General features: G+C 75.0%; 51 protein-coding genes and 6 pseudogenes (2 of these 57 cut by a window edge). 31 read left to right on the plus strand and 26 right to left on the minus strand.

All coding sequences use genetic code 11. The features are described from left to right. From QMQ26_RS30150 to QMQ26_RS30160, 3 genes are all read right to left on the minus strand, one after another. Window positions 1-521: the 5' portion of a BCCT family transporter gene (locus QMQ26_RS30150; RefSeq protein ID WP_282203427.1), read on the minus strand. The gene continues 1123 nt to the left of window position 1, outside the view; 521 of the gene's 1644 nt are visible here — the first part of the coding sequence; its start codon is at window positions 519-521; its stop codon lies off the left edge, out of view. A 171-nt stretch (window positions 522-692) separates the two neighbouring features. Next, entirely contained in the window at window positions 693-1322 is a 630-nt protein-coding gene (locus tag QMQ26_RS30155; RefSeq protein WP_159073281.1) for a TetR/AcrR family transcriptional regulator, read from the minus strand. Between the two features lie 151 nt (window positions 1323-1473). Beyond that, window positions 1474-2424: an acyl-CoA thioesterase gene (locus tag QMQ26_RS30160; RefSeq protein WP_282203428.1), complete on the minus strand. Its 951-nt coding sequence runs from the start codon at window positions 2422-2424 to the stop codon at window positions 1474-1476. A gap of 155 nt (window positions 2425-2579) precedes the next feature. On the opposite strand from QMQ26_RS30160, the pseudogene QMQ26_RS30165 reads away from it, so the two are divergent. Next, window positions 2580-3957 (plus strand): annotated as a pseudogene (locus QMQ26_RS30165) (SWIM zinc finger family protein). Here QMQ26_RS30165 and QMQ26_RS30170 read toward each other — a convergent pair. Beyond that, a pseudogene (locus QMQ26_RS30170) lies at window positions 3941-5187 on the minus strand (IS3 family transposase). The pseudogenes QMQ26_RS30165 and QMQ26_RS30170 sit on opposite strands and share 17 nt — an antisense overlap. Before the next feature lie 46 nt (window positions 5188-5233). On the opposite strand from QMQ26_RS30170, the gene QMQ26_RS30175 reads away from it, so the two are divergent. Continuing rightward, the gene (locus QMQ26_RS30175; protein ID WP_282203429.1) at window positions 5234-5464 is read left to right on the plus strand and encodes a hypothetical protein; all 231 of its coding nucleotides are present in this window, start codon (window positions 5234-5236) and stop codon (window positions 5462-5464) included. Here the strand turns inward: QMQ26_RS30175 and QMQ26_RS30180 are convergent, their stop codons facing one another. Both QMQ26_RS30180 and QMQ26_RS30185 read right to left on the minus strand, forming a co-directional pair. Next, a complete protein-coding gene (locus QMQ26_RS30180) occupies window positions 5465-6019 on the minus strand; it encodes a DUF4262 domain-containing protein (RefSeq protein ID WP_282203430.1) in 555 nt (184 codons plus the stop codon). A 607-nt stretch (window positions 6020-6626) separates the two neighbouring features. Next, window positions 6627-7510, minus strand: a protein-coding gene (locus QMQ26_RS30185) for an IS5 family transposase (protein WP_282203431.1) whose coding sequence is annotated in 2 segments (ribosomal slippage) — window positions 6627-7024 and window positions 7024-7510 — 885 coding nt in all. Because the reading frame shifts where the segments join, the coding sequence is not laid out codon by codon here. Between the two features lie 662 nt (window positions 7511-8172). Between QMQ26_RS30185 and QMQ26_RS30190 the strand changes: the two are divergent. Then, window positions 8173-8862, plus strand: a pseudogene (locus tag QMQ26_RS30190) (IS5 family transposase); the annotation flags it as partial. A gap of 393 nt (window positions 8863-9255) precedes the next feature. Here QMQ26_RS30190 and QMQ26_RS30195 read toward each other — a convergent pair. The 5 genes and pseudogenes from QMQ26_RS30195 to QMQ26_RS30220 all read right to left on the minus strand — a co-directional run bounded on the left by QMQ26_RS30195 (window position 9256) and on the right by QMQ26_RS30220 (window position 13078). Beyond that, window positions 9256-9675 carry a hypothetical protein gene (locus QMQ26_RS30195; protein ID WP_282203432.1) on the minus strand — a complete coding sequence of 140 codons (420 nt, stop codon included), beginning with the start codon at window positions 9673-9675 and terminating at the stop codon, window positions 9256-9258. A 306-nt stretch (window positions 9676-9981) separates the two neighbouring features. Then, window positions 9982-10283: pseudogene (locus tag QMQ26_RS30205) on the minus strand (transposase); the annotation flags it as partial. A 51-nt stretch (window positions 10284-10334) separates the two neighbouring features. Beyond that, window positions 10335-11618, minus strand: coding sequence for an MBL fold metallo-hydrolase (locus QMQ26_RS30210; RefSeq protein WP_404813988.1), 1284 nt, complete (start codon window positions 11616-11618; stop codon window positions 10335-10337). 355 nt (window positions 11619-11973) lie between these two features. Beyond that, on the minus strand, window positions 11974-12432 hold the full coding sequence (locus tag QMQ26_RS30215; RefSeq protein WP_282203433.1) for a MaoC family dehydratase: 459 nt from the start codon (window positions 12430-12432) through the stop codon (window positions 11974-11976). Between the two features lie 151 nt (window positions 12433-12583). After that, window positions 12584-13078 (minus strand): pyridoxamine 5'-phosphate oxidase family protein, encoded by a 495-nt coding sequence (locus QMQ26_RS30220; RefSeq protein WP_282203434.1) that lies wholly within the window; start codon window positions 13076-13078, stop codon window positions 12584-12586. Between the two features lie 451 nt (window positions 13079-13529). On the opposite strand from QMQ26_RS30220, the gene QMQ26_RS30225 reads away from it, so the two are divergent. The 14 genes from QMQ26_RS30225 (at window position 13530) to QMQ26_RS30290 (ending at window position 27317) form a co-directional block, all read left to right on the plus strand. Next, window positions 13530-14021, plus strand: a complete 492-nt coding sequence (locus tag QMQ26_RS30225) for a hypothetical protein (RefSeq protein ID WP_282203435.1) — start codon at window positions 13530-13532, stop codon at window positions 14019-14021. 252 nt (window positions 14022-14273) lie between these two features. Next, a complete protein-coding gene (locus QMQ26_RS30230) occupies window positions 14274-14894 on the plus strand; it encodes a hypothetical protein (protein ID WP_282203436.1) in 621 nt (206 codons plus the stop codon). 44 nt (window positions 14895-14938) lie between these two features. Further along, window positions 14939-15820, plus strand: coding sequence for a hypothetical protein (locus QMQ26_RS30235; protein ID WP_282203437.1), 882 nt, complete (start codon window positions 14939-14941; stop codon window positions 15818-15820). A 100-nt stretch (window positions 15821-15920) separates the two neighbouring features. Continuing rightward, on the plus strand, window positions 15921-16553 hold the full coding sequence (locus QMQ26_RS30240; RefSeq protein ID WP_100839456.1) for an SAF domain-containing protein: 633 nt from the start codon (window positions 15921-15923) through the stop codon (window positions 16551-16553). Beyond that, window positions 16553-17848 (plus strand): hypothetical protein, encoded by a 1296-nt coding sequence (locus QMQ26_RS30245; protein ID WP_282203438.1) that lies wholly within the window; start codon window positions 16553-16555, stop codon window positions 17846-17848. The genes QMQ26_RS30240 and QMQ26_RS30245 overlap by 1 nt, the downstream gene beginning before the upstream one ends. Next, a complete protein-coding gene (locus QMQ26_RS30250) occupies window positions 17838-19397 on the plus strand; it encodes a CpaF family protein (protein ID WP_282203439.1) in 1560 nt (519 codons plus the stop codon). Before QMQ26_RS30245 ends, QMQ26_RS30250 begins: the two co-directional genes overlap by 11 nt. Further along, a complete protein-coding gene (locus QMQ26_RS30255) occupies window positions 19397-20362 on the plus strand; it encodes a type II secretion system F family protein (protein WP_100839455.1) in 966 nt (321 codons plus the stop codon). Before QMQ26_RS30250 ends, QMQ26_RS30255 begins: the two co-directional genes overlap by 1 nt. After that, entirely contained in the window at window positions 20359-21246 is an 888-nt protein-coding gene (locus QMQ26_RS30260) for a hypothetical protein (protein ID WP_282203440.1), read from the plus strand. Before QMQ26_RS30255 ends, QMQ26_RS30260 begins: the two co-directional genes overlap by 4 nt. A gap of 144 nt (window positions 21247-21390) precedes the next feature. Further along, window positions 21391-21654, plus strand: coding sequence for a hypothetical protein (locus QMQ26_RS30265; RefSeq protein ID WP_282203441.1), 264 nt, complete (start codon window positions 21391-21393; stop codon window positions 21652-21654). An 80-nt stretch (window positions 21655-21734) separates the two neighbouring features. Beyond that, entirely contained in the window at window positions 21735-22097 is a 363-nt protein-coding gene (locus QMQ26_RS30270; RefSeq protein WP_146616376.1) for a TadE/TadG family type IV pilus assembly protein, read from the plus strand. Between the two features lie 259 nt (window positions 22098-22356). Further along, the gene (locus QMQ26_RS30275; protein WP_282206711.1) at window positions 22357-22554 is read left to right on the plus strand and encodes a hypothetical protein; all 198 of its coding nucleotides are present in this window, start codon (window positions 22357-22359) and stop codon (window positions 22552-22554) included. 80 nt (window positions 22555-22634) lie between these two features. Continuing rightward, window positions 22635-23030 carry a hypothetical protein gene (locus tag QMQ26_RS30280; protein ID WP_159073278.1) on the plus strand — a complete coding sequence of 132 codons (396 nt, stop codon included), beginning with the start codon at window positions 22635-22637 and terminating at the stop codon, window positions 23028-23030. After that, window positions 23030-25723, plus strand: coding sequence for a LysM peptidoglycan-binding domain-containing protein (locus tag QMQ26_RS30285; RefSeq protein WP_282203442.1), 2694 nt, complete (start codon window positions 23030-23032; stop codon window positions 25721-25723). The genes QMQ26_RS30280 and QMQ26_RS30285 overlap by 1 nt, the downstream gene beginning before the upstream one ends. A 649-nt stretch (window positions 25724-26372) precedes the next feature. Continuing rightward, window positions 26373-27317: an AfsR/SARP family transcriptional regulator gene (locus QMQ26_RS30290; RefSeq protein WP_282203443.1), complete on the plus strand. Its 945-nt coding sequence runs from the start codon at window positions 26373-26375 to the stop codon at window positions 27315-27317. A 113-nt stretch (window positions 27318-27430) separates the two neighbouring features. Here the strand turns inward: QMQ26_RS30290 and QMQ26_RS30295 are convergent, their stop codons facing one another. After that, window positions 27431-27910 (minus strand): VOC family protein, encoded by a 480-nt coding sequence (locus QMQ26_RS30295; protein WP_282203444.1) that lies wholly within the window; start codon window positions 27908-27910, stop codon window positions 27431-27433. Between the two features lie 288 nt (window positions 27911-28198). Here QMQ26_RS30295 and QMQ26_RS30300 point away from each other — a divergent pair, with 288 nt between their 5' ends. Then, window positions 28199-28876 (plus strand): nucleotidyltransferase, encoded by a 678-nt coding sequence (locus QMQ26_RS30300; RefSeq protein WP_282203445.1) that lies wholly within the window; start codon window positions 28199-28201, stop codon window positions 28874-28876. A 37-nt stretch (window positions 28877-28913) separates the two neighbouring features. Here QMQ26_RS30300 and QMQ26_RS30305 read toward each other — a convergent pair whose 3' ends face one another. Further along, entirely contained in the window at window positions 28914-29477 is a 564-nt protein-coding gene (locus QMQ26_RS30305) for a DUF4240 domain-containing protein (RefSeq protein ID WP_282203446.1), read from the minus strand. 178 nt (window positions 29478-29655) lie between these two features. On the opposite strand from QMQ26_RS30305, the gene QMQ26_RS30310 reads away from it, so the two are divergent. Together QMQ26_RS30310 and QMQ26_RS30315 are read left to right on the plus strand one after the other, a co-directional pair. Next, window positions 29656-30612, plus strand: coding sequence for a zinc-binding dehydrogenase (locus tag QMQ26_RS30310; RefSeq protein WP_282203447.1), 957 nt, complete (start codon window positions 29656-29658; stop codon window positions 30610-30612). 56 nt (window positions 30613-30668) lie between these two features. Next, complete coding sequence (locus tag QMQ26_RS30315; protein ID WP_100839446.1) at window positions 30669-31712, plus strand: S66 family peptidase; 1044 nt, start codon at window positions 30669-30671, stop codon at window positions 31710-31712. 54 nt (window positions 31713-31766) lie between these two features. On the opposite strand, the gene QMQ26_RS30320 is transcribed toward QMQ26_RS30315, so the two are convergent. Further along, the gene (locus QMQ26_RS30320; RefSeq protein ID WP_100839445.1) at window positions 31767-32231 is read right to left on the minus strand and encodes a DUF3592 domain-containing protein; all 465 of its coding nucleotides are present in this window, start codon (window positions 32229-32231) and stop codon (window positions 31767-31769) included. A 772-nt stretch (window positions 32232-33003) separates the two neighbouring features. Here QMQ26_RS30320 and QMQ26_RS30325 point away from each other — a divergent pair. From QMQ26_RS30325 to QMQ26_RS30335, 3 genes are all read left to right on the plus strand, one after another. Beyond that, entirely contained in the window at window positions 33004-33774 is a 771-nt protein-coding gene (locus QMQ26_RS30325; protein WP_282203448.1) for a hypothetical protein, read from the plus strand. Further along, window positions 33771-34691, plus strand: coding sequence for a hypothetical protein (locus tag QMQ26_RS30330; RefSeq protein WP_282203449.1), 921 nt, complete (start codon window positions 33771-33773; stop codon window positions 34689-34691). Before QMQ26_RS30325 ends, QMQ26_RS30330 begins: the two co-directional genes overlap by 4 nt. A gap of 124 nt (window positions 34692-34815) precedes the next feature. Beyond that, on the plus strand, window positions 34816-35331 hold the full coding sequence (locus QMQ26_RS30335) for a DinB family protein (RefSeq protein WP_282203450.1): 516 nt from the start codon (window positions 34816-34818) through the stop codon (window positions 35329-35331). A 21-nt stretch (window positions 35332-35352) separates the two neighbouring features. On the opposite strand, the pseudogene QMQ26_RS30340 reads toward QMQ26_RS30335, so the two are convergent. The 4 genes and pseudogenes from QMQ26_RS30340 to QMQ26_RS30355 form a co-directional block, all read right to left on the minus strand. After that, a pseudogene (locus QMQ26_RS30340) lies at window positions 35353-35658 on the minus strand (IS5/IS1182 family transposase); the annotation flags it as partial. 200 nt (window positions 35659-35858) lie between these two features. Further along, a complete protein-coding gene (gene fabG / locus QMQ26_RS30345; RefSeq protein WP_100839443.1) occupies window positions 35859-36617 on the minus strand; it encodes a 3-oxoacyl-ACP reductase FabG in 759 nt (252 codons plus the stop codon). A gap of 52 nt (window positions 36618-36669) precedes the next feature. Next, window positions 36670-37857, minus strand: coding sequence for a thiolase family protein (locus QMQ26_RS30350; RefSeq protein ID WP_282203451.1), 1188 nt, complete (start codon window positions 37855-37857; stop codon window positions 36670-36672). Window positions 37858-37889: 32 nt separating this feature from the next. After that, complete coding sequence (locus QMQ26_RS30355; protein WP_282203452.1) at window positions 37890-39038, minus strand: acyl-CoA dehydrogenase family protein; 1149 nt, start codon at window positions 39036-39038, stop codon at window positions 37890-37892. A 192-nt stretch (window positions 39039-39230) separates the two neighbouring features. Here QMQ26_RS30355 and QMQ26_RS30360 point away from each other — a divergent pair, with 192 nt between their 5' ends. After that, a complete protein-coding gene (locus QMQ26_RS30360) occupies window positions 39231-39863 on the plus strand; it encodes a TetR/AcrR family transcriptional regulator (RefSeq protein ID WP_100839440.1) in 633 nt (210 codons plus the stop codon). A 163-nt stretch (window positions 39864-40026) separates the two neighbouring features. Here the strand turns inward: QMQ26_RS30360 and QMQ26_RS30365 are convergent, their stop codons facing one another. The 7 genes from QMQ26_RS30365 to QMQ26_RS30395 form a co-directional block, all read right to left on the minus strand. Next, window positions 40027-41280, minus strand: coding sequence for an aminoglycoside phosphotransferase family protein (locus tag QMQ26_RS30365; protein ID WP_282203453.1), 1254 nt, complete (start codon window positions 41278-41280; stop codon window positions 40027-40029). Window positions 41281-41368: 88 nt separating this feature from the next. Then, window positions 41369-42355, minus strand: a complete 987-nt coding sequence (gene egtD, locus QMQ26_RS30370; RefSeq protein ID WP_282203454.1) for an L-histidine N(alpha)-methyltransferase — start codon at window positions 42353-42355, stop codon at window positions 41369-41371. Continuing rightward, on the minus strand, window positions 42352-43128 hold the full coding sequence (egtC, locus tag QMQ26_RS30375; RefSeq protein WP_100839438.1) for an ergothioneine biosynthesis protein EgtC: 777 nt from the start codon (window positions 43126-43128) through the stop codon (window positions 42352-42354). The genes egtD and egtC overlap by 4 nt, the downstream gene beginning before the upstream one ends. Then, window positions 43128-44579 carry an ergothioneine biosynthesis protein EgtB gene (egtB, locus tag QMQ26_RS30380; RefSeq protein WP_404813989.1) on the minus strand — a complete coding sequence of 484 codons (1452 nt, stop codon included), beginning with the start codon at window positions 44577-44579 and terminating at the stop codon, window positions 43128-43130. The genes egtC and egtB overlap by 1 nt, the downstream gene beginning before the upstream one ends. Window positions 44580-44613: 34 nt before the next feature. After that, a complete protein-coding gene (egtA, locus tag QMQ26_RS30385) occupies window positions 44614-45885 on the minus strand; it encodes an ergothioneine biosynthesis glutamate--cysteine ligase EgtA (RefSeq protein WP_282203455.1) in 1272 nt (423 codons plus the stop codon). A gap of 50 nt (window positions 45886-45935) precedes the next feature. Next, window positions 45936-47135 carry an aminotransferase class I/II-fold pyridoxal phosphate-dependent enzyme gene (locus tag QMQ26_RS30390; protein WP_282203456.1) on the minus strand — a complete coding sequence of 400 codons (1200 nt, stop codon included), beginning with the start codon at window positions 47133-47135 and terminating at the stop codon, window positions 45936-45938. Window positions 47136-47291: 156 nt separating this feature from the next. Then, a complete protein-coding gene (locus tag QMQ26_RS30395; RefSeq protein ID WP_282203457.1) occupies window positions 47292-47738 on the minus strand; it encodes a methyltransferase in 447 nt (148 codons plus the stop codon). A 73-nt stretch (window positions 47739-47811) separates the two neighbouring features. Here QMQ26_RS30395 and QMQ26_RS30400 point away from each other — a divergent pair, with 73 nt between their 5' ends. The 4 genes and pseudogenes from QMQ26_RS30400 (at window position 47812) to crcB (ending at window position 49799) form a co-directional block, all read left to right on the plus strand. Beyond that, window positions 47812-48387, plus strand: a complete 576-nt coding sequence (locus tag QMQ26_RS30400; RefSeq protein ID WP_282203458.1) for a GNAT family N-acetyltransferase — start codon at window positions 47812-47814, stop codon at window positions 48385-48387. A 206-nt stretch (window positions 48388-48593) separates the two neighbouring features. Beyond that, on the plus strand, window positions 48594-49082 hold the full coding sequence (locus QMQ26_RS30405; RefSeq protein ID WP_282203459.1) for a fluoride efflux transporter FluC: 489 nt from the start codon (window positions 48594-48596) through the stop codon (window positions 49080-49082). Continuing rightward, window positions 49079-49428: pseudogene (locus QMQ26_RS30410) on the plus strand (DUF190 domain-containing protein). Before QMQ26_RS30405 ends, QMQ26_RS30410 begins: the two are co-directional and overlap by 4 nt. After that, window positions 49425-49799 carry a fluoride efflux transporter CrcB gene (crcB, locus tag QMQ26_RS30415; protein ID WP_100839432.1) on the plus strand — a complete coding sequence of 125 codons (375 nt, stop codon included), beginning with the start codon at window positions 49425-49427 and terminating at the stop codon, window positions 49797-49799. The pseudogene QMQ26_RS30410 and the gene crcB overlap by 4 nt, the downstream one beginning before the upstream one ends. A 67-nt stretch (window positions 49800-49866) precedes the next feature. Here the strand turns inward: crcB and QMQ26_RS30420 are convergent, their stop codons facing one another. Then, the gene (locus QMQ26_RS30420; RefSeq protein ID WP_282203460.1) at window positions 49867-51048 is read right to left on the minus strand and encodes a DNA glycosylase AlkZ-like family protein; all 1182 of its coding nucleotides are present in this window, start codon (window positions 51046-51048) and stop codon (window positions 49867-49869) included. A gap of 527 nt (window positions 51049-51575) precedes the next feature. Here QMQ26_RS30420 and QMQ26_RS30425 point away from each other — a divergent pair. From QMQ26_RS30425 to QMQ26_RS30435, 3 genes are all read left to right on the plus strand, one after another. Beyond that, window positions 51576-53738 carry a glycoside hydrolase family 6 protein gene (locus tag QMQ26_RS30425; protein ID WP_282203461.1) on the plus strand — a complete coding sequence of 721 codons (2163 nt, stop codon included), beginning with the start codon at window positions 51576-51578 and terminating at the stop codon, window positions 53736-53738. A gap of 356 nt (window positions 53739-54094) precedes the next feature. Then, window positions 54095-54901, plus strand: coding sequence for an SAM-dependent methyltransferase (locus QMQ26_RS30430; protein WP_282203462.1), 807 nt, complete (start codon window positions 54095-54097; stop codon window positions 54899-54901). 58 nt (window positions 54902-54959) lie between these two features. Next, window positions 54960-56441, plus strand: partial view of a putative bifunctional diguanylate cyclase/phosphodiesterase gene (locus QMQ26_RS30435; protein WP_282203463.1) — the 5' portion only. The gene runs 717 nt beyond the window's last position; the window shows 1482 of its 2199 coding nt (coding positions 1-1482); the start codon lies at window positions 54960-54962; the stop codon falls past the right edge of the window.

Raw genomic sequence — 56441 nt, forward strand, 5'->3', positions numbered from 1 at the left:
AGCGCCAGGCCGCCCACCGCGTAGATCGCCCACGGGTGCAGCGTCCAGTGGAACAGCGAGAACTCCAGCGCCCGCTGCGCCGCCGCCGCGCTCTGCGGGGCCGGGCCGGAGCCCGGCTGCGGCTGCGCGTACAGCTGGAGCGGTTCGCCGACGCCGTAGAACAGCAGGCCGATGCCCATCCCGGCGGAGAACATCATCGCCACCCAGGCCAGCGTGGAGAACTCCGGCTCCTCACCGTCCCGGCCCAGCGGGACCCGGCCGAACCGGCTGACCGCCAGCACCACCGCGAGCAGCAGGAACACGTCCGCGGCGACCACGAACAGCCAGCCGAAGTTGTGCAGCACCCAGGCCAGCCCGGTGTCCGAGACCCGGCCCAGCGAGTCCTCCGCGAACACCCCCCAGGCCACCACCCCCAGCACGGCGGCCGCGCCGACCCCGAACACCACCCGGTCCAGCGGGAAGGCGCCGGCGTCCGGTGCGGCGGGCTGACGGTCCGTCGAGGGCTCCGAAGGCTTGGGCATACGGGGCACTATGTCCACAACCGGGCGCGGGAGGGGGCACGGCACGCCGGGACGCGGCGAGGGCGCTGCGGGTCGGCGCGGAGGCACAGCGGGCCGCCGCGGGGACGCAGCGGTCGGCGCGGGGGCGCTGCGGGTCGGCGGAACGCCGCGGGCGGCGCGGCCGACGGCGGGTCAGGCGGCCGGGGCCGGGGGCGGCTCGTACGGCGTCAGCACCATCCGGACCATCTCCTCCAGCCGGGTGCGGGCGTCGTCCAGCGTGGTCCGCCCGGTCACCCAGGACGTCAACTCGCCCTGCCAGGCGTGCCCCACCATGTGCCGCACCAGCTCCCCGGGAGCCGGCGGGACCTCCGGCAGCACCGCCCCCAGCGCCGCCCGGTCCGCCCGGGCCAGGCCCTGCAACGCCTCGCTGGCGAACGGGTCCGTGGAGGTGGCCACCGCCACCCGCAGCCGGGCCAGCTCCGGCTGCCGCTGGTACGCCCGCATCCCCCGCCGCACGAACCGCACCGCCCGCTCGGTCGGCGAGGCGCTGCGCCCCGCCCCCACCTCGCCGACCAGGTCGGCGAGCAGCAGCCGGTGCCAGTCCGCTATCGCGGCGGCGAGCAGGTGGTCCTTCGACGAGAAGTACCGGTAGGCGGTCCCGAGGGCCACGCCGGAGCGCTCCGACACCTGTTTCATCTGGAGGCGTTCCACGCCGATCTCGGTCACCAGGCCCAGGGCGGCGGACAGGAGAGATCCGCGGCGTTCCAGCTGACGGGGGGACATCGCCTCCACCGGACGAGGTGACAGGTCAACCTTGGTCACCCGAACCATGATACGTGGCGGCCCCGCACCGCGGTATGACGCGACGGGTCACCGGTGGGTGACGGGGACGCGCGGCCGATCGGGCGGCCGCGCGGTCGGTCTCTCGCGCGGTCTCTCGCGCGGCCTTTCGGGGAATCGGTCCGGCGGCAGGTCAGGGGGTGGGCGGGGCCTGCCGCGCCTGCCGCGCCTGCTTCGGCCGCAGTTCGCGCAGCAGGGTCTCCTGGACGGCGGAGGCCACCAGCACCCCGTCCCGGTCGTAGAACTCGCCCATCGCCAGGCCCCGGCCGTCCGACGCGGACGGGCTGCGCTGCGCGAACAGCAGCCACTCGTCGGCGCGGAACGGGCGGTGGAACCACATCGCGTGGTCCAGCGAGGCCAGCGCCACCCGGGGCTCGGCGACCCGGTGCACCCGGTGCGGCTGGAGGTGCAGCGCCGTGGTCGAGGCCAGCGTCAGGTCGGACAGGTACGTCAACGCGCAGACCTGGAGCAGCGGGTCGTCCCCCGGCAGCGCGCTGCCCGTCCGCAGCCAGACGAACTGCTGGGGGACGCCCGGCAGTTCCGGCGGCATGCCGGGCGCACCGGCCGGGACGAAACGCATCTCCAGGGCCCGGAAGACCGTCGCGCCCGCGAACTCCTCCGGCGCGTCCCGCTGCCAGGCCAGGTACGGGTCCGGCAGCTCCTCCGGGCCCGGCACCGGCGGCATGGTGCGCTGCCGGTCGCCGGACGCCTCCGGGCGCTTGAACGACGCCGACATGGTGAAGATCACCTCGCCGCGCTGGACCGCCGTCACCCGCCGGGTCGCGTACGAGCCGCCGTCCCGGGCCCGGTCCACCTGGTAGACGATCGGGCGGCGCGGATCGCCCGGCCGCAGGAAGTACCCGTGCAGGCTGTGCACCCGGCGGGCCGGCTCCACCGTGCGCCCGGCCGAGGTCAGCGCCTGCGCCGCGACCTGCCCGCCGAACGCGCGCAGCGGCGCGCCCGCGTGGCAGTGGCCCCGGAACAGGTTCTCCTCCAGCTCATCGATGCCGAGCAGCTCCGCGAAGGAGCGCAGTCCAGAGGCGGAAGCGGGCGTCGGGGCGGCGGGGGCGGTCACCCGGCCCATGCTAGAACACGTTGCAGTCGGCGGGAGCTGTGGTGCCCGTCACGTGCGGTGGGGCGGGGGAGGGGTGAGCGGGGGCAGCCGGCGCCGTGTCGGGAAGTCCTAGCGGGAGGTCCTGGCGGAAGGTCGTGTCGGGGGCGGAGGTGAGCGTTCCGCCCATGACCACGGCCGTTCACGCCCTGCGCTACCTGCACCCCTCCGCGCTCCGCCCCCGGCGGCTGGCCCTCGCCACCAGCGGCGGCGCCACCCCCGACGGCGAGGCCGCGCACCCCCGGTTCTCCGACGGCCTGCTGCGCCACCCCGACGCCGCGGCCGCCGCGCTGCTCGCCGTCGCCGACGTAGCCGCCGCCCGCTACCACCGGCCCGTGGGCGCCGACTCGCTCGACCCCGTGGTCACCGCCGACGGCGACCGGCTGCGCTTCGAGTCCTTCTCCGGCTGCGGCGGCGTGCACGCCCGGCTCGACGGCGCCGGCACCGGCCACGGCACCACCAACGTCGACGTCAACGCCCCGCTGCGCGAGGCCCTGCGGCTGCGCACCCCCGGCCAGCGGCTGGAACTCGCCGTCGGCGCCGAGGAACCGGCCGTCGGCGTCGGCACCGACACCCTGGTCGAACGCAAGGTCCCGCTGCCGGACTGCTGGCTCAAGGGCTTCGCCGAGACCCAGGTGATCACCGCCCGCTTCGACCTGCGCCCAGCTCCCCGCCGCCGAGGCCGTCCGCTTCCTGCGCACCCTCCCGACGGTCGGCCGCGGCGCCGTCTGCTGGGTCGTCCCGGCCGGCCCCGGCCCCGGCCTGCGCCCCGCCTCCCGCCCCGGCGCGATCTGCCTGCCCGGCCCCGAACGCCTGACCGCCCTGCGCCCGCTGCTGCGCCACGCCACCGCCCTGCGCGTCTACGCCCCGCCCGGCACCCCCGCCGGGCCCACCGCCTCCGCCTGGGAACTCGCCCTCCCCGGCGGGCAGTTGACGCTCACCCTGTCGCCCGACAGCTCCCGTGGCTTCTCCGGTGAGGGCGGCCTGCTCGACCTGCCGGCCCGGGACACCCCCACCGAGGACGTCGACGCGCTGGCCGCCCTGCTCGCCCGGGAGCCCCGGCTCGACCCGGCCGACCTCGCCGAGGACTCCGGCCTGCCCCCCGAACGGGTCCGCACCGCCCTCGCCCACCTCGCCACGGCCGGCCGACTCGGCTACGACCTCGCCGACGCCGCCCACTTCCACCGCCGACTGCCCTACCAGGACGGCCGGGTGGAGGACCGCAACCCCCGGCTCCGCTCCGCCCGCGCCCTGCTCGCCGCCGACGCCGTCGGCCCGGTCTCCGGCGACGTCCGGGTGGTCACCGTCGGCGACCACGCCCACCACGTCCGGGTCGGCGCCGACGGCACCGCCCTCGGCTGCACCTGCCGCTGGTGGGCCCGCCACCGGGGCGGGCGCGGGCCGTGCAGCCACGTGCTCGCGGTGCGGATGAGCGTGGGGGAGGAGCGGTGGGGGCCTTCGCCCGTGAAGGTGGACGCGCGGTTGGTTGTCACGCGGCGAGCGTGAGTTTGGCCGTGTGGTGTCGTCGTTCGTGGTCGTTGGGGCTGAGCTGGCCGTTGGTGGAGTGCCGGCGGCGGGTGTTGTAGCGGGTCAGCCGGGCAAAGACGGTCCTCCTGCAGGTGACGGAGGTGCCGTGGTCGTGGGCGCCTGGGAGCGTCTCGCGCTTGAGGGAGGCGTGGAAGCTCTCGCAGGCCGCGTTGTCCGCACTGCTGCCGACCGCGCCCATCGACCGGGTGACGCCCAGCTGCGAGCACAGGTCGGCGAAGGCCCGGGACCCGTACTGCGCCCCGTGGTCGCGGTGGAACACCGAGCCGTCCGTGCTGCCGCGGGCCCGGGCCGCCGTTCGCAGCGCGTCGGCGACCGGGCCGGTGCGCATGTGCTCGGCGATCGACCAGCCCACGACCTTGCGGCTGAAGCAGTCGAGCACGGACGCCAGGTAGAGGAACTCCCCGTCGGCCAGAGGCAGATACGTGATGTCGCCCATGTATGTGCGTCCCGGTTGCGGTGCGGTGAAGTCCCGCTGGAACAGATCCGGGACAAGCGTCGAGGCTGGGTCCGGGACGATGGTGCGGACCCGTCTGCGCAGACGGATGCCGACGATGCCGTGGGCCCGCATGACCCGGGCGACCCGCTTGTGGTTGACCCGTGCTCCGTTCCCACGCAGTTCCGCGGTCACCCTCGGCGAGCCGTAAGCACCACCGGAGTCGGCATGGATCCGTCGAATCCGCTCAGCCAGGACCTGGTCCTCGCGTCGACGGACGGCTCTGGCGCCGGCACCGCTGAGCCACTTGTCGTAGCTGGAGCGGTTGACGTCCAGGACCTGGCACAGCCGCTTCACCTCACAGGTGTCCCGGTGGTCGTGGACGAACCGGAAGCGGCTCACCAGTTCGTCCCGCCGGCGAAATACTCGGCTGCCCTGCGCAGGATGTCCCGCTCGGCGGCCAGCTTCCGCTCACTCGCCCCAAGCTCGGCCACCCGGACCTCCAACTGCCGGATCCGCTCGTCGGGATCGCTGGAGGCGGCCGGTTGTCCTTATCGGGCCAGCCCCGTCCCGGGACGCCGGGCGTCCGCGGGCACGATGCCACGGCGGTCCCGGTCCCGCAGCACCCATTCACGCAGCGTCGCTCTGTTGATGCCCAGGTCAGCGGCGATGTCCTTGTACGTCGCCCCGGGCGTGGACCCGTACAAGGCCACGGCATCGGCCTCGAACTCGTCCGAGTGGTCCTTCATCGCCATCGGCGGTGTTCTCGCTTCCTCCGGATCAAGCAGATCCAGTATCAGCATGTCCACCCATCAAGGCGAAGGCCCCATCACCAACCTCGATGCCCGCATCGCCGAGGCCCAGCGCGAAGGCTGGACCGGCGAAGTCGCCGGCCTCGAAGCCAGCCTGTCCTCCGCCATGGAGAAGCTCGCGGCGATGCAGGCTGCCTCCAAGAACGGGCGAACAGCCGATTTCGGAATGCCCACATTCAAATCCCCGTACGGACAGGTTATCGAGGAGTCACGACCCTGATCAGGAGTCCGCGAGTGCGGCCCAGACCCCTTCCGGGTGCTCAGCAGGCGTCAACCACAGCTGTGGCTGGGACTGCCGATAGCGCTCGTCACTCTCGGACTGCCACAGGAAGAAGCCGTCCGCGTCCGGCCACACCACCTCCAGGACGGGGAACGGAGGCCGCCGGTAGAAGGAGATCGCCCGCCCGAAGAACGTCCGGTACCAGCGGAGATCGGCGTCCCGCAGAGCGACCGGGTAGCCCTTGATGATGTCGTGATGCTCTTGCCCGGCCGCGAGCGATGTTCCTCCCGCAGCCTTGTGGCCGAGTGAGTTGAGCAGTGTGTGCATCGTGCGGACGTCCAGGCCGAACATTGCCAGCTCAGGTGACCTGTGGGTGTGCCATAGCCCGACGGTGTACGCGAACGCCGGCCCCTCGTCGTCGGCCGGAACCATCACCACGCTCCAGCCATGCTCCTGGACCTGCTCGACCGTCCCCAGGTCCATGCGATCGGCCGCATCACGGTCACCGTAGTCGTGGCAGATCACGCAACGGCAAGCAGGACGATCACTGTGCATGCCCGCGACAGTACCCCGCCCAGCGCCCACGAAGTCCTCGACTCCTTACCGGTCAATCTGGGGCCCTGCGCTTGATACCTGGAGATCACTACTCTCAGTCACGACAGACTGCTGCTAGGCACATTGCGCACCAATCACACGGCTTCCTGCTTGGTTCAGAGAAGCGACCGTCGACGCGCTGCTTTCGCTGGCCACCCAACAGCAGCTCGACCCGGCCGCGTTGGCCCGCGAGACGTCCGTGCTCCTGGCCCTCGGCGTGGTCAGGCCCAACCGCCTCGCCGCCGCCCTCGCCGAACTCGCCGACCCCGCCCGCGACTGACCTGGAGCATCCTCGCCGCCCTGCTCCCCGACCTGCTCGACGGCCCGCCCCCGCGCGGGGCCGCCGACCTGGTCGCGGTCGCCGTCGACTGCGCCCGCCGCAGCGCCGCCCGCGGACCGATCGACGCGGTCACCCGCAGCGCCGCCCGCGGACCGATCGACGCGGTCACCCGCACCGCCGCTCGCCGGGGCGGCACCAAACTGCTCGCGGAGGCCCGGAACCTGGCGGCGCTGCTCGGCCAGGGCCGGTCCGACGCGCGCGGGCGGATAGGCCGTGTCCGGTGAATCGTCAGTCGTGGAGCCAGAGACGGATCGCGGCCACGGTGACGGTTCCGTGGAAGACGTAGGCCCGTTTGTCGTACCGCGTCGCCACAGCTCGGAAGCCCTTCAGTCTGTTGATCATGCGCTCGACTTCGTTGCGGCGTTTATACGCGGCGCGATCGAAGTTGGGTGGACGGCCGCCGGCTGAGCCGCGGGCCAGCCGGTGATCGACCTGATCCCTCTTCTCCGGGATGCTGTGCGGGATCTGCCGTCCGCGCAGGTAGATCCGTATGCGGCGGCAACTGTACGCCCTATCGGCGCTCAGAGACTCCGGGCGCGTACGAGGGTGACCACCGCCTTGCCGTGGCACCCGGATCTCGGCCATGGCCTGTTCGAACATGCTGCCGTCGTGCGCTTGGCCGGGGTAACGACCAAGCCCAGTGGGCGGCGGCCGCCTTCGCCGGCCAGATGAATCTTGCTCGTCAGACCGCCGCGGGACCGTCCGAGTCCCTCATCGGCTCGGTGCCGGGCAGGTACCGCCCCCTTTTTTGCGCCGTTGGTCGGTGCGGTCTTTCGTGCACCTGCGGCGTGCTGGTGAGCCCGGCAGGTGGTGGAGTCGACGCTCACCTGACTCCAGTCCAGGCGCCCCTCCGCATCAGCTTGGGACTGGACGGCCTTCAGGATCCGGTCCCAGGTCCCGTCCGCCAACCAGCGCCGATGACGCTCGTAGACGGTCTTCCAGTTCCCGTAACGCACAGGCAGATCCCGCCAGGGGACATCAGTGCGCTCACGGAAATAGATGCCGTTGAGCACACGCCGATGGTCACTCCACTGAGCTCCCCGCCCACCGTTCGCCGGCAGGTGCGGCTCCAGCCGAGTCCACTCCTCATTCGTAAGATCACCACGTCCCACGCCATGCAGACGATCAAGGAATCTCGGCCGGTTCCAAACCGAGGCGAGCCCACCGGACCAGCTGCAATAGGGTGCGGAAGGAAGGACCGACAGCACAGGCGGGAGGACCGGTGGCGTTGCCGAAGAAGGGCACCCGACTCATCGCGGTCGACCATGAGCCTTACAGGTGGACCGTTAGGCGCAAACCGACCTATAGCCAGGGGATCGGGCAGGCTCCACTGACGGTCGCCGTCGAGCATGGCGAGCAGTCAGGGTCCTTGCTCGTGATCCGGTTTCCCCAGGCGCATTCGGGCAACTGGCTCGGCTTGCCTGCCACTGGTGTCACTCCCGCGAACGTGGCCCTCGCCATCCGCGAAGCCCGAGCCCAAGGCTGGCAACCGGAGATTTCAGCCAGCCCCTTTCGCTTGGACCTCACGCAAACGTCCCGGCCCACCCCAGGAACACAGACTGACGATTCACCGGACACGGCCTAGTGCCGCGTCAGGCAACCTTCGCCCCGTCGCGGCTCCCCCAGCCCCAAGGGGGAACTGGGAGGTGCCCTCCTTGGCACGCCCTCTCGCCGCACCGGACGCCGCTTCTTGACGGGCAAAGGTCGCCTGACGCGGCACTAGGTTCTGTCCGGTGGAGCGGGTGACCGCCTCGCATGGACCACTGTGTTGCTCGTGGAGCTGGGTGATCTTACGAACGACGAGTGGCTACAACTGGCACTGTTTCTACCGAAGGCCGGTTGCCGCGGCGGACGTTGGGTCGATCACCGGATGGTGATCAACGGAATCCTGTTCCGGGTGGGCACGGGTGTCCGTGGCGGGACCTGCCGGACCGGTTCGGGAGCTGGAAAAGCGTGTACCAGCGCCAGACGGCACCTGGGAGAGAATCCTCCAGGCCGTCCAGGCCGAGGCCGACTCCCCGGGGGGGGCACCGACTGGAGCAGGGTGAGCGTGGACTCCACCTCGTGCCGGGCCCACCGGCACGCCGCCGGTGCACCGCACAGAACACCCCGAATCGCGAAGCGGAGATCAACGCCCCGGCAGCGCCGCACCGACGAAGGACTCGGCCGGCCCCGTGGCGGTCTGACCTCGAAGATCCACCTCGTGAGGGGAAGGAGACCGTCGTCCGCTCGCCATGCTGATCACGCCGGGCCAGTGGGGCGACGGCCCGCGATTGATCCCGATCCTGGAACGCATCGGGGTCAAGCGCCCGGGTGGCGGTCGCCCGCACACCCGGCTGACCACCTCGGCGGCGACAAGGCCTACAGCTCCCGCCGAAACCGCCGCTACCTGCGCAGACGCCAGATCAAGCACACCATCCCGGAGCCGAAGCACCAGCGGGCCAATTGCCGGCGCCGCAGCAGCCGGCTGCTCAGGATCGGCGGTACCGGCGAACCACGGGAGCGCGGTGTCACGGAGGTGAGCTGCGAACTGGTCCGGTTTCGTCGGGCATTCCTCGGGCTGGGTGGGCATCACGGAGTGCTGAAAATCCTGCTGGTCATTTGGGTGCGGGTGAATGCTCGGAAGCCGCGTGTACCTCCTCTTCGTCGGCGGCCCCGGCCGGGTCGGGCAGGGGTCGCAAGTTGCCGCCGGCCGGGACGGAGGGAGTCGGCCCTGCTGTGCGATGTCCTCGCCCCCGACCTCTTCGAAACCGTCCTTGCCGTCCGCCGCGCAGAAGCGGAACTCTTCGCCATGGTCACGGACGTGGACGTGGTGGAGGCGGTCCGCCGGCGGTACTGACCCGCCCGGCCGGGCGGGTCAGTGGATCGTGCCCGTGGCCTGCTGAGCGGCGACGTACGTGCCGAGGTAGGGCGCGCAGTTCGACCTCGGGTAGGCCGACGGGATGGCGGCGGCGATGCCGCTCAGCACGGTCAGGTGGGTCTGGGTCTCGCTGCCGAAGGCCTTCAACTGGGCCACGGTGGACTGGACCTCGGCCGCGAGTGCCCGGGGTTGTTCCACGCAACGGGCTGCCAACGCGGCGAAGGCCTGGTCGTACGCATCGGCGGTCTCGGTGGTGGGGCCCGCCGCTCGGTCCAGGGCGCGCAGCTCCTGGGCTGCGGCGGACAGGTCGGTTGCAGCGGGGGTCGGCAAGGGCTTGACGGTGACGGTGGTGCCGCTGCTGCAGGCTGCCAGCAGGAGAGTGGCGGTCGCGGCCAACACGATTCGCTGAGCGTTCATCATGTCGCTTGACACTAGCCCGAGTTGAGGGATGGGGTGACTGATGCGGCTGATACGGACAGCTGGACCGCTCCGGCCGCCGGGTGGAGTGCGGGGCATGACCGGCGACTGGCGGGAGGACGGGATCGCTACGGCGCCGGCGGGGAACCCCACGGTGCTGCGGCGGTGGGATGCCGGGTCCGCGGTGATCGGGAACCCGCAGTTCCTGCCGGGATGCGCGGTGCTGCTGGTCGACGCGCCCGGGGTGCAGCGCCTGTCGGAGCTGCCGCGCGACAGGCGGACGGCCTTCACCCGGAACACCGGATCAGTGGAGTCCACGCCCACCGTGCTCCAGTCGATGCGCCCCGGGGAGTCGGCCTCGGCCGGGACGGCCCGGAGGACCCTTTCCCAGGTGCCGTCCGCCGACCACCGGCGGTGGCGTTCGTCCAGGGTCTTCCAGTTGCCGGACCGCTCCGGTGGGTCTCGCCACGAAACACCCGTGCGGACCCGGAACGGGATTCCGTTGACCGCCGTCCGGTGATCGGTCCAACGTCCGCCACGGTGCCAGGTCTTCGGCCAGGTGGCACCAGTTGCACCCGCTCGCCGTTCGTAGGACCGCCCCGCCGCACGACCGACAGAACGGTCCGCGCGAGGCGATCACATGACTCGCCGGGCAGAACCTAGGCCGGGCCGCCGGTCCGTTCGGCGGAGGGGGCGTCCGGGCGGGTGAGGGTGGCGAGGGTGTCGGGGACGGGGGAGAGGCCGTCGGGGAGCAGGAGGTCCACGCCGGAGGGGGGTGCGGCGACGGCGCGCCACCAGTGGGCGGCGGCGGGCGGGTCGGCGGGCTCGAAGGGGCGGCCGGGGCGGGGCATCGCCAGGGTGACGCCGGCGTCCTGGGCGGCGGCGAGGGTGCGCTCGGCGGGCTCCTCCCAGGGGTGCGGGGCGAGGTCGAAGGTGCCCCAGTGCACCGGGAGCAGCACGTCGCCGCCCAGGTCCCGGTGGGCCTGCACCGCCTCCTCGGGCGTCAGGTGCACCTCCGGCCAGTGCTCGGAGTACGCGCCGACCTGCATCATCGTCGCGTCGAACGGTCCGAAGCGGCGGCCGATCTCGGCGAACCCGGGGAAGTAGCCGCTGTCGCCGCTGTGGAAGATCCGGTGCCGCTTCCCCTCCACCACCCAGGACGACCAGAGGAACCTGCCGCTCGGGCGGGGCCCGCGCGAGCAGTAGTGGCGGGCCGGGGTGGCGGTCAGCCGCAGGCCGTCCAGTTCGGTGGACTCCCACCAGTCGAGGTCGACGATCCGGCGCGGCGACACCCCCCAGTGCTCCAGGTGCGCGCCGATGCCCAGCGGCACCGCGAACACCGCGTCGCCGGCCGCCAGTGCCCGGACGGTCGGCATGTCCAGGTGGTCGTAGTGGTCGTGCGAGATCACCACCACGTCCACCGGGCCGAGTTCGCTCAGCGGCAGCGGCACCGGGTGCAGGCGCTTGGGGCCGATCCAGTCGAACGGGGAGCAGCGCTCGCTCCACACCGGGTCGAACAGCACCCGGACCCCGTCCAGCTCGGCCAGCACGGTGGCGTGGCCCAGCCAGGTCAGCCGCAGGCCGGAGGCGGGCGGGGCGGCCAGCTCCACCGGGAGCAGGCGGTGCACCGGGACGGCCGCCGCCGGGGCGCGGCGGTTCGGGTCGACCGCGAGCTTGGTGCGCATCAGGGCCAGCGGGGTGTACGCGTACGCGAGGCGGCGGGTGGCCACCGGGTTGCGGAACGAACCGTCCACGAAGTGCGGCGAGTTGCGGACCCGGTGCAGCCGCCAGCCGGCCGGGTCGGCGCCGAACGCGTCGGTGCGCATCCGCTGCCAGGTCTCCCGGGGCAGCGTCCGGTACGAGCGTTTCGCGTCGCGCAGCGCGAGTCCGGCCTCGGCGGCCAGTTCACCGGCACGGAACAGCCAGGAGACGGGGCGGGACACGGTACCTCCACGGTCGGACACCCGAACGGCGGCGCACCAGGACGGCGGGACGCGGTGCGCCCCGCGGCATCGACGGCAGGCCGGAGGGCGACACCCGGGCAGCCGGAAGCCCCGGCGGCGGGCAGCGCATCTCGGACCTGGACATTACCGTCGAAAACCCCGCGAAGCAGGCATTCGGCCGGCGGCGCGCCGGGCGGCGCGGCCGGTGCGGGCCCGTCCGGTACAACGAGAACGGACCGCCCCGGGGTGCGGGACGGTCCGTGAAGAGGCCGTGGAGGCGGAGGGTGACGGGGCGGGGCCCGGTTCAGGCGGCCGGGGCGGGGCCCGGTTCAGGCGACCGGGGGCGGGGCTCGGTTCAGACGGCCGGGTAGAAGCGGGTGATGGTCTCCGCGACGCAGTGCGGCTTGGCGCTCGCCGCGCTGGCGATGGTGAACCGGACCACGGCCTGCACGCCGCCCGGCACCTCGTCCGCCGAGACCAGGACCGCCGTCGCCCGGACCGCCGTGCCCACCGGCAGCGGGGCCGGGAAGCGGACCTTGTCCGAGCCGTAGTTGAGGGCCATCGCGATGCCGCCCACGTCGTAGCACTCCTTGGCGAGCACCGGGAGCAGCGAGAGCGTCAGGTACCCGTGCACGATCGTCCCGCCGAACGGCGTCTCCTTGGCGCGCTCCGGGTCGACGTGGATCCACTGGTGGTCGCCGGTCGCCTCGGCGAACAGGTTCACCCGGTCCTGGTCGACGGTGTGCCACTCGCTGGTGCCGAGTTCGGCGCCGACCGCGGCGGTCAGGTCGGCGAGCGAGGCGAAGGTCGTCACGGTGCGCTCCACAGGTGCGTCGGGGCAGGGACGGCCCGGGCAGGGGCCGTCCCGCAGAGTATGCCTACTCGCCGGTCACATGTCAGTGGGGTGCCGTCCGGGCGACCCGGACGTTCCGGACGGGTCAGGCGACCCGGACGTTCCGGACGGGTCAGGCGGGGCGGCGCTCCGGGCGGGCTCCGGGGAGGGCGGCGGCGAGGTCGTCGAAGTCGTCGAGGCCGTTTCGGTCCGCGTCCCGGTCCGGGAGGACGCGGCGGCCGGAGACCAGTTCAGGGCTGATCGCCATGTACTCCGGGCCCGGGTCCGGGACCCACGGGCGCAGGCCGCCGGAGCGCAGGGCGGCGCGCTCGCCCGAGTCCCGCACCACCTCGGCGCGGCCGTGCACCAGCACGCTCCAGCCGCAGCGCCCGGCCCGGTCGAAGTCGTCCACCTGGAAGGCGGCCACCGTGCCGTCCAGCGCCCGGGCCACCTGGGTGCCGGCGCGCAGGGCCAGGATCAGCCGCCCGTCCGCCGCCACCCGGAAGGCCACCGGGAGCACCGCGGGAAGCGCGTGCTCGGTGTACACCACCCGCCCCAGCGGCACGGTGCCGAGCAGCCGCAGGCACTCGGCCTCGCTGAGGGTCTCCACCCGGTCGTCACGGTCCATACCCACGATGGTGCCCCGCCGGTCCGGCCCCGAACAGGGCCCATGGTCCCTGAGCTGGGGCTCATCGGACCGATTCCGCCCCGCACCGACACCCCTCGGCGATACCTTGGCCTCCGGCGGCGCCCCGGCGCGGCGTCCAGGTGTCCCGGCACCCCGAAGGCGGGGCGGCGGGGCGGGCGCGGCGGCCAGGGGCGGGACGGCAGGAAGGGGCGGTACGGGTGAGCGGTGGCATCGAACTGGTGGTGATCGGCGCGGACGGCGGCCCCGAACGCGGCCACGGCGGCTCGGCCCGCGCCGCCGACGGCGCCCGCGTCCTCGCCGACGCCCTCCCCGGCCGCACCTTCGACGCCGGCACCCGCGGCAGCACCGTCACCGGCCCCCGGCCGACGCCGACGCCAACACCCTGCTCACCGCGCTCCGGCAGGCCGCCCAGCGCCCCGCCCGCTGGCTGGTGGTCTGCCTGGTCGGCCAGCTCGTCGCCGACCCGCGCGGCCGCCGGGTCGCCCTGGTCACCGCCGGCTCCACCCCCGACAACGCCTACCGGCGCGGCCTCGCCTGGGACTGGATCACCAGCGCCATGGTGCACGGCGAGCAGGAGGAGACCCTGCTGATCGCCGACGTCGTCGCCGACCGCGACACCTGGGCCGCCCTCCAGCGCGAGGACGGCGCCGGCGAACTGCTCGCCCACTCGCGCGTCCCGCTGTGGGGCCGGATCGGCCGCTGGAGCGCGGGCCGCCGTGGCCGGGACGGCGTCCTGCCCGGCGCGGAGGGCTCGTTCAGCTGGGCGCTCGGCCGGGTCCTCGAACACGGCGTGCCCGGCGCGCCCGCCGCCGTCGGACCGCTCGACCTCCAGCCCGCCGTGGAGGGGCAGTTGGGATGGGGGACCCGGCCAACGCCGGGGAGGCCAGACTCCTGGTTCCGCGTGACGGGGGGAGACTCCTGATGCGCAATCGCGCCGCCGTGAGAGGAGCACTCGCCGGATTGCCGTTTTCCGATGAACTTTTGGCGGTTCTGTGGCGAGAAAGTGCCCCGACAGATCCGCCTTCCGCGTAAGGTCAGGACGCCCCGGGTGTTGCCGTGCCGGGGCGGGGTGGCGAAGAATCGACCTCCGAGCGACCTCAGAACGACACCGGGGACGGCAGACGACATCCGCGGTCCGGACCCACCACAGGTCCGGCCGCAACAAGGTGGGGCTATGCGGCAGCGCTCAATTCTGGTGCGCCCTGGGGCGATGGGGATCAGCGGGTGGCTTCTGCCATTCCTGCTGACGGCCTGTTCGGCCGGCGGCGCCGGGTCCGCGGACCGGCTCGGAACACCCTCCGCGAACCTCCCCCGGGCCACCTCCGACGCCACCACCGCCGACCCCGGCACCGGCAGCCCCGTCCCCCGGGAAGGCGCCCAGGCGCTGGACGGGAACGGTGCGGTGACGGCCTATCAGGGCTGGTGGGACGTGCAGGTCAAGGTGCTCGGACGATCGGATTCGGACGGAACCCCGCTCCGGCAGTACGCCACCGGGGCCGCCTTCACCGACACCGTGATCTCGCTCACCCAACTGCACGACAACGGACTCGTCATGGTCGGGCAGCCGCGCACCTCACCCGTCCTCAAAAGCCTCGACCTGCAGGCGAATCCGCCCACCGCGACGATCGGGGACTGCCTCGACGTGTCCGGCTGGCACCAGGCGGACGCCACCAGCAAGGAGATCAAGGACCCGCAACAGCGGCTGTCGCGTTATCCGGCGACCGCCGTGATGAAGAAATACGGAAACCGCTGGCTGATCGCCGACTTCACCCGTGAGGTGGACAAGACATGCTGAACTCCGCCTGGCGAACCGCTATTTGTACACTGATCGGAACCGGATTGGCGGTCGCGGCCGTTCCGGCGGCGCGCGCCGACGACGGCGTGCCCGCCCCCTGCGCCGACCGCGTCATCTGCACCGGCACCCACCAGCCGGGCAGCACCCCGACCGGCGGCGGTGGGGGGGCGTCCGGCGGTGGCGGGGGCGGTGGCAGCGACACGTGCACCTGGAACGGCAAGGACGTCCCCTGCTACGTGCCCCAGTGGGGCTGGTTCTCCGCGGGCTGCTACTACCAGCCGTCCAACCCGCAGCCGCTGGCCGGCGAGGCCGCCTGGCAGGGCCACAGCAGCAAGGACGGCGCGGTCTACGACATGGCCTGCATCGCCAACACCAACGAGATCCAGCCGCTCGGGCAGACCTTCCTCGCCCAGCCCCCCGGCGCCACGCCGCCCAAGACGCCCGCCCAGGTCGCCTACGACGCCCTGGTGTCGATCGAGGTCGCCGAGCCCGTCCTGCACGCCGCCCCCGCGGGGGACGCGGTGGTCGGCTCGCCGGTGTGGCTGTGGATCGACCCAAACCCGAAGGTGGTGGGGCCGCTGAGCAGCAAGCTGCCCGGGCAGGGGTTCGAGGTGACCACCACGATCACCCTCGCGGAGGTGGTCTGGCACGTGGACGACGGGCCGGGCGGGGTCCGGGAGTTCACTTGCAAGGACGCCGGGAACCCGTTCAGCCGGAGCGGGACGCCGACCTGCAGCCACGTCTTCACCGAGAGCTCGGCGCGGATGAAGGACAAGGCGTACAGCCTCAGCGTGACGCTGAAGTGGCACGTGACCGCGCGCAGCAGCGACCGCACCGCCATCGACATGGCCGACTACGACTGGTGGCCGACTTACACCAAGGCGGTGCTGAACGTGCCGGTCAACGAGGTCCAGGTGGTGAACTGACCCGGTCGGCGGCCGCGACGAGGACGACGCGGCCGCCGACCGGGCCGGAGTCGACGTTCCATCACGAGTGAGAGGCCGCAGAGCGGTGGAGAACCGAAGCATGCCGACCCCGCCGCGCCGACTCGGCGCACGACGGCGGCGACCCGCCGTGCTGGCGATGGCAGCGGCGCTGATCGCGGCCGGCGGCCTGGGCGGGGCGGTGCTGTACAACAGCAGCGGGCAGCGGATCGCCGTGCTGGCGCTGGCCCGGGACGTGCCGATGGGGCAGGTGCTCAGCTCCGACGACCTGGTGGTCGCGCACATCGCGGGCGACCCCGCGCTGCACCCGCTGGACGCCCAGGACCTGCCGCGCACCGTCGGCCTGCGGGCCACCACCGACCTCAAGCGCGGGGCGCTGCTGGTCAAGTCCGACCTGACCAGTGACCCGGCGACCCAGCCCGGGCAGCAGATCGTCGGCGTCTCCGCGAAGCGCTCCCAGCTGCCCGCCACCAGGCTCCAGCCCGGCCTGCAGATCCTGATCGTCAACGCGCCCGGCGGCAGCGGCGACGCCACCACCACCCGCACCCCGGAGACGATGACCGCGGTGGTCGCCGCGGTGGGCAGGCCCGACACCGACGGCAGCACCGTGATAGACGTCGCCGTCGGCCCCGCCGACGGGCCCCGGCTGGCGCTCTGGGTGGCGGGCGGCAAGTTCCAGGTCATCCTGGCGCCCCGAACCGCCGGGGGCTCCTGATGACGGTGGTGGCCGTGCTCGGCGGGCCGGGCGCGCCGGGGGCCACCAGCAGCGCACTCGCGCTGCTGCTGTCCTGGCCGCTGCGGCCGGGCCGCCGGGTGCTGCTGGTCGAGTGCGACCCGGACGGCGGCGCGGTGCTGGCCGGCGCGCTGGAGGGCCGGGTGGAGGCCGTGTACGGGCTGCGCAACCTGGCCGTCGCCGACCGGCGCGGGCTGCTCGCCGAGACGCTGTGGGAACAACTGCTCGACGTCTCCCCGCAGGGCACCGGCGAACGCCTGCTGCTGCCCGGCCTCACCGACCCGGCCCAGGCCCCCGGCCTGGCCTACACCTGGGAACCCCTGGTCGAGGCCCTGCACGCGCTCGAACCGCAGGGCTACGACGTGCTGCTCGACCTCGGGCGCTCCGGCGCGAACGGGGCGATGGCGGTGCTGCCCCGGCACGCCGACGTGGTGGCCGCCACCGTCCGCACCACGCTGCGCGGCCTCTCCGCCGCCCGGCCCCGGATCGCCGCGCTGCGCGAGGACCTCGACACCCACGGCACCGGCGCGGACGGCCTCGGCCTGCTGCTGGTCACCGAGGGCCCCTACCCCGAGCACGAGGTCGCCCGGCAGTTCCAACTGCCCGTCCTCGGGGCGCTCGCCCACGCGCCGCGCACCGCCCGGGTGCTCTCCGACGGCGGCGACACCACCGACCGGCGCTTCATCCGCTCCGAGCTGATGCGCACCGCGCGCACCGCCGCCGACCGCATCCAGGACCTCGCCACCACCCGCCGCCGACGCCTCGGCGGCCCGCAGCCCGCCGTCCAGCACGCGCTGCCCCCGCAGCAGCCCGGCCGGCCGCAACCGCCGTTCGTCCAGCAGCAGCCCGTGCAGCCGCAGCCCGTGCAGCCGCAGCAGGCGGCGTCCCCACAGGTGCCGCCTGTGCAGGTCCAAGTTCCGCAGCCGGTACCGCCGTTCGTGGCGGGTCCGGTGGCCGGGCCGCCGTACCAGCAGCCGCAGCAGTCTTACCAGCAGCAGCAGCCGTACCCGCAGCAACAGCACCAACAGCACCAACAGCACCAACAGCCCTATCCGCCGCAGCAGTTCCAGCAGCAGGTGCCGCAAGGCCCCTTCACCGGAGGCCAGTTCACGGGGGAGTGGCCGGTCCGGGCGGAGGCGCCGCAGATCTCGTACGCCGCGCCGCACATAGCGCCGCCCGCGGTGCCCCAGCCGCCCGCGCCCGCGCCGTTCCCGGGGCAGGGCGGGCAGCCGGGGCAGGCGGAACAGGACGGCGAGGAGGTGTGGCGTGCGCGCTAGCCCGTACCAGGGGCCGCTGCCCCCGCAGCAGCAGGTGAACGGACAGGTGGTGCCGGGCGGTTCGGCCGACGCGGCGGGGCTGCCGTGGGCGAAGCCGCCGACGGCGGGGCCGGCCGGGCCGGTGGGGGCGGCGGGGGTGCCCGTGCTCTCGCCGGTCGGGGCGTCCCCGGCCGTGGACCCGCAGGTGGCACGGGAGTTGAAGCGGCAGGTCGCGGCGGAGCTGCACCAGCAGCTGTCGCGGCTGTCCGAGGCGTCCGGGAGCGAGGCGGACCGGGCGACCCGGCGGCAGCGCGGGCGGGCGCTGATCGAGGAGGCGGTGGCCCGCTGGTCGGACGCGTACGCGCAGACCCACGGCATCCCGCCGACCCGTGAGCAGGACCGGGTGCTCGCCGAGGCGGTATACGACCTGCTGTTCCGGGCCGGGCGGCTCCAGCCGTACCTGGACGACCCGGAGATCGAGAACATCCTGATCAACGGGTGCGACGACGTCTGGGTCTCGCGGGTGCACCAGCCGCTGCGGCAGGTCCCGCCGGTGGCCGACACCGACGAGGAGCTGATCGAGCTGCTCCAGGACCTGGCGCGCCAGCACGGCGGCGGCGAGCGCAGCCTGTCCACCGCCAGCCCGATGTTGGCGCTGCGCCTGGAGGGCGGGATGCGGCTGCAGGCGATGACCGAGGTCACGCCCCGCCCGTACGTGGCGATCCGCCGGCACCGGGTGGCCAGTGCGACGCTCACCGACCTGGTCCAACTCGGCACCGTGGACACCACCTTGGCGGCGTTCCTGGCGGCCGCGATCCGGGCCCGGAAGAACGTGATGATCACCGGCACCCAGGGCGTCGGCAAGACCAGCCTGCTGCGCGCGATGGCCGCCGAGATCCCGCCGGACGAGCGGGTCGGCACCCTGGAGTCGGAGTTCGAGCTGTGGCTGCACACCCTGGGCCACCTGCGGCAGGTCGTCCCGATGGAGGCCCGCGAGGGCAACGGCGAACGCGTGGACGGCCGCCTGGCGGGCGAGTTGACGATCGGCGAGCTGATCCCGGCGGCGCTGCGGATGACGCTGTCGCGGATCATCGTCGGCGAGGTCCGCTCCGCCGAGGTGGTGCCGATGCTGCGGGTGATGACCAACGGCGAGGGCGGCTCGATGTGCACCCTGCACGCCCGCGGCCCGCACATGGTGGTCGACCGGATCGCCGAACTCTGCCTGGAGTACGGCGCGCACATGACCGACACCCTCGCCTACCGGCTCACCGCCAACGCGGTCGACTTCATCGTGCACGTCGCGATGGTCGACGAGACCGCGGTCGGAGGACGCCGGCACCGCTTCGTCTCGCACGTGCTGGAGGTGGCCGGCCTCGGCGAGTCCGGCCGCCCCGCGCTGAACACCGTCTTCGGGCCGCGCCCGGAGATCGGCGAGGTGCGGGCCGTCCCCGCCACCCCGCCGCACTGCCTGGACGACCTGCGCCGGGCCGGATTCGACGCGGGCCTGCTCGGCTCCCCGTACGGGGCCTGGAGCGCGCCGCTGTCGCTGCGGATCGGGGGGATGCGCTGATGCTGCTGTACGTGCTGTGCGGACTGCTGCTGGCCGGCGGGCTGGTGGCGCTGGCCGTCGGCCTGACCGGGCGGCCCGACGACGGGCCGGAGCGGGACAACCCGCTGGAGGGGCGGCTGCACACCCTCTGGTACGGGGCGCCCGGCACCGCCTCGCCCGGCATCGCCCGGCTGCGCCGGATACAGCTGGCGCTGGCCCTGCTCGGCGCGCCGGGCGGCTGGCTGTTCACCGGCATCCCGCTGGTCGCGCTGCTCGTCCCGGCCGCCGTGTTCGGCCTGCCCTGGCTGTTCGACGCGACCCGTTCCGACACCCGGCGGATCGAACGGCTGGAGGCGCTCGCCGAGTGGACCCAGCGCCTGGCCGACGTGCTGCTGCTGGGCGTCGGCCTGAACCAGGCGATCGTGACCAGCCGGCGCACCGCGCCGGTCGCGCTGGAGACCGAGATCGCCGACCTGGCGGCCCGGTTGCAGTCCCGCTGGCGGCCCGAGGACGCGCTGCGCGCCTTCGGCGACCAGGTCGCCGACTCGACGGCCGACAAGGTGCTGGCCGCCCTCGTGCTGCGGGCCGGCGACAGCGGGCCCGGCCTGGCCCGGGCGCTGGCCGACATGGCGGACTCGGTGCGCGAGGAGGTCCGGCAGCGGCGCGCCATCGAGGCGGACCGCTCCAAGCACCGCACCACGATCCGCTGGATGGTCGGCATCATCCTGCTGGTCATCGTGATCGGCGCGTTCAACTCCCGCTACACCGCGCCCTATTCGACGGTGCTGGGCCAACTGGTGCTGGCCGTCGTGGCGGTGGCGTTCGTGGCGGTGATCGCCTGGATGCGCTCGCTGGCCCGGCACACCCCGCTGCCCCGGCTGCTGGAACCCGACCGCCGCTCCAAGACCGGCCGGCTGCCCGGCCACCGGGCCGCCGACGAGAGCGCCGCGGCCGAGGACGAAGCACTGCTGAAGGAGGCCCGGTGATCTCCCCCTGGGCGGTCGTCGCCGGCGGCGCTGCGGCCGGCGGGGTGGCCCTGCTGCTGGCCGAACTCCGGCCCGCCCCACCGGACCTGGGCCAGGCCCTGGACCGGCTGCACCGCGTCCCCGAGCCGCGCCGGGCCGAGGACGACGACGTCGCGCTGCCCTGGTACGACCGGGTCGGCGAACGCTCCGGGCGGCTGCCCGGGGTGCGCGTCCCGCACCAGGAACTCGCCCTGATCGGCCGCAGCCCGGCCCGGTTCATGGCCCACAAGCTGCTGTTCGCCGCCCTCGGCCTCGCCCTGCCCGGCTACCTGTCGGTGATGGCCGCCGTGGTCGGCGACGGCCTTCCGCTCGCCGTCCCGCTGCTGGTCGGGCCGCTGCTGGCCGGACTGCTCTGGTTCGTCCCCGACGGCATCGTCTCCGGCGAGGCCAAGGAGGCCCGCACCGAGTACCTGCACGGCATCGCCGCCTACCTGGAACTCGTCGCGCTGGAACGGGCCGCCGACTGCGGGCCCGCCGAGGCGCTGCGCCGGGCCGCCTCGGTCGGGCGCGGCACGGTGTTCCGGAGAATCCGCGACGCCCTGGAGCGGGCCGCCACCGACCGGCTCCCGCCCTGGGACGGACTCGACGCGCTGGCCCGGGAGTTGGGCCTCACCCCGCTCCAGGACGTGGCCGACATCATGCGGATCTCCGGCGTCGACGGCGCCGCCGTCTACGACACCCTGCGGGCCCGCGCCAAGAGCCTGCGCGGCGAACTGCTCTCCGAGGAGCTCGCCAAGGCCAACGCCGACAGCGAACGGATGGTGGCCCCCGGCTCCGCCCTGACCCTGCTGATGACCGTCCTGATCGCCTTCCCGGCGGTCTACCAGATGCTCAACAGCGGCTGACCGCACCGCACCGCACCGCACCACTCCGCCCACCGACCCCAGACCCCAGACCCCAGACCCCAGACCCCAGACCCCAGACCGAGCAGCGAACGAACAGCGCCACCCGTACCGAGTCCCTTCCCGCGAAGTCCTGGAGACCACACCATGGCCCGAATCCGCTCCGTGGCGGCCGCCCTGCGGCCGCTGCTCCCGCTCCATCTCGTCCGACCCGCCGTCGAGTACCGCCTCGTCAAGCTGCGCGCCGCCCGCGAGTCCGGCGACCGGGGCGCGATCAGCATCGAACTCGCCCTCGCGGTGATCGTGCTGGTCGCCATCGCCGGGACGGTCGTCTACGCGATCACCCAGCTCGGCCAGAAGGTCCAGGGCAACATCCAGAAGGACGTCCCCGCCGGCGGCACCGCGCCGTGATCCGCCGCCCGCACCGGCCCGCCACCCGGCCCGCACCGGCCGGGTGGCTCGCGCGTGCCCGCAGGTCCGACCGGGGCGCGATGGCGATCAGCCTCGCCATCGTGTTCCCGGCCGTGCTGTTCGTGATCCTCCTGGTGGTGCAGGCCGGCCTGTGGTGGTACGCCGAACAGGCCGCGCTGGCCGCCGCCCGGGAGGGCGTGGAGGCCGGACGGATCAACGGCGCGCCGGCCGGCGCGGGCGAGCAGCGGGCGAGCGAGTTCGTCGGGCGGCTCGGCGACGTGGTCGAGCTGGCGCAGCCGCCCCGGCAGACCGGCGGCGACCCGGACCTGTACCAGCTGTCCGTCACCGTGGAACCGCTCACCCTGTTCCCGTTCGCCGACCTGGCGATCACCAAGACGGCCACCGCGCCCCGCGAGAAGTTCGTCGCACCGGGGCAGCCGTGAGCGCCCGGGGGAGGACCGATGGCCGGGGCAACCGCCTTGCCGGGGACCGGGGTTCGTTCGCGATCGAGGCGGCGGTCCTGGTGCCGGTGATCCTGAGCTTCGCGCTGATGGCGGTGGCCGCCGGACGGCTGCAGACCACCGGTTCGGTGGTCGACGCCGCGGCCCGCGCCGGGGCCCGGGCCGCCTCGCTGGCCCGCACCCCGAGGGGGCCCGGCAGGCCGCCGCGGACGCCGTCGGGGCCTCGCTGGCCTCCCGGGCGGTGCGGTGCGAGGCCGAGCCGACCGGGGACCCGCAGTACGGCACGCTGGACACAGCCGGCGGCCAACTGGCCACCGTCACCGTCCGGGTGTCCTGCACGGTGCCGCTGTCCGACCTGATCGGGCTGGACGGCGTGCCCGGCCGCAAGACCGTCACCGGCATGTTCACCTCCGTGCTGGACCGTTATCGGGGAAACTGATGGGGCGTCAACAGACCGTGGGGGGAGGGAACGTGGCCGAACGAGGCGTGAACGCCCGGGACCGGGGCAGCATTTCGGTCATGGTTGCCATCACCGCCGTCAGCCTGGTGGCCGTGGTCGGCCTGGTGCTCGACTTCGGCGGCCAACTGCGCGCCGTGGAACGGGCCGACGCGCTCGCCCAGGAGGCCGCCCGGGTGGCCGGACAGCAACTCGACATCGCCCGGCTGCGCGCCGACGGCGGCTACCAGGTGGACGCGGCGCAGGCCGAGTCCGCCGCCCGGGCCTACCTCGACGGCCAGGGCGTCTCGGGCCGCGTCGACTTCCCCCGGTATCCCGACCTGAGCGAGATCAGCGTCACCGTCACCAGCACCTACCCGACCGCGCTGCTCGGCGTGATCGGCATCACCACACTCTCCGTGCAGGGGCACGGCAGGGCCACCCTGCTGCACGGCATCACGGAAGGGACGACCGGCTGATGGCCGCGCGCGGAGCCGACGACCAGCACCGCAAGGGCCGCCGCACCCGGCGGCCGGACCGCCCCGCCCCCGCCGGTGGCGGCGGACGGCGCCCCGCCCCGGCCCCCGTCGGGCGGGGCGGGCGGCGAGGGCGGGGCGGCTCGGTGCTGGCCGCGCTCGGCGCGCTGCTGGCACTCGTCCTGCTGCTGGTCGCGGTGCCCGCCCTGCTCGGCTACGGCACGCTCGCCGTCGCTGCGGCCGGCGACCCGGTCCACGGCGACCTGCTGACCGCGCTCACCAGCCCCGACGACGGCAGCCTGTTCCTGTGGCTGCTGGTGGGCGTCGGCTGGATCGGCTGGCTGTGCTTCCTGGTCTCCGTCCTGGTCGAGATCCCCGCCCAGCTGCGTGGCCGGGTCGCCCGCCGGATTCCCGCGTTCGGCTGGAGCCAGCGGATCGCGGCCGGCCTGGTCGGATCCGTCCTGGCCCTGCTCCCGGTCGCCGGATCGGCCTTCGCCGCCACCCCCGAACTCGCCCAACGCCCGGCCGCAGTCGCCCAGTTGAACGCCGCCCCGGCGTACGCCGCACTGCCCGCCGGAGCGCCCGCGGCCGCGCCCGCCGCCGACCCGCAGCAGCCGGTCTACACCGTCCGCGACGCCCGCCCCGCCGACAGCCTCTGGTCGATCGCCGAACGCCAACTCGGCTCCGGCGAACGGTGGACCGAGATCGCCAAGCTCAACGCGGGCCGCCCGATGGACGGTTCGGGCACCCGCTTCGACGCCGACCGGCCGATCCAGCCCGGCTGGCAGCTGCTGATGCCCGCCGACGCCGCGCCCGACACCGGCCCGGCCGCCACCGCCCGCAGCACCACCGGCACCCCGCCCGCGCTCCCCGCCGCGCCCGCCGCGCCCGCGCACGGCAGCGTCACCGTGCACTCCGGCGACTCGCTCTCCGCGATCGCGCAGCGGGAGCTGGGCGACGGCGACCGCTGGCCCGAGCTGTTCGAGGCCAACAAGGGCGTCGCCGCCCCCGACGGCGAGAAGCTCACCGACCCGGACGTGCTCGCCCCCGGCATGGTGCTCACCGTGCCCGGCGCGGCCCAGGCCCCGGAGAGCCCGGCGCCGAGCGCGCCCGGTACGCCGAGTGTCCCGACCGCACCGAGCACGCCGAGCACGCCGAGCACGCCCGAGACCCCGGCGCCGGGCGCGTCGACCCCGCCCGGGTCGGAGGCCACCCCCGCGCCCGCGCAGCCGTCCGCCGCGCAGTCGCCCGCGCCGCAGGACTCCGCGTCCGCCACGAACCTGCCCGCCGTCCGCGAGCAGCACACCGCCGCCACCGGTGGCGACGACTACACCGTGGCGCTGGCGGCGTCCGGCCTCGGCGTGCTGATGGCCGCCGCGCTGATCACCCTGGTCGCCCGCCGCCGCACCGACCAGCAGCGGGCCCGCCGCCCCCGGCACCGGATCGCGCTGCCCTCGGCCGCCGCCGGCCGCTTCGAGGCGGAGCTGAAGGCCCGCCAGGACGAGCACGGCCTGGAACTGCTCAACCGCGCCCTGCGCACCCTGGGCCGCAACGCCGTCCGCGGCGAGAAGCGGCTGCCCGCCCTGGTCGCCGCCCGGGTCACCACCGTGGGCACCGTCGAACTGCACCTGGCCGCACCGGCCGTGCCGATCGCCCCGTTCCGGGCCGCGCACGCCCCGAACGTGTGGTGGTGCCCGACCGACTCCACCGAGCTGCTGTCCGCCGGGCAGGCCGCCAAGCACGCCGCCCCCTACCCGGCGCTGGTCACCCTCGGCGCCACCCCGGACGGCTCGACCGTCCTCGCCGACCTGGAGACCGTCCGGCTGGTCCACCTCTCCGGACACCCCGAGGACGCCGAGGACGTGTTGCGCAGCCTGGCCGTCGAACTCGCCCACAGCCCGCTCGCCGACCGCCTGCACCTGCACCTGGTCGGCATTGCCCCCGACCTGCCCACCGCCGGCCCCGCCGCCGACCGGGTGCACCACCACCCCACCCTGGAGGCCGCGCTCGCCGCCCTCGGCCCGCGCACCGCCAAGGCCCGCGCCACCCTGATCGGCGCGAACGTCGGCAGCCCCCGCGAGGCCCGCAGCCGGGGCAGCGCGGACGAGGCGTGGCTGCCCGAGATCGTGCTGTCCGCGCAGCCGCCCACCGGCGGCGTGCCCGCCGAACTCGGCCGCCTGCTCGACGGCCGCCCCCGCACCTGCCTGGCCGTCCTCACCCGCGCCCCCGAGCGCGGCGCCGGCCCGGTCGCCCGCTGGACGCTCCCCGCCACCGGCCACGCCCCGCTGCCCGGCCTGCACCTCAGCGTCGAACTCCAGCGACTGAGCCGCGAGCAGTACGCCCAGCTCGGCGAACTCGTCCGCGCCTCCGGCGACTTCACCCAGCACCCGGCCCCGGAATGGACCCTCGACGGCCCGCACAACGGCCCCGAGGACGAGCAGGAACTCCCGCTGCCCGTCCCGCGCTGGCCACCGTCGGCGCCGCGATCGGCGCCGTCCCCGGCTCGCTCGGCCACGGCTCGGGCGACGGCTCGGCCGGTGACTTGGGCAACGGCTTGGGCAACGGCTTCGGCGGCGGCCTGCTGGGCGTCGGCCCCGGCCCGGCGGACCCGGACCCGGACACCGACCCGGGCGCGGGCGCGGGCGCGGGCACGGACACCGGCGGGCGGGCCGAGGGCACCCTCGACGCCCGCCTGATCGCCCTGCTCGGCGGCCCGACCGGCCCGGAGGCGAGCGCCGCGAGCGCCGTCGGCACCGCGGGCGCTCCGCCGAAGCCCAGCCTGGCCAAGCCGGTCGGGGGTGGCGGCAGCGGGGCGGGCGAGCGGTCGGACGGCGGCGAAGCGGCCGGGCCCCGGCTGCTGGCCCGGGTGGTGCCCACCGGCAGCAGCCCGTTCGCCGGACTGGTCCCGACCGCCCCCACCAACCCGTACGCGGTCGTCCCGGTGACGCCCGTCCAGCCCGCCGCGCTGCCGCCCGCCGCCGCCGCTGCGCCCGCCGTGCCCGCCGTGCCCGTCGAGCCGCGGCACGCCGCCAACGGCCAGGCCCGCAAGGTCACCACCCCGCCGCACGGCACGCCCGTCGACCCCCGGGTCGCCGCCGCGCTGCCGCAGGACGAACTCCCGCCCACGGCGCCGCCGTTCACCGCTCCCGTACCCGCTCCCGCGCCTGAGTCCGAGCCCGAGTTCGAGGCTGAAAGCGCCGCCGAAAGCACCGCCGAACTCGACCCCGCGTCCGATTCGGTGTCCGTACCCGTACCCGTACCCGTACCCGCGCCCGAGTCCGAGTCCGTCCCGGACGGCGGCACCCGGTCCTTCGAACTCGCCGCCCCGTCGCCCCCGCCGTCCCGGTGCCCCCCGCCCCGGTGGACGCGCCGCCGGTGGTGCCCGAGCCGCTGCCCACCCACGACCAGGCGGCGGCGCCCGACCCGCGTTCCCCGGCCCGGCCGTCCGCCCGGCCCGGGAGCGGTCCGGCCCGCACCGACAGCGACGACCTGCTGGCGATCCTGCGCTCCCCGGAGGCCCACCACCTGCGCTCCGCGCCGCGCATCCGGGTGCTCGGGCCGGTGGACGTGCTCGGCGCGGCAGGCAGTGCCGACCCGGCGGGCCGCCCCCGGCTGACCGAGCTCGCCGCGTACCTGGCACTGCGCCCGGGCAGTGAGCACACCACCGTCGACCGCGACATCCACCCGGGTGCCGCGCACCTCGACCCGCGGGCCACCGCCGAGCGGCTGGCCGAACCGCTGCCGGTCAAGATCGCCGCGCTGGCGGGCTGGCTGGGCACCTCCCCGGAGGGCCGCGACTACCTGGGCGGGCAGCCCGCCGACACGTACAGCCTGGCCCCGACCGTCACCTGCGACTGGGACGAGTTCCGCAGCCTGTACCGGCGCGGCATGCGCTCCACCTCCGCCACCGCCGACGCCGCCCTCGCGCACGCGCTGGCCCTGGTCCGGGGCGCCCCGTTCGCCGAGGCCCCGGCCGGGACGTACGCCTGGGCGGAGGCCGAACGCCAGGACATGCTGGCCGCGATCGTCGACACCGCGCACGAACTCGCCGCCCGCCGCCTCCAGTACGGCGACCACCGCACCGCCGAGGCCGCGATCTTCCGCGCCCTCGCCGTCGCCCCGGAGGTCGAACTCCTGCACCGCGACCTCTTCTACGCCTACGCCTCGGCCGGCGCCCGCGACCAGCTCGTCCGCTCCGTCAACCGCCTCGACGCCCTCAGCCGCCGCACCGGCCGCGACCTCGACCCGGACACCGTCGCCCTGCTCCGCGACCTCCTCACCGGCAGCTGACCCGCCCTCGCCCTCGCCCCCGCCCCCGCCCCCGCCCCGGGACGGGGGACCGCTACCGGGAGGGCAGTCCGCCGGCAGCTCCGGCGGCGGGGGAACAGTGGCGCTGCGGGGCGTCAGGTGCCGTCCGCGGCCGCGTCCAGGGCGGCGATGTCCAGTTTTCCCATGGTCAGCATCGCGGCGGTGGCCCGGCGGACGCGTTCCTGGTCGGGGTCGGTGAGCAGCTCGGTCATCCGGCGCGGCACGATCTGCCAGGACAGGCCGTAGCGGTCCTTCAGCCAGCCGCACGGGCCCGGCGCGCCGCCGTCGGCGGTCAGCAGCTCCCAGTAGCGGTCCACCTCGGCCTGGTCGGCGCAGTCGACCTGGAGCGAGACCGCCTCGTTGAAGCGGAACACCGGGCCGCCGTTCAGGGCCAGGAACTCCTGCCCGAACAGTTCGAAGGACACCAGCATCACGCTCCCGGCCTCGCCCGGCCCGGCCTCCGAGTAGCGCTGCACCTCGGTGATCCGGCCGTGCTCGAACACCGTGGTGTAGAACTCGGCGGCCTGCTCGGCCTGGTCGTCGAACCACAGGAAAGTGGTGATCTTCTGCGCCATCGGAAGGGTCCTCCGTTCCCGGACGGTCACCCGGCCGTACGGCCGGGCCCCCTCGACGGTAGGGCGTGCCCGGCGCTTCCCGGCGGAGCCGCGCCCGGCCGTCCGGGGCGCGTCCGGGCGTGTTCAGGCGCGCCCGGACGTGCCCGGACGTGCCCGGGGTGCCAGCATGGGTGGCATGACCTTCCCGGAGCCGCCGTTCCTGCCCACCGACCATGACGATGAGCAGCAACGGGCCCTGGCCGCACCGCTGTTGGCGCGGTTCGCGGCCCGGCTGGCGGACGCCGGCCGGTGGACGCGCTGTGGGTGCACGGTTCGCTGGCGTGTGGCGACTACCGACACGGCCGCAGTGACCTCGACCTGGTCGCCGTGCTGCCCGCCGCGCCCGACGGGCCGGTGCGGGAGCGACTGGCCGCGCTGCACCGGGAGTTGGGCGCGCGGGAGCCCGGCGCGGCGAAGCTGCACTGCTCGTACCTGCCGCGCGAGGAGCTCGGCGACCCGGCCGCCGCGCACTTCACCTTCGCCCAGGGCGAGCCGATGGAGCGCCCGGTCACGGTCATCGCCCGCCGCGAACTGCTGGACGCCGGAAAGGTGTTGGCGGGCGAGCGGCCCGGCGCGCTGCTGCCGCCGGTCACCGACGCCGCGCTGCACGCACACCTCCGGGCCGACCTGCGCGACTACTGGTACCCGGTCACCGCCCGCCCCGAGCCGTGGCGGCGCGACATCTGGGTGGACTTCGGCCCGGTCACCGCCGTCCGCGCCACCGTCGCGCTGCGCGAGGGCCGGCTGATCACCAAACGCGAGGCGATCGCCCGCCTGCCCGCCCTGGACGCCCCGCCCGGCCTGGCCGAGGACATCGCCGCCCGCCGCTACGGCGTCCCGCCGGTCCTCACCCCGGGGGAGCGCGCTCAACGTGCCGAGCAGGCGCGGCTGTTCACCCGGCTGCTGATCGAACGGGCGCTGGGCTGAAGGGGGTTCGAGCGACGGGCGGTCCGGGCGCGGCGGGTCAGGTGGCGTCGGCGAACAGCGCGGTGAGGCGAGGCAGGCGGGCGGCGGTCTGTTCGGGCGTCCAGGTCGGTTCGGTGAACTCGGCGTTGCAGGGGCTGTCGTGGCCGACCGCCTCCAGCGCCTCCTCCAGGCCGTCCTCCTCGCCGGTGAGCTGCTCGTACGCCTCCTGGGCGCAGTAGTCGAGCAGTTCCCAGTCCGGGAAGTCGTCGTCGTCCCACCGCTCGTAGGGGAGGGCGGCCAGGCGCCGGAGGGCGGGGTGGTCGGCGAGGGCGTCCGGATCGTGGACGGCCAGGCGGTGGGCGTCGCGGCCGAGGCCGATCAACCAGGCGTGGAAGTACCAGAGGCCGTCGTCGCTGACCCAGCCGCGCTTCACCAGCCAGGCCAGCGCCAGCGTGCCCGCGGTGTCCAGCGGGGCGCGGGCCTCGTCCAGGCGGAGCTGGAACTCGAGCACCTCGGACAGCGGCAGCCCGGCGAGGCGCGCGGTCAACCGGTCGGCGCGCTCGCAGCCGGGGCCGCCCGTCGCGCTCGACTCCACCAGGTCCCAGAATCCGTCCGTGTCCATGCCGGGCATCCTGGCACCCGCCGGTGACAGGTCGCCCGCCGCGCCGGAAAGCGCCCGCCGCACGGGGAAGGGGAAGGGGAAGCGGCCGGGCCGCCGGTCGGCTTGACCTCAAGCGGGCTTGACGTCACAGGATGGGCGGCGGGCCGGAACGACCGGCCCGGGAGCGGGCGGAGGCGTGATGCGTGCGGTGTGGCTGCGGGAGTTCGGCGGACCCGAGGTGCTGGTGGCGGGGGCCGCGCCCGATCCGGTGCCGGGGGAGGGGCAGGCGCTGATCGCGGTCGCGCACGCCAACCTGACCTTCGTCGAGACCCAGTTCCGCGCCACCGGCCTCGGGCCGTTCACCGGCGCCCTCCCGATGGTCCCGGGCAACGGCGTCGGCGGCACCGTCACCGCCCTCGGGCCCGGCGCCGACCCGGCCTGGCGGGGACGGCGGGTGGTCTCCTCCACCGGGGGCAGCGGCGGGTACGCCGAACTCGCCGCCGTCCCCGCCGACGGACTGCACGCCGTCCCCGACGGCCTCGCCCTGGACGCCGCCACCGCACTGCTCGCCGACGGCCGCACCGCCCGCCTGCTGCTGGAGACCGCCGCGCCCGCCCCCGGCAGCCGGGTCCTGGTGACGGCCGCCGCCGGGGGCGTCGGCACCCTGCTGGTCCAACTCGCCACCGCCGCGGGCGCGCACGTCGTCGCCGCGGCCGGCGGACCCCGCAAACTCGCCCTCGCCGCCGAACTCGGCGCCGCCGAGACCGTCGACTACCTGCGGCCCGACTGGACGGCCGCCACCGCCCCCGTCGACCTCGTCCTCGACGGCGTCGGCGGCACCCTCGGCCGGGCCGCCGCCGACCTGCTCCGCGACGGTGGGAAGCTGCTCAGCTACGGCCTGGCCAGCGGCAGTTGGACCGCCCTCCCGGACGCGGAGGTCGCCGCCCGCGCCCTCACCGTGCTCACCCTGCGGCCCACCCCCGCGGGCATCCGCGCCGCCACCGCCCACGTCCTCGCCGAAGCCGCCGCGCACCGGCTGCGCCCCGTCATCGGCCGCCGCTTCCCGCTGGAACGCGCCGCCGACGCGCACCGCGCCATCGAGTCCCGCGACACCCTCGGCAAGACCCTGCTGGACGTCGCGCCCGGGGCCTCCTGACCCGCCGCCCCGAAACCGGGTCGTGCCCGACGCGCCCGCGCCGCTAGCATCCCGGCATGTCAGACCAGCCGACGTACCCTCCCCGGCCCCGGCCCGGCGACCGGATCGCGATCGTCTCCCCCGGCTTCGCCGGTCCGGGCGCCTTCCCGCTGCCGCACGAACTCGGACTGCGCCGCCTGCGCGAGGAGTTCGGCCTGGAACCGGTCGAGTACCCCACCACCCGCAGGCTCGGCGCCACCCCCGCCGAGCGCGCCGCCGACCTGCACGCCGCGTTCGCCGACCCGACGATCGCGGCCGTGATGGCCACCCTCGGCGGCGACGACCAGATCACCCTGGTCCCGCACCTCGACGCCGCGCTCCTGCGCGCCCACCCCAAGCCCTTCTTCGGCTACAGCGACAACACCAACCTGCTCGACTTCCTCCACCGCCAGGGCATCGTCGCCTACCACGGCGCCTCCGTCATGACCCAGCTCGGCCGCCCGCACGCCGTCCACCCGCTCACCGCGGCCTCGCTGCGCGCCGCCCTGTTCGAGGGCGGCGCGTACGAACTCACCGCCGCCACCGACACCAGCACCGTGCAGGGCCGCTGGGAGGACCCGGCCACCTTCGACCGCGCCCCCGCCGGCGAACCCGCCACCGGCTGGCGCTGGCACCGCCCCGACCGGGTCGTCGAGGGCACCAGTTGGGGCGGCAACCTGGAGATCCTGCACTGGATGGCCGCCGCGGACCGGCTGCGCCCCGCCGCCGAGTACGCCGGCCGCGTGCTCTTCCTGGAGACCTCCGAGGAACTGCCCAGCGCCACCGAGGTGTTCCGGATGCTGCGCAACCTCGGCGAACGCGGCCTGCTGCGCCAGTTCCCCGCCCTGCTGGTCGGCCGCGCCATGGCCTGGAGCTTCGACCACCCGCACGACGCCGAGGCCCGCGCCCGCTACCGCGCCGACCAGCACGCCGCCGTCCTGCGCGCCCTGGACGCCTACGCCCCCGGGACGATGGCCGTCCTCGACGTCGACCTCGGCCACACCGAACCGCAGCTCGTCATCCCCTACGGCGGCCTGATCCGGGTCGACGGCCCGGCCCGCAGGATCACCGTCACCTACTGACCGCCACCCGCCGCCGCTCGGCCCGATGCCGTTCTCCGGAAAGGGAGTCGAGCGTCAGTAGGAGCCGCCGACGTGCCAGTCGCCGTTCGGCTCCGGGTCGGGCGCCAGGCCCAGGTGCAGGGTGACGGCGGCGGTCGTGAGCAGCGCCAGCGCCAGCACCACGACGGCTACCAGCAGGGCCGCCGTCCCGTCGGACCGGTCCGCGTGCAGTGCCCGGGAGGGTCTCCGGGGCCGGTAGCGGACCGTCAGGACGTCGCCCGCGACCAGGTCGCGGGCCCGCAGGTGGGCGCGGTGCGCGGTGCCGTCGGGCGTGCGGAACTCGACGATCGCCCGGCGCACGGACGGCCGGTCGTCACGGCGCTCCTGCACGTACGTCTCCAGGCAGCGGGCCTCGGCGGTCGTCCCCTCGGCGGCCCACCGTCGCCGCAGCAGCAGCGCGCCGGGGAGGCCGGCCCCCAGCAGGGCTAGCCCGCCCGTGCCCGTGACCAGCCCCGCCACCAGCATCGCCCGGTACGCCATGGTGTTCCGTCCTCCGGCTTCCGCTTCCGCCGCCGTTCCCGATCCGGCTCCGGGCGCGCGGACCGGCACCGGAGTCGCCCCAGTGTCCAACCGGTGATCGTCCGCGCCAAGGGGCGCCCGGCGGTCGGGACGATCCCGTGACGGGGCGGCGACCCGGCCGGGACGGACCGGACCCGCCGTCAACCCTCCCGGGGCCCGGCCTGGCCCGGCCGCCCGCGGACCACGTATCGTGGCCGGGATCGAAGCGTGGTGCGGGACACCACGGCGTACAGGCACGACGTCGCACGGGCGACGGACGGGGGCGGTGACCGAACGGTGGCTGACGTGGCATCGACGACCGGGAACGGCCCCGCGGCCGATCCGGAGGGGACACTCGAACTCCCCCCGAACACGCCCGCCCCCGACCGGACGCCGGAGCACCCGCCCGCCGCGGACCCGTTCGCCACCTCGATCAACCCGGTGGTCCCCGACGCCGCCCTCAGCTCCACCCGCACCATCCCGCTGCCCACCCCCACCCCCGCGGGCGGCACCCCCCTCCCGCCGCCGCCCGCGGCCCCGCCCGCCGCCACCGGCTGGACCGGCACTTTCCCGGTCGTCACCCTCCCGCCCCCGCCGCCGACCCCCGCCGCCCGCCACCGCGCCGACACCGGCGCCCGCGCCCGCGCTCGCCGCCCACGGCATCGGCGGCGGCCTGCGCGGACGCATCCTGGTCGTCGAGGGCGGCTACGGCGGCGGTCGCCGCTGGGGGCGCGGCGGCACCGCGAACGCCTCCGTGCTCTCCGCCGCGCTGGCCGGCGTCGCCCCGCAGGTCCTGCTCTCCGCCGGGCAGGTCGACGCCGTCCACCTGCCCGGCGCCAACGACCCGCAGACCGTCCTGGCCCACCTGCGCGCCGCCGCCCGCCACCCCGGACCGCTGCTCATCCACCTCGGCGGCCACCTGATCACCGACCGGCGCGGCGAACAGCTCTACCTCTCACTGCGCGAGAGCAAGACCTCCGAGAGCCTGCCCTGGTCCGCGATCGCCACCGAACTGCGGCACCGCGGCACCGAGTTGGACACCCTGGTGATCGGCGACCTGAGCGCCGACCAGGTGGTCTGGCCCGGCCTCGCCGCCACCGCCGGACAGCAGCTCTCCGACGGCGTCCCGCTCTGGGCCGTCGTCAACCACGACCCCGACCAGCTCGGCACCTTCACCCGGGCCCTGATCGAGACGCTGCACCGCGGCCGCCCCGGCGCCGACCAGTTCCTCACCCCCGAACTCGTCCGCCAGCAGGTCCACTCGGTGCTGCGCCCCGACACCGTGGTGATCGCCTCCCACCCCGTCGACCGCCCTACTTCCGCAACACCGCCCGGAAGATCGGCCCCGGCGACCCTGCGACCACCGCCCCGCCCGCCACCGCCGCCCGCCCCGGGAAGGCCGCCGCCCCCGCCACCGCCGCGCCCGAACCCACCCGCCCCCGGCTCGCCCCCGGGTGGACGCCGCGCGGCCTGGTCTCGCTACGCAAGCCCGGCGTCCCGGCGACCCCGCCGCGCCGCACGATGATCGTCTCGCTGGTCAAGGGCGAAGCGATGGTCCCGGCGGAGCCGCTCACCGCGACCGTCCCGCTCGGCAAGCCCGAACGCGTCGAACTCGGCAAGGGCGTGCCCGGGTCCGCAGGGTTCGCAGGGTCCGTTCCCGCGCCCGTTCCCGGGTCCGTCGGTGCCCCGCCGGTGGCGTTCGAGAAGACGCTCGAACTCCCGGACCCGGCCGACCCGTTGGCCGCGACCCTCCCGCTGCCGGGCCCCGACCCGCTCGCCGCGACCGTCCCGCTCGGCAAGCCGGCCCCGGCCCCGCTCGTCGAACGCGCCCCCGAGCCGGACGCCCCGCCCCGGCACGACCCACTCGCCGCCACCACCCCGCTGCCCGGGCCGGGCACCCCGGCCATGACCGAAGCCGAAGCCGCAGCCGCGAACCCGACCGCGACCGTCCGGCTCGGCAAGGGGGCCGAGGCCCCGGCGGCCGACCCCGGGCAGGTGCCGCCCGGCGACTACCTGGAGACGATCGGCCACATCGTGCGCAACGCCGAGGCGGGCGACCACGACACCGCCGCCGCCCTCGCCCTCGCCCTGGAGGAGAAGGCCGTCGGCGCGTACGGCGCCCGCGCCCCCGTCGTGCTCCAGGTCCGCCAGGTCCGCGCCCACGTCTGCCGGGTCGGCGGCCTCCCCTCGGTCGCCGCCGAGCTCTACCGCCAGGTCGCCGCCGCCCTCCTGCAGACCGACGGCCCCGACCACCCCGAGACCCAGCGCGCCGTCACCAACGCCGAAGCCTGCTGGCGCGCCGTCAAGGACCCCACCGAGGCCATCCGGATCGCCCCCGACATCATCGAGCTCCGCGCCCACCTCCCCGGCCCCGAGAACCGCAAACTCCGCGCCGCGGAACGCTACTTGCGCCAGCTCGCCGCGGCCAAGGCCGGCGGCTAGCCACCAGGGCCCGTCCGGCGGATCCTGCCAGGCTCTCCCCGAGCACAGCCGCTGCTGTGGGACTTGACGGTGCTTCCGATCAATTGGGTCGACACCCGTTCCGGGCTGCGGGAAACTCCTCGCGATGACTCAACGAACCGACACGCCTCCCACGTGGGACGAGCGTACGCAGCTGGTCACTTTCCTGGACTACGCCCGTGACACCGCGCGAGCCAAGTGTGAGGGCGTGTCCGCCGAGGACGCCCGCAAGGCCCCGCTCCCGAGTTCACCGCTGATGACGCTGTGCGGGCTGATCAGCCATCTGCGGTGGGTCGAGTACTACTGGTTCCAAGTGATGTTCCTGGGCGAGGAGCCCGCGGGGCCGCTCACCGGGGCGACCGACGACGATCCCGACCCTGAGATGCGGACAGCAGTCGACATTCCGTTGCCCCGGCTTCTTGCCGAGTACGAGGAGCAGAGTGCGCGCTACCGCCGCCTGGTGTCCGACCACGACCTGAACTCAACGGCCAGGCGTTCCATCAGCGACGGCCGCAACGTAGACCTCCGGTGGGTGATCCTCCACCTCATCGAGGAGACGTCCCGCCACAACGGTCACCTTGATGTCGTGCGTGAGCTCGTCGACGGGCGGACCGGCGCCTGAAACCGGTCGTGCGGGTTGCGAGCGGAGCCCCAGTCGGATCGCTGCCACGGTGGCGGTGCGGTGGAAGACGTGGGCCCGCTTGTCGAAGCCGGTCGGCCTGCCGCCTCGGCTGCCGCGGCGCTTGCGGTTGGCCCGCTGGTCCTTCGGCTCGGGGACGGTGTGCTTGATCCGGCGTCTTCGCGGGTAGCGGCGGTTTCACCGGGATGAGTACGCCTTGTCGCCGCCGAGGTGATCGGGCCGGGTGCGGGGACGGCCGCCGTCCCGGCGGGCGGCCCGGACACGTTCCATGACCGGGATGAGCTGCGGGGTGTCACCCCACTGGCCCGACGCCCGCCTCGCTGCCCGCCCTCGGGCAGGTGCGGCTTCAGCCGAGCCCACTCGTCACCCGTCGGATCTCCCCCCCATGCCCATGCCGACGGGCCGGAGCCCCGGCAGTCACAAGATCCGCCGGACCGGGCCCGGTCGCCGGCCGCCGGCCGGGAGGCGGACGGTACGCACGGCGGCCCGGGCCGCCGTCGCGGGCTGCCTCAGCGGGCGCCGCCGTTGACGTACAGGGTCTGGCCGCTGACGTAGGAGGCGTCCTCGCTGGCGAGGAAGGCGACCACGGCGGCGACCTCCTCGGGTCGGCCGACCCGGCGCAGCGGGGTGCGGCCGGCGACCTCGGCCTGGTGCTCCTCGGGGGTCGCGCCGACCCGCTCGGCGGTCGCGGCGGTCATCGAGGTGGCGATGTAGCCGGGGGCGACGGCGTTCACGTTGACGTGGTAGGGGCCGAGTTCGATGGCCAGGGTGGCGGTGAGGCCCTGGATGCCGGCCTTCGCCGCCGCGTAGTTGGCCTGGCCGCGGTTGCCGAGCGCGGAGCGCGAGCTCAGCGACACGATCTTGCCGTACTTCTGGGCCACGAAGTACTGCTGCGCGACGTGCGCGCAGTTGTAGGCGCTGGTCAGGTTGACCGCGAGCACGGTGTCCCAGTCCTGCTTGGGCATCTTGAAGAACAGGTTGTCGCGGGTGATCCCGGCGTTGTTGACCAGGATGTGCACCCCGCCCAACTCCTCGACCACGGCGGCGAACAGGGCCGCCACCGCGTCGTAGTCGGCGACGTCGCACCCGTATGCCCGCGCGCTGCCGCCCGCCGCGGCGATCTCCTCCACGGTGCCCTTCGCGCGCTCCGCCGTGAGGTCGACCACGGCCACCGTCGCGCCCTCCTCGGCCAGCCGCCGGGCGGTGGCCGCCCCGATGCCCTGCGCGGCCCCGGTCACCACCGCGATCCTGCCGTCGAACCTGCCCATCGTCGCACTCCGTTCCTGAGGTTCCGTCATGTCCGTTGAGGGGGAAGGTGGTTCAGTCGCGCTCGACCAGGACAGCGGAGCCCTGGCCGACGCCGACGCACATGGTGGCCAGGCCGCGCCGGTCACCGGTGCGGCGCATCCGGTGCAGCAGGGTGGTGAGGATGCGGGCGCCGGAGCAGCCCAGCGGGTGGCCCAGGGCGATCGCCCCGCCGGAGGGGTTGACCAGCTCCGGGTCGATGCCCAACTCGCGCACCGAGGCCAGCGCCTGGGCCGCGAAGGCCTCGTTGAACTCGGCGGTGTGCAGGTCGGAGAGCTTCCAGCCGGTGCGCTCCAGCACCCGCCGGGTGGCCGGTACCGGGCCGACGCCCATCACGTCGGGGTGCACGCCCGCCGAGGCGCCCGCCACGTACCGGCCCAGCGGCTCCAACTCCAGGTCGCGCAGCGCCCGTTCGCTGACCAGCAGCAGCGCCGCCGCACCGTCGTTCATCGGCGAGGCGTTGCCCGCGGTGACCGTCCCGCCGGGGCGGAACACCGGCTTGAGGGCGGCCAGCTTCTCGGCGGTGGTGTCCGGCCGGATCGACTCGTCGCGGTCGACCGCCGTCCCGTCCGGGCGGACCACGGGCAGCAGTTCGGCGTCGAAGTGCCCCGACTCCCGGGCGGCGGCGGCCAGTCGGTGGCTGCGCAGCGCGAACGCGTCCTGCTCCTCGCGCCCGATCCGGTGGCGGGTGGCGACCTCCTCGGCGGTCTCGCCCATCGACAGCACGCCGTGCAGCTCGCGCATCCGCGGGTTGGTCAGCCGCCAGCCGAGCCGGGTGTCGAAGGTCTCCATCCGGTGCGGCAGCGCCTCGTCCGGGCGGGGCAGCACGAACGGGGCGCGGCTCATCGACTCGCAGCCGCCCGCGACGACGACGTCCGCCTCGCCGGAGCCGATCGCCCGGGCCGCGGTGGTGACGGCCTCCATCCCGGAGGCGCACAGCCGGTTGACGGTCGCGCCGGGGACGGTCTCGGGCAGCCCGGCCAGCAGGACCGCCATCCGGGCCAGGTTGCGGTTGTCCTCGCCGGCCTGGTTGGCGGCGCCCCAGTACACGTCGTCGATCCGCGCCGGGTCCAGCGCGGGCACGTCGGAGAGCAGCCCGCGCAGCACGGCCGCCGACAGGTCGTCGGGCCGGACGGCGGACAGCGCGCCGCGCAGCCGCCCGATCGGGGTGCGGCGGGCGGCGGCGATGAAGACCGGAAGCACTTCGTCGGGCTCCTTGTCGGTGGGGGAGGGGGTCAGAACGCGTTGACGCCGGTCAGGGAGCGCCCGATGAGCAGCTTGTGGATCTGGCTGGTGCCCTCGTAGAGGGTCATCACCCGGGCGTCGCGCAGGTACTTGCCGACCGGGTACTCGTCGATGAAGCCGTACCCGCCGAACACCTGGAGCGCGTTGTTCGCGCAGCGCACCGCCGCCTCGGAGGCGTACAGCTTGGCGACGGAGGACTCGGTGGCGAACGGCAGGCCGCGGTCGATCAGGTCGGCGACCCGCCAGGTCAGCAGCCGGGCCGCGTCCACGTCGACGGCGATGTCGGCCAGCAGCTCCTGCACCAGCTGGTGGTGGGCGATGGGCTTGCCGAACTGCTCGCGCTCCCCGGCGTAGCGCACCGCCGCCTCCAGGGCGGCCCGGGCGATGCCGACGCAGCCCGCCGCGACCGACATCCGGCCCTTGGCCAGGGCCGCCATCGCCACCGTGAAGCCCTTGCCGAGCTCGCCCAGGCGGGCGCCGTCCGGCACCCGGACCCGGTCGAGGGCCAGCTCGGCGGTGGCCTGCCCGCGCAGGCCCAGCTTGCCGTGTACCGGGGTGCGGGTGAGGCCGGGCGTGTCGGTGGGCACCAGGAAGGCGCTGACGCCGCGGTGCCCGGGTTCGCCGGTGCGGGCGAAGACCAGGGCGACGTCCGCCCACGTCCCGTTGGTGATGAACATCTTGGCGCCGGAGATCAGCCAGTGGTCGCCGTCGCGCTCGGCCCGGGTGGTCAGGTTCGCCGCGTCCGAGCCGGTGCCGGGCTCGGTCAGCGCGAAGCAGCCCAGCGCCTCGCCCGAGCACAGCCGGGGCAGCCAGTACCGCTTCTGCTCCTCGGTGCCGAAGGCGTGGACCGACTTGGCGACCAGCCCCAGCGTCACCGACACCACGCCGCGCACCGAGGAGTCGCCGCGGCCCAGCTCCTCCAGCACCAGGCAGTACGCCAGGTGGTCGCCGCCGCTGCCGTCGTACTCCTCCGGCAGGGTCAGTCCCAGGAAGCCCAGGTCGCCGAGCTTCTTGACGACGCCCAGGTCGATGGACTCCGCCCGGTCCCACCCGGCGGCGAACGGCACGATCTCCCGATCGGTGAACTCGGCCGCCAACCGCCGTACGGCGGCCTGCTCCTCGGTCAGTTCCAGGTCCACGCGGCGCCACCCCGAACAAGTCGACGATCCTGACGTTCCTGCGGTGCCGGTAAACTAGCACTGCAAGTTTTACGGTGACTGTAGCCCGCCCCGCCCGGAACCGGAAGAGCACCCGGCAGCCCCCCGCAGCCGTCCGCGGGCACCTGCGAGAATGACCCGGACCCCGCAGGCCCGCGCCCCCAGGAGGCGGAGATCGCCCGACCCCGCACCCCCCTGCTCAGCCGGGAACGCATCATCGCCGCCGCCCTCGCCCTGGTCGACGCCGAGGGCCTGGCCGCGCTCTCCACCCGCCGCCTGGCCGCCGAACTCTCGGTCAGCGGCCCCTCGCTCTACAACCACTTCGCCACCAAGGACGACCTGCTCGACGCCGTCGTCGACAGTGTGATGGGCGAGGTCGACCTCACCATGTTCGACGCGCCGGACGACTGGCGCACCGCCCTGCACGCCTGGGCCCGCTCCTACCGCGCCGCCCTCACCGCCCACCCCCACCTCGTCCCCGTCCTCGCCCAGGGTCCCGGCCGCCGCCCGCACGCCCTGCGGCTGGCCGACGCCGTCTTCGGCTGCCTGGTCGACGCCGGCTGGCCCCGCGGCCAGGCCACCCGGATCGGCGCCCTGATGCGCTACTTCGTCACCGGCTCCGCCCTCGCCTCCTTCGCGGCCGGCTTCCCCGACGACGCCAGCCTCTACGACGCCGCCGACTACCCCCACCTCGGCGACGCCCACCGCCTCGCCGAACACCGCCGCAGCATCGACGAGGGCGCCTTCGCCACCGGCCTCGACGCCCTCCTCGACGGCCTCGACCTGCGCTACCGCCGCCTGCCCTGAGCCCCCGGCCGCCCCGGACCGTCCCGCACCGGCCCGAGCCGCCGCCCGGCGGGAGCCGTCAGGGCCGCTGCCACCGGCTCCCGTGGTCGCGGCAGTCCGGCGAGCACCGGGCCGGCTCCGGCAGTTCCGCGTACCCGGACGGCGCCCGCGCCACCCGGCCGCATCAGCGTCCGGTACGGCCCCCGGCCCGCGGCTCCGACCCGCCCGTCGGGAACAGCGCCGTTCCCAGGGCCTCCAGCGCCCGCCGCACCTCGTCGGCCGGGTCGCCCGCGTGGTACGGGTGTTCGCTCGGCTCGATGCCGTCCAGGAACTCCTGGTAGCGCAGCGCGGAGTGCACGTGCGCCAGTGGCGCCGCCAGCTCCAGGGCCCGCTCCGGGTCGCTGCGCGGCGCCGGCGCCCGCCAGGCCGCGACCCAGCGCGCGCGGACGTCCGCCCAGCGCTCCGGCGACAGGAACGCGGCGGGCCGCAGCCCGTCCAGCGCCGGATGGCCCCAGACCGCGTCCGAGAAGTCCAGGACCGTGACCCGCTCGCCGTCGAAGCGCCAGTTGCCCGGGTGGAAGTCGCCGTGCACCAGGGTCAACGGCAGCCCGCAGTCGGCGAGTTCGGCCGCGATGGCGGGCAGCAGCCCGGCCAGCTCCAGCGCCTTCGCGTACTCCGCGTCCGTCAGCTCCGGCCGCAGCCGCTCCAGCAGCGCCGGGAAGCGGGCCGCCAGCGCGGCCGGGGAGCAGTCCGGCAGCTCGCCCGGGCCGTCCGCGGCGACCGCCGCCTGCACCGCCGTCCACCGGTCGAGCACGTCCAGCATGCCGTCGGCCGGTACGCCCCAGCAGTCCACCCCGGGCACGTCCGCGAGCAGCACCCGCCGGCCGTCCGCCGCGAGCACCCGCGGCACCAGCTCCGGGTCGGCCTTCCCCGCCCGGGCGATCACCGCCGCCTCCGGCACCGCGAACGGCGGGGTGCTCTTCAGCCACACCGGGCCGTCCCCGGTCGGGAACCGCGAGAGCGCCGACAGGTTCCAGCTCCGCACCTGCTCCACCGGCCCCCGCCTGGGCCGCCCCAGCGCCGCCAACTCGCCGTCGGCCCAGGCCCATTCCGCGTCCAGCCCGTCCGCCGACGCCCACCGCAGGCGCAGCGGGTGGCCCGCGTCCGGCACCGTCCCGGCCGCGGTCAGGGCCCCGGTCGGGCGCCGCTCCGCCACCGCCAGGTACACCGTCTCGCCGCCCCGGCCGCCCGCGCCGCCCGCCACCGAGAGCAGCCGCAGCACCGCCAGCGGCACCCCCGCCGCCGCCGAGGCCCGCGCCGCGACCTCCCCGACCTGCGCCCAGAACGGCGCGGCCGTGACGAACGGCCCCACCGCCCCGACGAGTTGGCCCTGCCACTCGACCACGACGGTCGCCGTCCGCTGCTCAGTCGTCTGCACCCGGGCATTCTCCGGACGGCACCGGGCCCGCGCCAGCGAATAAAGCGGAGAACCGCAGGCGGCGGGCCCGGTCGCCCCGAGGGGCCGGTCAGTCCGAGCTGTCCTCGAAGGGCCGGGAGAGCGAGAGCCCGAAGCGGCCCTCCTCGTCGGTCCACCAGTCGGTCAGGCGCAGACCGGAGGCGAAGAGCTCGCGTTCGACGCGTTCGCGGCGGAACTTCGCGGAGACCTCGGTGTGCAGTTCCTCGCCGGCCTCGAAGTGCACGGGCAGGCCGAGGTCGGCGACCTTGACGGTCTGGTCGCGCAGCGAGCGCAGCCGCATCTCGATCCACTCGTGCTCGGCGTCCCAGAGCGCCACGTGCTCGAACTGCCCGGGGTCGAAGTCGGCGTCCAGCTCGCGGTTGAGCACCGACAGCAGGTTGCGGTTGAACGCGGCGGTGACCCCGGCGGCGTCGTCGTAGGCGGCGACCAGGACGGTGGGCTCCTTGACCAGGTCGGTGCCGAGCAGCAGCCAGTCGCCGGGCATGAGCTGGGCCCGCAGGCCGGTCAGGAAGTCGTGGCGTTCGGCGGGCAGCAGGTTGCCGAGGGTGCCGCCGAGGAAGACCACCAGCCGGGGGCCGCCGCCGTCGGGCAGGCCCAGGCTCCGGGTAAAGTCGGACAGCACGGCGGAGACGTCCAGCCCCGGGTACTCGGCGATCAGCGCCTTCGCGGCGGACTCGAGGGCGCTCTCGCTGACGTCGACCGGGACGTAGCGCTCCAGGGTGCCCGCGGTGCGCAGCGCGTCGAGCAGCAGGCGGGTCTTCTCGGAGGAGCCGGAGCCCAGTTCGACCAGGGTGCGGGCCCTGGTGGTGGCGGCGATCGTGTCGGCGCGGGCGGCGAGGATCTCGCGTTCGGCCCGGGTCGGGTAGTACTCGGGCAGCCGGGTGATCTCCTCGAACAGCTCGGAGCCGCGGGCGTCGTAGAACCACTTCGGGGGCAGCCGTTTGGGTCGGCCGCCCAGGCCCTCGCGGACGTCCGCGCGCAGCGCGTGGTGCAGGTGGTCGGGGGGCAGCAGGCGGGTGAGCCGGTATCCGGTCATCGCGGGGCGTCCTCTCGAATGCGCGGGCCGACGGCGGCCAGCGGGGTCAGCGAGCTGCCGGCCGCGTCGGCCACCAGCAGGGTGCGGTCGGGGACTTCGGACCAGCCGGGCCCGTCGTCGAAGGGCTCGGAGGCGAGCAGCACCGAGCCGTCCGGGTCGCGGCGCTGGAACAGGGTGTCGCCCCACACCGTGGCGGCGAGCGAACGGCCGTCGGTGGCCAGCAGGTTGATCCGGGACCCGGCCGGTTCCGAGGCGAGCAGGCAGACCTCGGCCAGCGACTCGCCGAGTTCCCCGCCCGCGCGCAGCCGGTTCAGCACCAGGGCCCACAGCAGCGCCGAGTCGGTGCGCGCCTCCAGCTCCAGCAGCTCGGCGGCGGGCAGCAGCGCGGCCAGCGGGGCGAAGGCGCCCGGCCAGCCGGGCAGGGCGCCGTTGTGGCTGAACAGCCAGCGTCCGGCGGCGAACGGCGCGGCGGCCTGCGCCCCGGCGGCGCAGCCGGGGGTGGCGGAGCGGACGGCGCCGAGCACGGCGTGCGAGCTGACCACCCGGGCCAGGTCGGCGAGGTCGCCGTCGGCCCAGATCGGGCCCTCCCGCCGGTAGCGGGCCGGGCGTTCGTCGCCGGACGCGTACCAGCCGACGCCGTAGCCGTCGACGTTGACGGTGCCGTGGCGCTGCAGCCGGGGCGCCCAGGACTGCCGCAGCAGCCCGTACGGCGGGTCGAGCAGGACCGAGCGGATCGGGACCGGGCGCCCCAGGTAGGCGAAGTGGCGGCACATCAGGCGCGCGCCCCCGAGCCGTCGCGGCCCCAGCCGTCGCCCGAGCCGTCGCGGCCGGAACCGGCCCCGCCGCGGGGCCCGCCGGAGCCCGGACCGGCGCCGTTCCCGGTGCGGGGCTCGGCGTCGCGGGCGGTGCGGGGCTCGGCGTCGCGGGCGGTGCGGAAGCCGGCGAAGATCTGCCGCCGCACGGGGTAGTCCCAGTTGCGGAAGGTGCCCCGGCAGGCGACCGGGGCGACCGCGAACGAGCCGCCGCGCAGCACCTTGTACTCGGGGCCGAAGAACACCTCCGAGTACTCCCGGTACGGCCAGGCCGCGAACCCCGGGTAGCCGGTGAAGTCGCTGGCCGTCCACTCCCACACGTCGCCGATCAACTGCCGGGCGCCGTACGGCGACTCGCCCTCGGGGTAGGCGCCGACCGGGGCCGGGCGCAGGTGCCGCTGGCCGAGGTTGGCGTGCTCGGGGCCGGGCGCGGCGTCGCCCCACGGGAAGCGCCGGGAGCGGCCGGTGGCGGGGTCGTGCCGGGCGGCCTTCTCCCACTCCGCCTCGGTCGGCAGCCGCCGCCCCGCCCACCGGGCGTACGCGTCGGCCTCGTACCAGCTCACGTGCAGCACCGGCTCGTCCTCCGGCACCGGTTCGAGGTGGCCGAAGCGGCGGCGCAGCCACTGGCCGCCCTCCTGCCGCCAGAACAGCGGCGCCTCCAGGCCGGCCGACATCCGGTGCGCCCAGCCCTCGGGCGCCCACCAGCGCCGGTCCCGGTAGCCGCCGTCGGCGATGAAGCGCTGGTAGGCGCCGTTGGAGACCGGCGTGGTGTCGAGCCAGAACGCGGGCAGCTCGACCGGGTGGGCCGGGCGCTCGTTGTCCAGCGCCCACGGCTCGGTGTCGGTGCCCATGGTGAACGACCCGGCGGGGACCAGGACTTCGGCGGGCAGCGGGCCGGTGGCGGCGGGCGGCGGCGGGGCGTCCAGCACGGCCGGGCCGGTGCGCAGCTGGTGGGTGATCAGCATGGTCTCGTCGTGCTGCTGCTCGTGCTGGACGATCATCCCGAACGCGAACCCGGCGTCCAGCAGCGGCGCGCCCTCCAGCGGGGAGGCGGCCAGCAGGTCCAGCACCCGGCCGCGCACCTCGTGCGCGTAGGCGCGGGCCTCGGCGGGCGGTAGCAGCGGCAGCCGGGGGCGTTCGGCGCGCGGGTGCTCGAACGCGTCGTACAGCGGGTCGATCTCCGGGTGCAGCGGGTCGCGGCCGCCGACGTTGCGCAGCAGCCACAGCTCCTCCTGGTTGCCGATGTGCGCCAGGTCCCACACCAGCGGCGACATCAACGGCGAGTGCTGGGCGACGAGTTCGGCGTCGTCGACGGCCTCGGTGAGCTGGGCGGTGCGCTCCCGCGCGGCGAGCAGCTCGACGGCGATCAGGTCGCGCAGCAGCGCGGGGTCGGTCCGGTCGGCGTTCAGCACGGGGCGTCCTCCTGCCGTACGAAAGGGGTGGCGGTCAGCACGGGGCGTCCTCCTGGAGGACGGCGGCACCGGCGCGCAGGGCGGCCAGCTGGTCGTCGGCCGGGCAGCGGCCGCGGGCCGGGTAGCGCTCGGCGAACTCGACCAGGGGGGTGCGCAGTTCGCTGCCCCGGCGGGCCAGCGAGCGTTCGGCGGCGGCGAAGCACAGCAGGGCGGCGCGGCGCAGGTCCGGGTCGGCCATGCCGAGCGCGGCGGCGCGCCGCCACAGGCCCGAGCGCGGGGCGCGGCTGCCCGCGTGGCCGAGCCGCTCCAGCGCGGCGTGGGCCTCGTCGGCCGCCACCGGGTCGTCCAGCAGCGCGCTGACCAGGGCCAGCGGCACCCGCCAGCCCTCGCCGGGCTGGGCGTCCATCATCCGCAGCTCCAGGTACCCGTGCGGGCGCACCGGCGGGAACAGCGTGGTGCGGTGGTAGTCCAGGTCGGCCAGGGTGGCGGGCCGCTCGCCCGCGCCGCGCAGCCAGCCGCGGAAGGTCAGCCCGGCCGGCGCGTCCCACGGCACCCCGCCGGAGCGGCGCACGCACAGCAGCGCGGCGTCCAGCACGTACCGGGCCCAGGCGTCGCGCGGGTCGGCGGACGGCGGCGGGGCCAGCGTCCGGGAGGGGTCCATCCGGGACCAGACCAGCTGCCGGGTCGACTTCCAGCCGGTCGGACGGCCCTCCAGCAGCGGCGAGTTGGCGAAAGCGGCGACCAGTACCGGCCCCAACTCGTGGGTCAGCCGCCAGCGTTCGACGCAGTCGGCCTCGGTGCCGGCGTCCACGCAGACCTGCACGGAGGCGGTGCCGGTCATCATGATCCGGCCCCAGGGGCCGCCGCGGTCGAAGTAGCGTCCCATCGCCCGGTAGCGCGGGTGGTCGGCCAGCATCCGCCGCTCGCGGTCCATCGGGTCGGTGCCGCTGCCGGTCAGCCGCAGGCCCTCGGTGGCCAGCGCCGCCCGCAGCGCCGCCTGGTCGGCGCTCAGCCCGGCCGCGCAGCGGGCCGGATCGGCGGCGGGCGGGGAGCTGAGCTCGACCTGCCCGCCGGGTTCACGCGTCAGCCGCGAGCCGGCCGGGAGCACCGGGCCGTCGGCCGAGTCGGGCAGCACCGCCAGCGCGGCCGCCACCCGGTCGGGGTCCACCGGGGAGCCCGGACATCGGGCGTCGTGGACGAACCACTCGGCCTCCACCCCGACCAGCGCCGGAGGCCCGATCTTGAAGCAGATGGCACCCAGGTGCCGTTCGGCCGACGCCTCGGTCAGCTCCGTCCGGAGCGTCACGCTGTGTACCGGATCGACGGCCGGAGCGGCCTGTTGCGGACGTACAGATGTCACCGGGTTTCACCATCCCTCGGTTCGCGACTTGAGCCCGGTTGTTCCTGCTCAGTCTGCTCCGGGGCAAACCTCGATGCCGCCCGAGCGCCTTCCTCACAGGTCAGCCGGGTGAGAGCGGTGCGCAGGCGGTCCAGCGGCAGGGCGAAATTCAGCCGCAGGCGCCCGGAACCGGCCGCTCCGAAATCCGATCCGTCCGCCAGCTCGACATGACGCTCGGTGAGCAGCTCCTCCCGGGTGCCGAGCCCCGCCCCGTCCAGCCAGAGCAGGTACGACGCCTGCGGACGGGCCAGCACCGCACCGCCCAGCGCGGCCGTCGCCAGCTCCCGGGCCCGCACCAGGTGGGCCAGCAGCGCGTCCAGCCACGGCCCGCCCTCGGCCAGCGCCGCCCGCTGCGCGACCGCGCCCAGCAGCCCCCCTTCCCACAGCCCGAAGCCCGCCATCACCGCCGTCAGCCGCTCCCGCAGCCCCGGGTCCGGCACCAGTGCGAAGCAGCTCGGCAGGCCCGAGACGTTGAAGGTCTTGCCGACCGAGTTCAGCGTCACCACGTTCGGCGCCCCGCCGGTCACCGCCACCGCGACCGGCTGCTCCACGCCCGCGTCCGGGTGCCGCAGGTCGCCGTGCACCTCGTCCGAGACCAGCAGCCCCGGGGCGGCGGCCGCGGCCAGCGCCCGGACGTCCTCGGCCGGCCAGATCCGCCCGGTCGGGTTGTGCGGGCTGCTCAGCAGCACCAGGCCCGGACGGGACGCCGCGACCCCGGCCAGCGGCAGCCGGTACGGGTCGGCCGGATTGCCGGTCGCCGGCAGCGGCAGCTCCCGGGTGTCCACCCCCGCGGCCCGGCAGACCCGGGCGAAACCGCCCCACTCCGGCGTCACGAACACCGCCGGACCCGCCAGCGGACGCACCGCCTCCAGCAGCAGCCGCACCGCCGTGCCCGGCGCGAACGGCAGCAGCATCACCCAGCGCGGGTCCACCGCCACCCCGTGCCGCCGCCGGTACCAGTCGGCCACCAGCGCCCGGTCCGCGTCCTCCGCCACCGGGTACCCGAACGCCGGGTGACCCGCCCGCGCCCGCAGCGCCGCCGCCACCGCCGGCGGCCCCGGCAGGTCCATGTCCGCCACCCCCATGGCGATCCGCCCCGCCCCCGCCCGCGCCCACTTCGCACTGCCCGTCCCCGCCCGCGAGAACCGCTCGAACACCGGGTGCTCCCTCCGTCGCCGTCCCCTCACGCTAGGCCGGAACGGGCGCGGACGGGGGGCGGGCGGTACCGCGCCGAGGTGCAGCGCGGCGTCGGAGGGCAGCACCGCGCCGGAGGGCAGCGCCGCCGACCGGCCACCGCGTTCGGCGCGGCCCGCTCAGCGCGTCCTGCGCGCCCTGCGCTCGGGCCGGACCCGGGCGTCCAGCGGCAGCGGCTCCCGGCCCACCAGCTCCGGGCCCGCGTCCGCGAACAGCCGCGGGTAGTACCCGGCGGTGCGTTCGCGGCCACCCACGGTGCAGCGCACGTGCAGGTCCCGGGCGGTGGCCAGGGACGGAGAGCCGTCGTCCGGCAGCAGGCGCTCCACCGCCGGCAGGTCGGCGTGCGGCGGCATCGCGGCGGACAGGTGGCGCAGGATCTCCCGGCAGCGCCCGTCCTCCCCGCCGTGCAGCACCCGCGACAGCAGGTGCACGTCCCCGCCCGGCGGCACGTCCGCGAACCCGCCCGCCCGGCGCTCCACCCGGTCGCCGTGGCCCGCCCCGTTCGGGAGCGCCCCGGCCAGGAGCGACCGGGCCGCCGCCGCGGCCTGTGGGCGCTCCCGCAGCACGTCGCGCAGCGCGGCGCACCGACCCCGGTCGCGGGCTCCCGGCCCGCCCGCACCGCCGCCTACACTCGCCCCCGTGACCGCCGCCGAACGCCTGATCCGCCCGGCCGCCCCCGCCGACCTGGACGCCGTGGCCGGGATCTACACGCACTACGTCCGACACACCGTCAGCACCTTCGAGGAGACCCCGCCGCCCGCCGACCACTGGCACCTGCGCCTGGACGAACTCGCCGCCCGCGGCCTGCCCTTCCTGGTCGCCGAGGTCTCCGGCCGGGTCGTCGGCTACGCCTACGCCGCCCCCTGGCGCCCCAAGCCCGCCTACCGCCACACCGCCGAGAACTCCGTCTACCTCGCCCCGGAGCACACCGGGCACGGCCACGGCACCGCCCTGCTCGCGGACCTGATCGACGCCTGCGCCCGCACCGACCTGCGCCAACTCGTCGCCGTCATCGCCAGCCCCGGCAACGACGCCTCCGTCGCCCTGCACCGCCGCCTCGGCTTCGCCGAAGCGGGCCGCCTCATCGCCGTCGGCCACAAGCACGGCCGCTGGATCGACACCCTCCTGATGCAGCTCCCCCTCGACCGCCGCCCCGATCGCCCTCACACTCCGGACGCTCCGGACGCTTCCCGCGACGCCCGCGACGGTCCGTGATCGGCGCAGGTGCGGTGGGTGCCGGGGCCGGTTCCCCGGTTCGGCGGGACGACCCGCCGGGGGTAGAGTGGGACCGCAGCGTCTCCGGGCGTTGAACGGCGGTGGGGCCCGCCGGACCCGAACCGCGGCAGTGGCCGCCAACGGTCCCTACTTGTGACGGTCGCGCCCGCATGCCCGGGCGCCGCGCGAGTAGGAGACGCACGCCCGTGGAACGACCCCGCACCGGAACGACGGCCGAGCCCGTCGACCCCGACCTCGAAGCCACCCCCGCCGAGCGGCCCGCCCGCCGCCGTGACCGCGGCCAGCTGCCGGTCCTCGCCGTGATCGCGGTCGGCGGCGTGCTCGGCGCGAGCGCCCGCTACGCGATCGCGCTGGCCTGGCCCACCGTGCCGGGCGCCTTCCCGTGGAGCACCCTGGTGGTGAACGCGGCGGGCTGCGCGGTGATCGGCGTCTTCCTGGTGGTGATCACCGAGGCGTGGGCGGCGCACCGGCTGGTGCGGCCGTTCTTCGGCACCGGCGTACTGGGCGGCTTCACGACCTTCTCCACCTACACGGTGGACATCCAGCGCCTGGTCGAGGGTGGCCACGCCGCGACGGCGCTCGGGTACCTGGCCGCGACGCTGGCCGCGGCGATGGCGGCGGTATGGGCGGGCGCGCAGGCGGTCCGCCGGGTGATCGGCTGGAGGACACGATGACCGGACTCACGGGCCGCGCACTGCGGGTGACGGTGTACGTCGGGGAGGACGACCTCTGGCACCACCGGCCGCTGTACAGCGAGATCGTGCACCGGGCGCGAGCCGCCGGACTGGCCGGGGCGAGCGTGTTCCGCGGCGTCGAGGGCTTCGGCGCCTCCTCGCTGGTGCACACCGCCCGGCTGCTGTCGCTCAGCGACGACCTGCCGGTGGCGATCGTGATCGTGGACGCCGAGGAGCGGGTGCGGGCGTTCCTGCCGCAACTGGACGAACTCGTCACCGGGGAATGGTGGTCCTCGACGCGTGCGAGGTCGTCCGGCACGTCGGCCGCGACAAGGGGAAGAAGTGAACTGGCTGCTGGTGATCGTCGGGGCGGCCGTCGGCGCGCCGCTGCGCTACCTGACCGACCGGGCGGTGCAGTCCCGCCACGACACGCTCTTCCCGTGGGGCACCTTCGTCGTCAACGTCGCCGGGTCGATGGTGCTGGGGCTGCTGACCGGCGCGGTGGCGGCCGGGGCGGCCTCCTCGCACCTCCAACTGCTGGTGGGCACCGGGTTCTGCGGGGCGCTGACGACGTACTCGACGTTCTCCTACGAGACGCTGCGGCTGGCCGAGAGCGGCGCCCGGTTCTACGCGGTGGCGAACGCGGCCGGCAGCGTGGCCGCCGGCCTGGGCGCGGCCTTCACCGGCAACGCGATCGCCCAGGCCCTGTGGGCGTGAACCCGGGCCCGGGGTCCCGCCCAGGCCCGGGCCCAGGGTCCCGCCCGGGCGCCCCCGCCCCGGCGGGTCAGCCGGTGAGCCGCCGTTCGAGCGGGGTGCGGAAGCGCGGGGTGACCCGGGTCCCGTCCAGCAGGGCGCGCAGGGCGGCGGCCTTCGCGGCGAGGGCCGCGCGGGCCTCGGTGCCGGGGTCGGTGAGGAGTTCGAACCGCACCTCGCCGTCGGGGTGCTGGGCCCAGCCGCCGACCACGCGGCCGTTCCACCAGGCGGTGGGGCCGAGGTTGCCGGAGCGGTCGACCAGCTCGGAGCGGTGTCCGGGGGAGAGGTACCAGTCGCGGTCCTTCCAGCCCATCACGCTGGGGTCGAGGGCCGGGAGCAGGGCCGCCCAGGGGGCGGGTTCGGCGACCGGTTCGAGGTCGTCGGGCAGCACGAAACCGGTCGCGCCGTCGGCGAGTCCGACCTCGACGGCCGCGCACGCGGCCAGCGCGGCCCGCACCTCGCGGACGCCCCAGCCGGTCCACCAGACCAGGTCCTGCTCGCCGGCCGGTCCGTACGAGGCCAGCCAGCGCCCGGCCAACTCGGCCTGTGCGGCGGCCCGTTCGGCGGCGGACGGGACGGCGGGGACGGGCGGGCCGGACACCCAGCGGTGCCGGCTGCTGGTCCAGCCGCCGAGCGGACGGCGGCGGACCATGGCGCCCTCCATGCCGAGCAGCCGCAGCAGCCGCATGCCGACCGGCTGGACGGTCTGGTAGGAGGTGCCGGCGCCGTAGTCGATCGCTTCGCGCAACTGCGGTACCAGTTCGCTCAGTTGACTACCCGTCAGGCCGTCCGGGGCGTCGGCGAGGGCGGCCAGCACGGCGTCCTGCGCGGCGGAGGTCCAGGCGGCGTCCCGGCCGGAGGCGGCGAAGTCCTTGAGCAGGCGGGCGCGTTCGGCGGCGGCGGCCTTCGCCGTGGTCGAGGCGTACAGCGCCGGTCCGGGCTCGGCGGGGATCGCGAAGAGGGTCTTGCGCGGGCCGTGGCGGCGCAGCACGGTGCCGTCGGCGTACAGGGCGCGCTCGGTGTCGGCGACGCCCGGGACGGCGAGCCGGGCCGCGACGGCGAGGAACACCGTGGCGGGGTCGGTGGCGTGCACGGCGACCAGGTCCGCCACCACCTGCTCGGCGCGGTCGGCCGCGGTGCCGGGGGCCAGCCGGTGCCGCCGGGCGAGCCGGGCGCGGCGCTGGTCGTCGTCGAACGCGGGGCGGGTGGGCACGGGATACCTCCTGCGGATCGGGGACAGCCTGCCACGTGCGGGCCGGCCGGGCGTGAAAGTTTCGGGTGGCGGCGGGTGTGTCCGGGGTGCGGGGGAGCGGCTGCCGGGGAGGCGCGGGCGCCGGCCGGGGCCGGGCGGGACGGGGGCCGGCGTACCGCTCCGGTGCGGTGGTGAACGGTGGTGTTCAGCGGGCCTGTCGGGGCGGCGGCGGTGCCCGCCCCGGGGCGGCGGCCGGGCGGCCGAACGGTGACGGGCGGCGTCCATCGAGGTTGGCGGGAGCGCTCCCACGGGTTCTGTCGAACTTCTTGACGGGAGTTCGAGGTCATGGCTTCATATCGGTTGTCCCCGAGCTGAGTTGGTCTCAGCCCAGGCCAAGTATGGGAGCGCTCCCATTAGTTGGGAGCTCTCCGTCGAGTCCGTCCCCCACCCGAAAGGACTCCCTTACCGTGTCGGCAAATCTGACGCGCCGTCTCCGGACGGCGGCAGCGGCCGCGGTGCTCGGCGCCGCGACCCTGCTCCCCCTTGCCGTGTCGACCACCGCCGCCCACGCGGCGGCCCGTGTGGACAACCCCTTCGTCGGCGCCGGGGTCTACGTGAACCCCGAGTGGGCCGCCCACGCCGCCGCCGAGCCGGGCGGTTCGGCCGTCGCCAACCAGCCCACCGCCGTCTGGATGGACCGCATCGCGGCCATCGCCGGCGGCAACGGCGTCATGGGCCTGCGCGACCACCTGAACGCCGCGGTGCAGCAGGCCGCGGGCAAGCCGTACGTGTTCCAGGTCGTCATCTACGACCTGCCGGGCCGCGACTGCGCCGCCCTGGCCTCGAACGGCGAGCTCGGCCCCACCGACCTGCCGCGTTACAAGAGCGAGTTCATCGACCCGATCGCCGCGATCCTGGCCGACCCGGCCTACGCGAACCTGCGGATCGTCACCACGGTCGAGATCGACTCGCTGCCGAACCTGGTGACCAACGCGGGCGGCACCGCCACCGCCACCCCCGCGTGCGACGTCATGAAGGCCAACGGCAACTACATCAACGGCGTCGGCTACGCGCTGGCCAAGCTCGGCGCGATCCCGAACGTCTACAACTACGTGGACGCCGGCCACCACGGCTGGCTCGGCTGGGACTCCAACCTCCAGCCGGCCATCGACACCATCAAGCAGGCTGCCACCGCGTCCGGCTCGACGGTCAACAACGTCCAGGGCTTCATCGTCAACACCGCCAACTACTCGGCGCTGCACGAGCCCAACTTCACCGTCAACGACTCGGTGAACGGCACCTCGGTCCGCCAGAGCAAGTGGGTCGACTGGAACTACTACGTCGACGAGGCGTCCTACGCCAAGGCGTGGCGCACCAAGGCGATCGCCTCCGGGTTCAACGCGAACATCGGCATGCTGATCGACACCTCCCGCAACGGCTGGGGCGGCGCCAACCGTCCGACCGGCCCGGGCCCGAAGACCTCGGTCGACGCGTACGTCGACGGCGGCCGGATCGACCGCCGCTTCCAGACCGGCGACTGGTGCAACCAGTCCGGCGCGGGCCTCGGCGAGCGTCCGAAGGCCGCCCCCGAGGACGGCATCGCCGCGTACGTGTGGGTGAAGCCCCCGGGTGAGTCGGACGGCGCCAGCTCGGCCATCGCCAACGACGAGGGCAAGGGCTTCGACCGGATGTGCGACCCGACGTACACCGGCAACCCGCGCAACAACAACAACATGTCGGGCGCGCTGCCGAACGCCCCGGTGGCCGGCCACTGGTTCTCGGCCCAGTTCCAGGAGCTGCTGAAGAACGCCTACCCGGCGGTCGGCACCGGCACCGCGGACACCACCGCCCCGACCGCCCCCACCGGCCTCGCGGCGACCACCACCGCCAGTAGCGTCGCGCTGACCTGGACCGCCTCCACCGACAACGTCGGCGTGACCGGCTACAACGTGTACCGCGGCGGCACCCTGGTCGGGACCACCGCCGGCACTTCGTACACCGACACCGGTCTGAGCGCGTCCACCGCGTACTCGTACACGGTCAAGGCCAAGGACGCGGCCGGCAACCTCTCCGCCGCCTCCGCGGCGCTGAGCGTCACCACCGCCTCCGGCGGCACCGCGGACACCACCGCCCCGACCGCGCCGACCAACCTGGCGGCCACCACCACCGCCAGCAGTGCCGCGCTGACCTGGACCGCCTCCACCGACAACGTCGGCGTGACCGGCTACAACGTGTACCGCGGCGGCACCCTGGTCGGGTCCACCAGCACCACTTCGTACACCGACACCGGTCTGAGCGCGTCCACCGCGTACTCGTACACGGTCAAGGCCAAGGACGCGGCCGGCAACCTCTCCGCCGCCTCCGCGGCCGTCACCGCCACCACCCAGGCCGGCACCGGCACCGGCGGCGCCGGCTGCACCGCCACCTACAAGGTCAGCAGCGACTGGGGCGCCGGCTTCAACGCCGACGTCACCGTGACCGCGGGCAACACCGCGATCAAGTCCTGGAAGGTCACCTGGACCTACGCGGGCAACCAGCAGGTCACCAACCTGTGGAACGGCACCGTCAGCCAGTCCGGCCAGTCCGTGACGGTCACCAACGCCGGCTACAACGGTGCGGTCGCCGCCAACGGCTCCACCAGCTTCGGCTTCGGCGCCAGCTACTCCGGCAGCAACGCCGTCCCGACCCTGACCTGCACCGCCACCAGCTGACGCCGGTCGGCCGGTAGCACGCGGCGGGCCCGCGGCAAGCCGCCACCGGACCCGACCGACGCGGGAGTGAACCGCGAAGCACCACCCCGGAGGCGCCGCCCCCGTGCAGGGTCTGCACGGGGGCGGTCGCCCGTCCGCCGCCGTACGGACGCCGCCGCGCGGGACGTGCGGGACGTGCCGCAAGGGCGTGCCGCGCCTCCCGTGCCGCGCCTCCCGGGGCACGCCGCGCGGGACGTGCCGCGCCGCGCCGCCGTTCGGCTGCCAGCGCTTGCGGCCCGGATCGGAAGTGTAGGAGGATCTTGGTGTCCTCTTGCCATTTTCGACTGCCAGGCCGGAAGGCCGGAAGGAGTGCCGTCATGGCGCGTCCGAACTGGGTGCCTGCAGGGACCGACCTCGACAAGCCGAACGCGGCCCGGGTGTACGACTACTACCTCGGCGGTTCGCACAACTTCGAGGTCGACCGGAAGATGGCGCGCAAGGCGATCGAGCTCTGGCCGGACCTCCCGATGATCATGCGGGCCAACCGGGCCTTCCTGCGCCGCGCCACCCAGTTCGCCGCCGCCGAGGGCATCAGCCGCTTCCTGGACATCGGCTCCGGCATCCCCACCTTCGGCGCCGTCCACGAGGTGGCCCGTGAGTACCGGCCCGACGCGCGCGTCGTCTACGTCGACATGGACCCCGTCGCGGTCGCCCACAGCCGCCTCATCCTGGCCGACGACCCGCTCTGCCCGGTCGTCGACGCCGACCTGCGCAACACCGACGACCTGCTGGGCCGCCCCGAGGTCGAGGAACTGCTCGCCCCCGGCGAGCCCGTCGCGGTCATCCTGAACGCCGTCCTGCACTTCGTCACCGACGACGACCACCCGGAGCAGATCCTCGCCAAGCTCCGCGAGGCCCTGCCCAGCGGCAGCATGCTGATCCTCTCGCACGCCTCCCTGGAAGGCCGCCCCGACCAGGCCGGCTCCCACCAGAGCCTGTACCGCTCCACCCCGACACCGCTCACCATGCGCAGCCGCGAGCAGATCGCCGCCTTCTTCACGGGCTACGACCTGGTCGAGCCCGGCATCGTCTACCTGCCCGAGTGGCGCCCCGACGACGCGGAGTCGGTCGGCCCGCACCCCGAGCGGATGACGGGGATGGCCGGCGTCGGGCGCCTGTCGTGAACCGGTCGCCCGGCGCGGACGAGCCCCCCGGCACGGCCGCGGGGGACCGGCGGACGCGGTGGGCGAGGCGGCGGACGCACCGGGCGCGGCGGAGGCGGGCGCCGAGTTCCGTGACGCGTGGGCCGCGATGCTGCGGGCCGGGCACGGCGCCGCGGTGCGCCCCGGCGTGCTGAACCCGCTGATCGCCCGTACCGCCGAGCTGCTGCACCGCGCCTCCCGGGAGCAGCCGTTCCGCCCCGAACTGGCCGGCCAGGCCGGGGCGCTGCTCATCGACAACCAGTTCACCGACCCGCAACTGCTGGCCGAAGCCGTCCAGTTGATCCAGCGTCAACCCGTCCCGGACGACCGCGGCCCGGTGCTCGGCGGCGCCTTCGCGGCCGGCTGGGCGGCCGCCCTGCGCGAGCGCACGCTGCGCGAGCAGGAGGCGATCCGGCTGGCCGCCGACACCGCTCGGCAGGAGGTCGAGAAGGCCCTGCGGGCCTCCGAGGCCCGCTTCCGCGCGCTGTTCGAGTCCGCGGCGATCGGCATCGGCCTCGGCGACACCGACGGCAAGATCCTGGCCGTCAACCGCGCCCTGGGCGAGATCTTCGGCGGCGGCCCCGAGGACATGCGGGGCGTGCGGGTCGGCGACCTGGTCCACCCCGAGGACACCCCCGGCGTCTGGGAGGCGTACGAGGAGCTGATCAGCGGCAAGCGCGAGTACTTCCAGTTCGACAAGCCGTACTACCGGCGCGACGGCGAGGTGGTGTGGACCCACCTGACCGTCTCGCTGATCCGCGACGACGACGGCGTGCCGCTCTACCAGGTCGCCATGCTGGAGGACGTCACCGACCGCTACCGCCTCCAGGAGCGGCTGCGCCACCAGGCCACCCACGACCCGCTGACCGGCCTGCCCAACCGGGCCGCGTTCTTCGAACGGCTGGAGAAGCTCTTCGAGGACCCGGAGCCGGACGTCCGCTTCGGCCTCTGCTACGTCGACCTGGACGGCTTCAAGATCGTCAACGACAGCCTCGGCCACGACATGGGCGACCAACTGCTGACCGTGGTGGCCGGGCGGCTGGAGAGCGCGCTCAGCCCGCTCGGCCACATGGTGGCGCGGCTCGGCGGCGACGAGTTCGTGGTGCTGCTGGAGAACTGCCGCGGCGAGCAGGAGGCCGTCGCCGCCGCCAAGACCGTCCTCGCCGCGCTCACCAAGCCCGTGGTGATCGGCGACCACCGGCTGGCCGTCGGCGCCAGCGTCGGCGTGCTGGAGCGGCGGATCGCCAGCACCACGCCCGGCGCGGCCGTCCGGGCCGCAGACCTCACGCTGTACCGGGCCAAGGAGGCCGGGCGCGGCCGGTGGACGCTGTTCGACCCGGAGGAGAACGCGCGCGCCGTCAGCCGGTACGCGGTGTCCGTGCGGATGCCCGCGGCGCTGGACCGCGGCGAGTTCTTCATCGACTACCAGCCGATGGTCGACCTGGCCTCCGGCGCGATGACCGGCGTCGAGGCGCTGGTGCGCTGGCGGCACCCGCAGCTCGGGGTGCTCGGCCCGGAGGAG

The organism is Kitasatospora fiedleri, from assembly GCF_948472415.1.
In the GTDB taxonomy this organism is placed as follows: Bacteria; Actinomycetota; Actinomycetes; order Streptomycetales; family Streptomycetaceae; genus Kitasatospora; species Kitasatospora fiedleri.

Coding starts and splice junctions, on each gene's coding strand:
- egtC (WP_100839438.1), bottom strand. CDS start 43,128: ATGTGCCGCCACTTCGCCTACCTGGGGCGCCCGGTCCCGATCCGCTCG.
- QMQ26_RS30305 (WP_282203446.1), bottom strand. CDS start 29,477: ATGGACACGGACGGATTCTGGGACCTGGTGGAGTCGAGCGCGACGGGC.
- QMQ26_RS30335 (WP_282203450.1), top strand. CDS start 34,816: ATGACTCAACGAACCGACACGCCTCCCACGTGGGACGAGCGTACGCAG.
- QMQ26_RS30240 (WP_100839456.1), top strand. CDS start 15,921: ATGCCGACCCCGCCGCGCCGACTCGGCGCACGACGGCGGCGACCCGCC.
- QMQ26_RS30330 (WP_282203449.1), top strand. CDS start 33,771: ATGATCGTCTCGCTGGTCAAGGGCGAAGCGATGGTCCCGGCGGAGCCG.
- QMQ26_RS30315 (WP_100839446.1), top strand. CDS start 30,669: ATGTCAGACCAGCCGACGTACCCTCCCCGGCCCCGGCCCGGCGACCGG.
- QMQ26_RS30320 (WP_100839445.1), bottom strand. CDS start 32,231: ATGGCGTACCGGGCGATGCTGGTGGCGGGGCTGGTCACGGGCACGGGC.
- QMQ26_RS30180 (WP_282203430.1), bottom strand. CDS start 6,019: ATGCACAGTGATCGTCCTGCTTGCCGTTGCGTGATCTGCCACGACTAC.
- egtD (WP_282203454.1), bottom strand. CDS start 42,355: ATGACCGGATACCGGCTCACCCGCCTGCTGCCCCCCGACCACCTGCAC.
- QMQ26_RS30295 (WP_282203444.1), bottom strand. CDS start 27,910: ATGGCGCAGAAGATCACCACTTTCCTGTGGTTCGACGACCAGGCCGAG.
- QMQ26_RS30285 (WP_282203442.1), top strand. CDS start 23,030: ATGGCCGCGCGCGGAGCCGACGACCAGCACCGCAAGGGCCGCCGCACC.
- fabG (WP_100839443.1), bottom strand. CDS start 36,617: ATGGGCAGGTTCGACGGCAGGATCGCGGTGGTGACCGGGGCCGCGCAG.
- QMQ26_RS30245 (WP_282203438.1), top strand. CDS start 16,553: ATGACGGTGGTGGCCGTGCTCGGCGGGCCGGGCGCGCCGGGGGCCACC.
- QMQ26_RS30230 (WP_282203436.1), top strand. CDS start 14,274: ATGCGGCAGCGCTCAATTCTGGTGCGCCCTGGGGCGATGGGGATCAGC.
- QMQ26_RS30255 (WP_100839455.1), top strand. CDS start 19,397: ATGCTGCTGTACGTGCTGTGCGGACTGCTGCTGGCCGGCGGGCTGGTG.
- QMQ26_RS30175 (WP_282203429.1), top strand. CDS start 5,234: ATGTCCACCCATCAAGGCGAAGGCCCCATCACCAACCTCGATGCCCGC.
- QMQ26_RS30220 (WP_282203434.1), bottom strand. CDS start 13,078: ATGGACCGTGACGACCGGGTGGAGACCCTCAGCGAGGCCGAGTGCCTG.
- QMQ26_RS30160 (WP_282203428.1), bottom strand. CDS start 2,424: ATGGGCCGGGTGACCGCCCCCGCCGCCCCGACGCCCGCTTCCGCCTCT.
- QMQ26_RS30270 (WP_146616376.1), top strand. CDS start 21,735: ATGGCGATCAGCCTCGCCATCGTGTTCCCGGCCGTGCTGTTCGTGATC.
- QMQ26_RS30265 (WP_282203441.1), top strand. CDS start 21,391: ATGGCCCGAATCCGCTCCGTGGCGGCCGCCCTGCGGCCGCTGCTCCCG.
- QMQ26_RS30310 (WP_282203447.1), top strand. CDS start 29,656: ATGCGTGCGGTGTGGCTGCGGGAGTTCGGCGGACCCGAGGTGCTGGTG.
- QMQ26_RS30430 (WP_282203462.1), top strand. CDS start 54,095: ATGGCGCGTCCGAACTGGGTGCCTGCAGGGACCGACCTCGACAAGCCG.
- QMQ26_RS30195 (WP_282203432.1), bottom strand. CDS start 9,675: ATGAACGCTCAGCGAATCGTGTTGGCCGCGACCGCCACTCTCCTGCTG.
- QMQ26_RS30280 (WP_159073278.1), top strand. CDS start 22,635: ATGGTTGCCATCACCGCCGTCAGCCTGGTGGCCGTGGTCGGCCTGGTG.